Below are 57,671 nucleotides of genomic sequence, written 5' to 3'. Positions count from 1 at the left end.
TGCCCAGCATATAAGCGTCATGCTTATAGTTAATGATGCCTTGGAAGCCGAGCTCTGCGGATTTATTGTAATAATACGCCGCAAGCTTTTTCAAATACGGCTTGAACGAGGCATGCTGAATCCACCAGTCAAAATATAAAATTTTCGGCTCATAATTATCGATCAGCTCACAGCAGCGAATGAGCCAGTCCTCCATATATTCATTCGTCGGTGGCGATTCATACAAGCTGAAATGATCCGGCTCCGGCATCGATGGCCAGTAGAAGTCGCCGCACGCAAGCGGTTCATGAATATCAGATTCAAACTCCTTGCCATGCGATAGGAAGAACCAATGCTCCGCACGGTGGGACGAGGCGCAGAAGGTCAAATTCTTTTGCTCAAAAGCGATTTTCATTTCATTCAGCAAATCCCGTTTAGGTCCCATTTCGTAGGCGTTAAAGCGGGAGACGGCGCTTTTGTACATTTGAAAGCCATCATGATGCTCCGCAACGGGCATCACATATTTCGCTCCTGAGCGCTGGAACAGGTCGGCCCATTCGTCAGCATTAAATTTTTCAGCCTGGAACATCGGGATAAAATCCTTATAGCCAAAGTTTTTATGCTCGCCATAGGTGGCAATATGATGCTCATATTCCTTGCTGCCCTGGATATACATATTTCGCGGGTACCATTCGTTGCCGAAGGCGGGAACGGTGTACACGCCCCAGTGAATGAAAATGCCGAATTTAGCTTGCTTATACCAAGCCGGAATTTCAAAATCGCCGAGCGATTCCCAATCGTCACGATAAGGGCCCTGCGCAATGGTGGCGGCTATTTGGTTCAAATAATTTTGTTTATCCATGGTTTCTGCTACCGTCCTTTCCGAATGCAAATCTATATGGCTATTCTAGCAAGCGCTAGCAGGATTAAGAATGTGGGACACTAACTTTTATTTGTATAAAATTAACCATGGAAGCAGGTTTGCCTCATGAATGCTCATTCCTTGCTCGCCTATTATTTGTCCCATATGCAGGTCGAGCTATTTATCGCCCACCATAATACGGTCAGCACGGAATGGCGTGATCTCGATTTTACGCCGGATTACAGCAAATTTTATTTCATCGAGCATGGCAGCGGCTGGCTCAAAATTGGCGATGAGGAGTATGCTCCTGTTCCGGGCCAGCTTATTCTAATGCCGGAGGGAGTGCCCCAATCGTATTCGGTCATAGAGGGGAGCGACACCTACCGCAAATATTGGTGCCATTTCAGCGCCAAGGTCGGGGAAATCAACCTGTTCAAGCTGCTGGATATGCCTTATCTTTGCACGGCTGCTAATCAGGAGCGGGTACGGACGATTTTTGCCGAGCTGGTGTTTTATGCGAACGATCAGACGATCTACGCTAAGCTGCTTGCCAAAGCGAAGCTGCTGGAGCTGTTTTCGTTGTTCGTTATGCAGCAGGGCGAGGAGAGCATCAGCTTGAAAAATGCGGCGGCCACTCAGCGGCTGACGGAAATTTTGAGCTATATCCATATGAATAGCGGCAGCGACATCACCATTCAAGACCTGGCAAAGCGGGCGTGCCTGCATCCGAACTATTTTATAAGAATGTTCAAGGAGCAAATGGGCGTGCCGCCGATTCAATACATCGCCCGTTTGAAAATTGAAAAGGCGAAGGAGCTGCTGGCCGACTCATCGCTCAGCGTTAGCGAGGTTGCCGAGCAGGCGGGCTTTAATGACCTGTTTTATTTTTCAAAGCAATTCAAGAAAATCGCGGGCCTGTCTCCAACGGAGTTTAGAAAACAAGGACCATAAAGGACAACAGAGGACTGCAGAGGTCTAAAAAATAACTTTATCCCCTCCAACTTCTCAATTACGGATATCGTTCCCTGATGCAGCAAATAATAAATTGTCGCAATTTATTGGCGCTGTCAGAGGAGTCCAATCTTGAGAATATTGGAGGCAGAAGCATGTTCAAACGCTTGGATGAAGTGTTGATCGAAATTCCGAATGTCGGGCGGCCTGAGCCGAACGCGGCTGCTGCGGTGCAAGAGCTGCTGGGCGGGAAATTTGGCGAAATGTCTACGCTAAACAACTATTTGTACCAGTCATTTAATTTTCGCTCGAAAACGAAGCTGCGCCCGTTTTATGATTTGGTTACGAGCATTACGGCTGAGGAGCTTGGCCATGTTGAGCTTGTCTCCCACGCGATTAACCACTGCCTGCATGGCTCGACCACACCGGGCAAGCCGGATGAATCGCCGCTGAAATCCGTCAAGGACTGGCGCATGTCGCTGCCGTTTCTGTCCGGTGGACAAGGCGCATTGCCTGTTGATTCAATGGGCAGGCCGTGGACGGGCGAGCATGTGTTCAACAGCGGGAATCTCGTTGAAGATTTGCTGCATAATTTCTTCCTTGAAGTGGGTGCCAGAACCCATAAAATGAAGGTGTATGAAATGACCTCCCATCCAGCTGCGCGCGAAGTGGTGGGCTATTTGCTCGTGCGGGGCGGCGTCCATGTCGTGGCCTATGCCAAGGCGCTGCAAGTGGCGACCGGGGTCGATGTGACGAAGCTGATTCCGATTCCTTCGCTTAATAACAAAGCGTTCAATGAAGCGCGCAAGTATGAGGAGAAGGGCGTTCATACGAAGCTGTATACGTACAGCGATAATGATTTTAAAACGATTGACCAAATTTGGAAGGGCACGCATCCAGAGGATGGGCAGCCGCTTGAGGTTATTCATGGGGTGCCGAAAGGCGTGCCTGTACCGGAATATCCAGAGGTGGAGGAAGAATTTGCGCCGGGCATTTCCGCGGAGGATTTTGCCGCCATTGCGGAGCGGCTGAAGGCCGCGGGAAATATTCATTAGCTTAGCCTGAAAAAGAACGCTAAACAGCCAGCACCTGCCGTCTATTTTCGGCTAGTGCTGGCTGTTTATTTTTCAAATCTATGCTGCGGCTTATTTCGAAGCTTAAGCTCCTGCAACGGCAACAAAATGTCCCGGCTTCACTTCTATAAAGGAAGAATGCTCCAGCCCGTATGGATCGGCTTTGGAAGCCTCCGTATGTGGCAGCAGCCGCTTCTTCGATTCAATGGCTGGATCAGGAACAGGGATGGCTGCGAGCAGCGACTTCGTATATGCATGGAGCGGATTCGTATAGAGCTCCTCGCTTTCAGCCAGCTCAACGATTTTGCCCTTATACATAACCGCGACCCGGTCGCTAATATGCTTAACCATGGATAAATCATGGGCGATAAACAGGTAAGTCAGGCCAAGCCGCTGTTGAAGCTCCTCCAAGAGCTTCACTATTTGCGCTTGAATCGAGACGTCGAGAGCAGACAGCGGCTCGTCGCAGACGATAAATTCCGGCTCAACCGCCAGCGTACGGGCGATGCCAATGCGCTGCCGCTGCCCGCCGGAAAACTCATGCGGATAGCGGAGAGCATGGGAGGCGTTCAGCCCGACCAATTCCAGCAGCTCCTCTACGCGTTTGAGACGATTCGTCTTGCCCTTCGTTAGGGCATGAGCATCCAACGCTTCGCCGATAATATCCACAATGCGCAGGCGCGGGTTGAGCGAAGCATAGGGATCTTGAAAAATAATGCCCATATGCCGCCGCATTTGCTTCATCTCGGCCCGATTTAGATGCTGGAGCGGAATGCCCCGGTACAGCACTTCCCCGCCTGTCGCTTCGTTTAACCGCAAGATCGTGCGGCCTGTCGTTGACTTGCCGCTGCCCGATTCGCCAACGACGCCAAGCGTCTCGCCCGCTTGAATGTCAAAGCTCACATTGTTAACCGCTTTAACAATCTGGCCTTTGCCAAGGTCAAAATGCTGTCTAAGCGAGCGCACCTGAAGCAGCGGTACATTGTCCTCCGGGCGGGCTAGCAACGGCTTCGGCTTTGGCTTCTTTTTCTCATCGAGACGCGGCAGGGCATGAAGCAGCTTTACCGTATAAGGATGCTGTGGATTTGCGAAAATTTGCTCCGTCGTGCCGCTTTCCACGATTTCTCCATCCTTCATGACGACTACGCGGTCGCACATCCCCGCTACAACACCCAAATCATGCGTAATCAAAATAATGGACGTTCCAAGCTGCTGCTGCAATTCCTTCATCTGCTGCAAAATTTGCGCCTGAATCGTTACATCCAGTGAAGTCGTAGGCTCGTCTGCGATGAGCAGGGAAGGCCGGCAGGCGAGAGCAATCGCAATCATCACCCGCTGCCGCATGCCACCGGAAAATTCATGGGGATATTGATAATAGCGGGCCTCGCTATTTGTAATGCCAACCATGTCCAGCATCTGGATAGCGGCTTTTCGGGCCTCCTGTTTACCAAGCTTCCTATGCTTGATTAAGCTTTCTTCAATTTGGCGGCCAATACGCATCGTCGGATTAAGCGAAGACATCGGGTCCTGAAAAATCATGCCGATATCCTTGCCGCGTATTTGCTCCATTTCGTGCTCTGACTTATGAGCGAGATTATCGCCATGAAATAACACCTCGCCGCCTTTGACTATAGAGGGGGGAGAAGGGAGCAAGCGCATAATCGTGCGGGCAGTGACGCTTTTGCCGCTGCCCGATTCGCCTACGATGCCGAGCGTCTCACCTTGCCTGACTTCAAAGCTTACCCCGCGTACCGCCTCAACCTCTGAATCACGAGAAAAGAAGGAAACGGACAAATTATTTACTTGTAATAATGGTTTCATATCGTCACCTGTGCAAATCAAATTTAATAGAATGTTGACATTTTGTATTCCTTAAAATAAAATCTACTATATCCATCGGAATAATGCAATTAAAATTACTAGACTAAAAGGGGCGGGCATGCTTGACGGGGCAAGATTTGAAAATCGGAAATGGCATCACAGACTGGGCTGCTGCTGTCTATCGTAAAATGCTTCAGCATCCAGCCTACAGGCTGCTGCTGCTTATCGCAGGCGCACCCGTATCCGCGTTCGTATTCGTGGTTTATTTATATCGTAAAGCCCGGCATGGCTATCGCCGGATTGAGGAAGAGACGAGAGAAGAGCTGCTGCAAGCAGGAAGCATGGACAAGCTGCTGGCGGAGGCACTGGATCAAATCCAGCGCAAGCAGCGATTTTTCGGCCAGACGCCCGGCGCAGACAAAACGGAGCAGGAAGCGAGGCGAATCGCAGCCGCTAAATTTAAAGAGCAGCTGGCCGCCCGCGTATTGGAACGTCTGTCAGAGGAGCAGCAAGGGAAGCTCACTTTCAGCGATACATTCGATTCTCTGCTCAAACGGCCCGCGTTTTTCGTACTATCGCTGCTTCCTGGACTACTGATGTATGCCATCATGGCCCTTTATGCGAACCCTTATGTGAAATATATTACAGAGCGTTTGTTTATGGCGATATTTGTTATTTTCGGTGTAGCCTTTTTAGTTTTTACGATTTTGTACATTTCGCCAATGAATCCGGCGGCTAACCTATTGGGGGAGACGGCAACCGCAGAGCAAATTGCGGCGTTTAACCAGCTGTACGGACTGGATCAGCCGTATCTCGTTCAGCTATGGAATACGATTAAGGGCATATTGACCTTTGATCTGGGCCGTTCCTTCGCAGGCAATGAGAGTGTAACAACAGCTATTGCGGGCAAATTCCCTGTTACGCTGACGTTAACCTTCATTTCAACGCTGATCGCGGTATTGATTGCTTTGCCAATCGGCATTATTTCGGCAACGAGGCCCGGTTCCTTTTTTGACTACACCTTTATGTTCATTGCCTTGCTGGGGCTGTCGATTCCAAATTTCTGGCAAGGCTTGATTTTTATTTTGAATTTCTCAATCAAGCTATCCTGGCTACCGGCTACTTATAATCCGCAAAATGCACTTTCGGCAATTATGCCGATCGTTGTTCTGGGTACTGGCCTGACAGCCGCGGTTGCGCGAATGACCCGCTCTTCAACGCTGGAGGTTATCCACGAGGATTATATTACGACCGCCAGGGCGAAAGGGCTGGCCCGCCGACATGTCATTTGGAAGCATGCTGTAGGCAATGCGCTTATTCCAATTATTACGGTAATTGGGCTGCAATTCGGCGCAATGCTAGGCGGAGCGGCGGTGACGGAGAAAGTGTTCAATATTAGCGGGATTGGAAGCTACATTGTTGATAAGCAGTTTATTCCGGATATCCCGGCCATTATGGGCGGGGTCGTCTACACGGCGATTACAATATCGATTATTAACGTCATTGTGGATCTGCTTTACGCCTTTTTTGACCCTAGAATTCGCTCCAAAATGAAACAATACTAAAGCAGGTGCTATCCGTGTCCAATGATTTAATAAGCAAGCAGCAAATTCGTTTTAGATTAAAATCCAGCCTAGAGTACAGTCAGGCCAGCTTTGCTGGCATTGTCTCCTTGGCATTGGCAATTGTGCTGCTCCTCAGCAGCTATACGCCCGCCGACGCTTCATTCAAGTCGGTCGGGCTTGCCCTAAGCGCTGCCTATTTTGGTTTTGCGCTGCTGCAGCTTGCGGTATGGGCAATCATTCGGCGCGATTTGCTGAAAGGCGGCGAGCTTCGCCGTTCAACTAGAGCGCTTGGCTACGTACTGCTGCTCAGCTTGGCGACGGCGAATGTGTTCATTGCCACCGCAGCACTCCAGCTCATTAAGCGGAAGAAGAGCGCTGCGTATACGCTTGCGGTATACACTTTGCTAACCACTTTGCTTGTGTTCGCCGTATCTGCCCTGAATGTATTCAAGCCTTATGTGGCAAATACGTTTTTACCCGGTATGGTGCTGCTGCTCATCTCAGCGGTTATCCAGCTCACGAGCCTGCTGCTTGTGGCCAAATATGCTGATCGGGCGGAATTGCCGCGCTGGATGTGGCTCGTCGCTTTGATCCTGATCGCAACGGCAGTGAGCGGCAATCTATTTGCACTTTTCCTCGGCTTGCTGCTTATCGCCAAGCTGCGGGATCGCAGCTTTACATCCGGCTCACGGCTGAGCGATGTGGTGGAGAAGCTGTCCAGAAGCTCAACGTCGATGCTGGGACTGCTCTTTATTTTGTTCCTGCTGACCTTGTCGGTCACCAGCTATTTAACCTTTGATTATGGACTGGCTATCGATAATAATTATGGAGCGATTTTGCAGCATCCAAACCTCGCTTATCCGCTGGGTACGGACAATTTTGGCCGGGATTTACTTTCCCGCATCGTATTCGGTGCCAGAATCTCGCTGCTAGTCGGCTTTCTATCTACGCTCATTCCCGTCTTAATCGGCGGTGTGCTGGGTGCCGTATCCGGTTATTATGGCCGCTATGCGGATAACATCATTATGCGTGCGCTGGATGTGCTGTACGCCATCCCGGGTATTTTGCTGGCTATCGCCATTATTGCAGCTTTTGGCGCCAGCACGACTAATTTAATATTGGCGCTGAGTATCGGCGCGATTCCAACCTATGCCCGAACGATGCGGGCGAATGTGCTGCTCGTATCGACGCTCGAATATGTACAGGCGGCGCGGGCTTTCGGCTCAGGCGACCTCGTTATTTTGTTCAAGCATATTGTGCCGAACGCCATCGCTCCTATGATTGTGAAATCGACGCTTACGATAGGCACCGCCGTTATTTCAACGAGCAGCTTGAGCTATCTCGGTTTGGGCGTCGAGCCGCATATCCCGGAGTGGGGCAATATTTTGCGGCTGGGCAGCACCTATCTGGAAACACACGCCTATACGGCGATATATCCGGGACTTGCCATTATTGCGCTCGTGCTGTCGTTTAATTTTCTCGGCGATGGCTTGCGGGATACATTAGATCCGAAGCTGGATTAGAGCGGCGCTAAAGCTGCAATTGCAACGGTAATGGTAATGGCCTATTTATTTGCTGTAACCTCATTCATATTCCATCCAAAGCTACGTTACGAAACGATGTATTGGCGATGTACGAATGTGAGTTAACTTATAGACTATAGAATAATGACAAAGAGGAGAGAGAAACATGAAACACACAAGCAAGCTATTTTCACTTATTCTGCTCAGTCTGGCTATTATGCTGAGCGGCTGCACATTGACGACGAAGGATGAGGCTGCAAGCACGCCGCAAGCGACAGAAGGCGCAGAGGCGGTTGTTGAGAGCAAGCCGATTGATATTGAATTGCTCGGAATGAGCAGCAGCGAGGCGGATCTGAACATTGTTCGCGACCAGCTGACGAAAAACGGCTTTAACGTAAAGCTGAACATTCAAGCCGATTACGGTACTTTTAAAGCGCAGCAGGATGCTGGCAACTATGATATTGCGTTGTCCAGCTGGACGACAGTTACTGGAAACCCGGACTATGCGGTTCGTTCACTGTTTAAAACCGGCGGTGACTATAGCATTATGAGCGACAAGGACATTGATGCCCTCATTGATACGGCTTCCACCCAAACGCCGGATCAATATACAGAAACGTATAAACAACTGGAGCAAAAGCTCGTTTTCGACAATGCTTACATTGCTCCGCTTTACAGCTCGCTTAAATCGCAGGCGTTTAATCAAGAAGTGCTGAATAAGGACAGCGTTCGCCTATCCAAGTCCAGATCGCTGCCGTGGGAAGAGTTGGATTTTAAAGACGCATCGAAGCGCAATACGGAAGCATTGGTGCTGCAATCGACAATGGCGACCTTGACTTCGCTTGACCCGATTAAAGGCAATGACGGCTCCATTAACATCATCAATACGAACCAATACGTGCGTCTGCTCAATCTGACCGATGATGACAAGCTGACGGCGGAAGGCTCACTGTCGTATAACTTTGCGATTGCCGAAGGTAATTCCGATTATTATTTCATCTTGCGAGATGATATCCATTTCGCGGAAATTAAAGACAAGCTCGTTGCCGATTCTGGCGAGCGTGTAGGCGCCGACGATGTTATTTTCTCCCTGGATCGCGCGAAAAATAAAGATTCCGTTCCTGACCACCGGACATACACGCTGCATGAGCATATTAAAAATATTGAGCTGGTTACTGACCCAGCAGTGCTTGAGTCCGTTAAGCTGTCCGGCGGCAGCGATAATGTGAAAAATGAACTGGAAAAAGGCCTCGAAGCCAAAATTTCCGAGCTCGTATCCGATAAGGCGCAAGCGAGCAGCAAGGAAGGCAAGTATCAGGTTGTGAAGCTGACAACAACGGTTCCCTTCCCGCAAGTGCTGAATTATTTGGCTCACCAATCTGCGGGTATCGTATCCAAGAAGCAGGTAGAAAAAATCAACACTTATGATGTAGCTAAATTTGATGTGAACAAGGATATTCCTTACGGCGACCAAAACACGGTAACCGAGGGCAACCAATACAACAATACGCTGTACACAAGCGGTCCGTATATTTTGGCTCACAAAAACGACTACGAAGCTGTCTTCTATAAAAACCCTGGCTACATGAAGGGCACGAAGCATGAGCCGAAAATCACGTCGATTAAGGTTCGTTTTATAAAAGATGCCGATAGTGCATTGTCCGCACTGCGCAGCGGCGAAATTCATCTTTATTACAGCGTGCCTGAAACGAAGTTTGACATTGTGAAGGGCGACAGCAAGCTGGCGCTCCAGACGCTTCCGAGCAACGCGGCTTCGTACCTGCTGTTCAATACGAAAAACCGTCCGGTTGCAGAAAGCGCAGATTTGAGAAAAGCCGTGCTTTATTCAATCAATCAGGATGAATTTTTGGCCTATTACGGCGGCAATAAATTTAAAGCTATTTCTACGCTTAGCCCGCTTGTGAAAACAGGCCTTGAGCTGAAAGCTGATTCGGCAAAAGTAAAAGAGTTTTTGAACGCCTACCAAGCAGGCGCAGCAGCTAAATAATAGAAAGAGATTGCCCCCTCCTTCGTGATGGTTGGGGCAATCTCTTTACTCATATTAGGACAAGGATTAGCACAGATAAAGGAGACGAATAACATGGATGCAAAGACAGGAACGACTATTAAACTATCGCAGTGGGATGCGCTATTGCTGGAATCGCTTAAGTCCTACGGCTGGACGAATGAACAATTGATTCACAAGGTGCATGCGGGGGACTTTCCCGTAGATACGAGCCCCTTTCAATTTGACTATGGCCTATTGAATACTTTAGCCAGCAGCGATGCGGAGCTTTTTGCGCAGGCTGTGACCGAGGGCTATCAAATTAAATACAATACGATTCGCGGCATTCACAGCTGGATCAAGGTTGCCTTCCAGCAGGAGGCGGAGCTCCTATTGGATTCAGGCAGCGAAGCCGTCCATGCTTGGCTAACGAATGAGGAAGCTGATCGGCTTGCCTCGGTGCTTTCTTACGGTTGGTCGTTGTCCAAGCTGGATAGTGCAGCGCTCCAAGTAACTAATGCTGCCGATACCGTCGATGCACCGGGCGTACCGGGCGCGGCTAACCGCGATGCCTATCGCATTTATCCGGCAGTCCAATAATAAGCTGCTTATCCCGCAGCACTAAGATCCGGTCGAGCGATAGCGTCGAACGCCGATTTGCCAGATGAGCAGACATGGCGCAAGGAACAGCAGCCCTGCCAGCGGCAGAAAGGCATACATCGGGTTTTCCACGCGGCCGAGTATGTATTGCAGCGGCAAATAGTTGGCACAGCCGAACGGGATGATGAAGGTGAAAAATTGCTGAATGCGCCTATGGTAGATGCTGAGCGGGTATTGCGCCATTTCCCGGCCGCCGTCGGTCAAAATATTGGCGATTTCGAGCCCCTGCACGGTCCAGAAGCTGAATGAGGCACACAGAATAAAGATACTGGCAAAAATAATAACTCCGGACGCTTGCGCGAGTACGAGTGCGGTTATTTTCAGCGGCGTCCACTCGAGGCCCAGATTCGTAATCGCCCAGATCAGCACGCCGATGCCAAGCAGCAGGCGCCCGACGCGGGAAAATTCGAATTTGGAGCCGAGCACCTGAAGAATGGTGCCGCGCGGCCGAACGAGCAGCCGGTCGAAATCCCCGCTGACGACTAGCGAGGAGAACATATCAAATCCGCGGGCGAAGCATTCGGTAATCGAGAAAGCCATATGTGTGATGGCAAAGCATAACATAACCTCGTAAAAGCTCCAGCCTTTCATTTCCCCGAAACGCTCGAACATGAAATATAACCCGGCAAATACAGTGAAGGGCGTTAAGCATTGTCCAAGCACGAGCAGCAGAAAAGAAGCGCGGTACTGCATTTGCGCTTTGAACAGCAGCAGCATGTATTTAAAATAAAGCGTCATCGCCGCATCAGCCTCCTTGTACAACGACGCGTCGCAGCGCCTTGCTCATCGCGATTTTGCCAATGAAAATAAGGGCGGCAAGCCACAGCAGCTGAAACAGCAGCCCCGTTGCTGCATCCAGCTTGGGAATATTGCCGGTGTAGACGCGAAAAGGGAAGTCGACGGTCCAGTGGAAGGGCAGGACGTAGACGATTCGCTGCATCCACTCCGGCATAAGCGGCACCGGAATAATCATGCCAGCGAAAAACTCGCCAAACACGCTGAACATCAGCAGGGAGCCAGCCGGAGACATCGTAATAAATACGGAAATATAAATAAGCATGGAGATGGCTACGATTAGGAACAAGCCTATGATAAGCGAGCAGACGAATAGGAAAAAGGCGGCAAAGTCAGGCGGCAGCTCGAGCCTATAGGGCTGTGGCAGAAACAAGCTCACCAGCAAGATCGGCAGGCAGCGAAGCAAAGTGCTGGACAGCCGCTGGGCGAGCAGCTTGGCATACCAGAGGCCGTAAATGCCGCTTGGCCTGCACAGCTCATAGGCAATATTGCCGCTTGTAATGAGCTGAAACAGCTCATTGTCCCGCAGCCATAATACGATGAAGGCAAGGAACGCTTGCTTGAGCCAGCAGTAAGCGACAACCTCGGAGAGGCTCATCTGCGGTGCGGCTGCGCTCGTCTGGGCATAAAAGGCTTCAAACACCATAATGAAAATAAAGCCGAAAAAAAACTGCGTCCCGATGCCTGCATATGCGGCGGCACGGTATTGCAGCCCGTTGCTGAGCCGCAGTCTGAGTACGGCGTAATAAGGTTTAATCATAGTGCGTACTCCTTGTACATTTGCACAACAATGTCTTCAATGGACAGGCTGTCATTGGACGGGTCCTGCTCAGTTGGTGAATTCGATGCCTGCTGGAGCTGTGAAGCTTGTGCTGTTCCGCCTTTGCCTCCATAACGGCTGCGGAGTCCTTGCACGGTGCCATCATAAAGCAGCTTACCTTTGCCGATGAGCAGCAGGCGGCTTGCGAGTGCCTCAATATCAAACATATCGTGGGTCGTCAAAATGACGGTAACGCCTTTTTCCTCGTTGATCGTTTTAATGAACTGCCTGACGGCGATTTTCGATACGGCATCGAGCCCAATCGTCGGCTCATCCAGAAACAGCAGGCTGGGGCTGTGCAGCAGCGAAGCGGCAATTTCACAGCGCATGCGCTGTCCAAGACTGAGCTGGCGAACGGGAGTATGCAGCAGCGCTTGTAAATTCAGCGTTTCCACGAGCAGTGCCAGAGTCGCCCGATATTCCAGCGGAGGAATGCGATAGATATCGCGCAGCAGCTCGAAGGAGTCCAGTACCGGAACGTCCCACCATAGCTGCGAGCGCTGTCCAAACACGACACCGATATTTTTCACATAGGAAACGCGATCCTTCCAAGGGGTGTACCCCATAATCGAGCATGTCCCGCTATCTGGTACGAGAATGCCGCTCATCGTCTTAATCGTCGTCGATTTTCCGGCTCCATTCGGGCCAATGTAACCGACAATTTCGCCGGAGCCAATCGTGAACGAGATATCCTGCAGCGCCTCCACCACCGTATACTCCCTCCGAAAAAGCGATTTTACCGCATGCGCCAAGCCCGGCGGCCGCTTTGACACCAGGAATGACTTGCTAATTCCGTTAACCTCAATCAAGTGCTTTCCTCCTCACGTTGTTAAAATGACAGGGAGAAGATAGTATCATTTTATGGGAAGCGCTGTCAATCCATTGTTATAAAAGTTATTTATAGTGATTCCGTTGTAAGTGATAACGTTTATCAATTATGATGAATAATAATTAACGTAAAAGGCTTTTGCGTAAGGGGGAGACAGGGAGTGAATAAAGTGCTTCAGTTGAATGAACATACTGCCTTATGGAATCGGGCTTCGATTAAGCTGCTGGATATAAGGCGCGCCGTATTAGGCATAGATGAGGAGTTGCGGGCTTACCGCGTTCCGTCGAGCTTTTTTTTATATGCGTTGCGTGGCCGTGCTGAGGTGAAGCTGGACAGCGTGGCTAGCAGCATGAAGCGATTTCACGTTTTGCACGGCGGCAAAGGGGCGTGTCTGGACATCAGGCCGTCAGCCGAGTCATTTGAATATGTCATCGTATTTTATAAGGCGGTTATTCCGCTTCCCAGCAGGCAGGAGATTTTGGATTTGCTGCATCAGCATCGTCCCTTTCAGCTGCAATACAGCTTGGTGCCGCATTCTTCCTTGGCTTTATTTTCAAAAATCGAAGAGCTGGAGCGCAGCTGGAAAAAGGGCGGGGAGCTGGAGCATTTCCACGCTAAAGCTTTATTTTATCAGTGTGTGTACGAGCTGCTATGGCAGCTTCACAGGGACGGCGTACAGCTGGCGCGGGCCGATCTTGTCTCGCAGGCAATTCGATATATGGAGGAGCAATATGCCAGCGCGATTGCTCTAGATGCTCTTGCGGATCTGTTGGAATGCAGCGTAGGCCATCTAGTTAAATTATTTAAGAGGGAGACCGGTGTCAGCCCGATTCAATATTTAACCCAGATCAGGCTGAAGCATGCCAAGGAGCTGCTGCTGAACTCGGAAGCGACCTTGGAAGAAGTAGCGATATACGCGGGCTATCCAGATAAATATTATTTTGGGCGGATGTTTAAAAAACATATCGGCCAGTCTCCTATACGATTTCGTACACAGAGGGGGGAGATCGCAAAAAGAGCAAAAAATCCAACGATCGGGCGCATATTCTCCATTGGCAACTATAGCTCCAAGCTTTATAGTGAGGATGATAATTATTATCAACATAGTAGAGAAGGGGAGTTACCTATGTTTAGCCATAAAAAATTGCTAGCTACGATGCTGATCAGTTTGACCCTATTTTTGAGTGCTTGCTCGGGTATGGCAGCACCGCAGGGAGCTGCTTCCAGCAATGCTGGAAACGTACAAGCATCAGCGGAGCAGAAGTCGCCTGAAACATCGCCGCAAGCTGAAGCGGCAAGCGGAACACGGATTATTAAGACCATTAAAGGAGATATAGAAATACCGAATCAGGCGCAGCGCGTCGTGGTTGATCTTTATTTGGGCAGTTTTATTGCGCTTCATGTGAAGCCGGTTGGCACGCCGCAAAAAAACCTGGAAAATCCCTACTATAAAGCCGAGCTTGCCGGCGTAGAAAATATTGGCGAATACGAAAGTATTTCGCTGGAGAAAATTTTGGAGCTGCAGCCGGATTTGATCGTTACCGGCAATGAAATGGCCTATGAATCCTTTAGCAAAATTGCTCCAACCGTGCTCGTGCCCTTCGGCAATTTGAAAACGGTACACGAAGAAATTGAATTTTTCGGCCAAGTGCTGGGCAAGGAACAAGAGGCGGAGGCCTGGCTTGCCGATTTTGATAAGCAAATTGTACAGGCTCGTGAGCAGGTTGCGCAGCATGTGCCAGCCGAAGCAACTTTCTCCCTCATGGAAGATTGGGGCAAAACAGTAGGCGTATTCGGGGATAATTTTGGGCGCGGTGGACAAGCCATTTATCATGCGCTTGACCGCAAGCTTCCGCCCAAACATGCAGCCGAGGTCATGAAGGAGCAGTCGCTCGAAATATCGATGGAAATATTGGAGGAGTATGCGGGTGACTACATCATTTTCACTTCAGAGACGCATACACTTGAGGATTTGAAGGCAGATTCAATCTGGGGAACACTCGATGCGGTTAAAAATGATCGGGTCTACATCTGGCATGGCGATAAATCCTGGTACTTTGATCCCATCGCCACTTCAGCACAACTGGAAGAGCTTACAGCTTGGCTGGTAAAACAATAACGCACCAACCAACAATCATCCCTTATTTCCTAGTTCACGGCCCAGAGGATTCATTTATCGCACATTGATTCGATTGTAAGCAGATTAAGGGGAAAGCAGTTCTCTTGATCTGCTTTTTAGTTTGCCAAGTGGACGAGGTGAAGTGTTCAGAATCAGTTCAGTTATATTTTATATAATGAATAATAAATGACGCGAAGAAGATTGTACGCTCAAAGAGGTGATGGAGCAGATGATAATAAAAATAGCGCTCGTATCCGATGCCGAAGCAATCACTGCGCTGAAGAAAGCGGCGAGCAGAGGTCAGGGCGGCCGATTCGGAACGTATAGGATGGAGCCTTCAACTACGTCCTTGGCGGCTATAAGGGAGCAGTTTCAAGACCATATTTTTCTCAAAGCGGTTGTAGATGGCGAGTCCATCGTTGGTTCGATCCATTTGCATGTGCGAGGGGATGTTCCATATATCGGCGGACTGATCGTACATCCAGCATACTTGGACAGAGGCGTAGGGGAAGAGCTGCTGCTGGAGGCGGAAGCGCTGTTCAAGATAGGGCAGCAGCTTGAGGCTCCCCAGCCCCTTGATGTGGAGCAGGACTATCGCAAAACAACATTCATCTATAAACGATTAATCCGGTTTAATTGAAAAATACGGAGAAAAATAGGCGTCCGTTAGGCACAAAAGATCGTGAGATACAAAAAAACAGCTGCAGGCTGGGTCTGGAAAGACCGATGCTTGCAGCTGTTTGCTTTTGCTATCTTATTCAGCGCTGCCAATCGTTTCTCCTTGCACAGGCTTAATGCCGCCTTCCCATTTCACTGCAATCGCGCGCGAAGTGAACAAGTCATCCCCATCCGACAGCTGAAAATGCAAATGGGCCTCGCTGGAGTTGCCGGAATTGCCCGTCAGCCCAATGACATCGCCTTTGCTGACCTTGTCGCCAAGCTTTACAGTAGCGGAGCCTTTTTTCATATGGGCGAGATAGCTGTATTCGCCTCCATGATCAATGACAACCACATTGCCGGCAGGCGCTTTTTCATTCATGACGCCAACGGGCTCGTTATCGGCAATATCGTTAACAACCGATACGACTGTACCGTCCGCAGGGGCTAGAATATCCTGGCCAAAGGCGAAGTAGCTTTCATTTTTCAACGGATCGCCTTCATAGGAAAAACCGTCCTTCGCCTGCACAAAATCATAGGCGTAGCGCTGACTCTCATATTCATAGTGATAATTGACTAGCACATTGTTTCCGCCCCAAATGACAAGCCATTCTCCGCGAAAGGGCAGACTGTAACTATTTTTGGTCAGTATGCTGTCTGTTTCCGTTGCAGGGGTGAGCTCCTTTACTTGCAGCCCAAGAATCATGCCTTCCGTATCAAAAATGCCGACCATTCCCTTATTCCCGGAATCGCTCACCCATGTGCGCTGCTCCGCGCCGCTTTTGTTCAAAATAGAGGAGTTTTCGAGCGACTGCACGCCACTCATAAAGGACTCGGCCATTTTTATAAAATCAGCCTCGCTAACCTGTTCCTTGAATGGGGCGCTAAAGCGCTCATAAACCCCTTTATAATTGCCGGCAAGCAGTGCCTCTGGCATTTGCTCCGGCGTTACCGGCGCTTCACTTGGATTCGCTGCTGACTCCGTCGCAGCTGGCGGATTTGAGGCAGCACCTTCTGCCTGATTAGCAGCTGCGGCGGAATTTGTTGCCCCGCTATTGCTCGTTGCCGCTGTATCCCCGCCCCCGCAGGCAGTTAAAATCACGGCTAGCGTGCCGACAGCAGCAGCTATTTTAACCGAAGTCCCGGCTTGTTTGATCCTCTTAAATGATGGTTTCTGCATTCCAATCTCCTCCTCTATATTCCTATCGTCTATAACCCTATAGTAGCAGTCCACTCTTAGCTGCTATGAAACAGCGGCTTAACGCTGTCTTAACTTTCAGCGCTGAGCCGATCTTTCGAATTAAGCTTCCGTTAAGCCAGCATAGCGTATTTAATCTGGGCGATCATGCTATGATGGAGAAATAGCATAAATACAGCACAGATAATGAAAGGAGGCGGCGTAGTGGAAAATGCAGCGATTTTGCTTGTGGATGATGAACAGGCGCTGCTGGAGCTATTGCAGACGGTGCTGCGCAAGGAAGGCTACACGAATATTGACAGCGTTGGCACAGGAGAAGCGGCGATTGCTGCCTGTACAGCGAAAAAATATGATTTAATCGTCTTGGATGTCATGCTGCCGGGGCGCAGCGGAATCGAGGTATGTCCGTTTATCCGGCAAACGACAGATGCTCCGATTTTATTTTTGAGCGCGCGCACTTCCGATTTCGACAAGCTGACCGGCTTTGCCATCGGTGGGGATGATTATATTACGAAGCCCTTCAATCCGCTTGAGGTGGTGGCGAGGATAAGGGTGCAGCTGCGGCGATATTTTGGCGCGTCTACTTCAGTAAATGGCGGCAGAGCCGTGGAGATGGAGCGGGGACTTGACAGCCCTGTTTTTGATTATGGACGATTTAAATTGGATGAAGCAGCGGGCGAGCTGACGGTGGAAGGGCAAGCGGTTGCCTGCCCGGCGCTAGTATTTCAACTGCTGTTGTTTCTATGTAAAAACCCGAACCGGATATACAGCAAAAGCGAGCTTTACGAGAAGGTTTGGGGCGACGACGCCTTCAGCGACGATAATACCGTAATGGTTCATATTCATCGGATTCGGGAACGAATTGAGGCCGATCCTTCCAATCCGAAGTATATCGTCAACGTGAGAGGGCTTGGCTACAAGCTCGTTCAAGGGCCGCTGCGGGAGAATGGCACGCAATGAATATGCGGCGGCAATTGACGTTGAGATTTGTCCTCCAGTTAGGGATAGCGGGCACAATCGTATTGCTTATGTCTGCTGTAACGGTAGTCTGGATGCTGCAAAAGTTTAACGAAATTAGCATTACGCGTGATTTTGCCAACGTTGGACTGGAGAAGCTAGTCGAATCGTCGGAGCTTGGAGCAGAGGGGATTCGCTTTGATCCCAGCCTGCTGCAGCAGGTGAAGGAAAATGGCGGCTGGCTGCAAAGCCTGGATGAGCTCGGGCAGGTGGAAACCTCCTATAATACGCCTGCGGATGTTCCCAAGCAATATGGTCCGGGCGAACTGGTCGCTTATTGGACAGGGAAGCAGCCGTTTGCTTACCACTTGGCCGTATGGATTCAACAGAAGAACGGAAGGCTTTACACGCTCGTTTATGGCGCGCCGAATTATATGCAGCCGGTACTTACGCAGGTGAACGATGGTGGATTTGCAGCGCAAGACGGGCAGCTTTTGCTTCCTGATGAGATGGGCTTCGAGCTGATGAAGAGCCAAGTGTTCGTGCAACTGCTGGATCAGGCAGGCACGGAGCTTGCTTCCTACAATAAGCCGGACACCATTCCGGGGCAATATTCCGTTCAGGAGCTGGTACTTCGATCGCTCTACTCCGAGAGGTACGGCTATCTCATTCAATCTTCCTACAATGAGCAGACGAAGCAGACATGGATTGTTGGGCAAAAAAATACGGGAACAGAGACCTCGGGCAGGAAACCGATCATTCCGGCCGAGGCACAAATTGTCATTATTGGCGTCGTTACGATGTTTGCCGCGATGCTGATTTTATTCCTGCTGCTGTCGCTGTGGCAGGCGCGCCGGTTTGGCGCACCTTTGCTGCATATGCTGGTATGGCTCGATGCCATCGGCCATGCTGTTTACCAAGAGCCGCTGGATCGCAAGGGTTTGCCGCGCAGCCGGATGCCTTCTGGCAAATGGCGGCGGCGATACCGTGTTTTCGCCGATGTCATTTTATCCATTGATAAGCTGTCTGCTGCTTTGCAGCGCGAGCAGAAGATGCGGAAGCAGACGGAAAGCTTGCGGGAGGAATGGATAGCGGGCGTTACTCATGATTTGAAGACGCCTTTGTCCTCCATTACGGGCTATGCCCATCTGCTCGTGGAGCCCAAATATGATTGGTCACAGGCGGATGTACGCAAATTTTCAGCAACGATGCTGGAAAAGTCGGCTCATATGGACATGCTGATCAGCGACCTGGCGATGACCTATCGCTTGAAGACGGGGATTTTGCCGCCCGAGATCGAAGAAGTGGAATTGAATGGCTGGCTGCGGGATACGCTGCAGCTAGCGGCAGATGATCCCATGTTTGGCAAAGGTCGAATCCGGTTCCAAGCGTCTGCTCAGAAAGCGGTATGGGTTCAGCTCTATACCCCGTGGCTGGAGCGTGTCGTTAACAATATTGCTGCAAATGCGCTTGTGCATAATGCGTCGGATACGGTTCTAAGCGTCTCGTTGATCGTTGCGGATGAGAAGAAAAAGGAAGGCATAACGATCGAATTTGCCGACAATGGTGGCGGAATGGATGAGAACACGCTGAATCGGCTGTTTGAACGGTATTATCGCGGCACGGATACCGCCACTTCGCCAAATGGCTCGGGCCTTGGGATGGCGATTGCCAAAGGGCTGACAGAAGCGATGGGCGGCAAAATCTCGGTCGTGACTACTCTAGGGGAAGGCACGATCATTCGGCTTATTTGGAGCGATATAATAGTGAGGGCACATACTACTGGAGTATCCGACTAGAGGAGCTTTAGAGGGAAAAATGACATTATTGCTTCCTTCCGGTCAGGGGGAAGGTTGGAATAGTGCAAGGCTGGATGCATAAAGCGTCCAGCCTTTCTTTTTTTGCGGGCAATGCTATTGTTACCTTTCATCATTTTTTCGTGTGACAATGAATGCCATGAAAACGACGAGACAAGCTTTTGATTTGCCGGAGACGAAAAATAAAGTGGTAGTAAACCTGACTTGATATTAATTTTCGCGCTTAAAATCAAGTTTTGACACAAAATCACGGATTTATATATCAATTGATGTCATATGTCACTTCTTATAACTTTTAAAGAAACCTAACGTTACAATGGACGATTTGAATATTTTTTTGCATTATTATCAAGAAAATTCTTTTAATATGCAGGTGAAAAAGGTAAAATGAAAAAAACTCATTGTCGGTGTAATTCGATAGTGCGCGGTCGCGGTAAAGCGGCAGTTTTCAAGCAGACCAATTTAGAGTGAAGGAATGATTTCGAAAATGACAGTCGTTGTTGCAGAAGAAACATTAAACCCTTATAAAATTGCCCAGCAGCAGATTGATACCGCGGTTGCCCATCTGAAGCTGCCTGAGCATGTGACTCAAATTTTGAAGCATCCGATGCGTGTATTGTCGGTTAACTTCCCGGTTCGTATGGATGATGGTTCTGTACAGGTTTTTGAAGGCTACCGTTCCCAGCACAATGATGCGATTGGGCCAACTAAAGGCGGCATTCGTTTCCACCCAGACGTTACGCTTGATGAAGTTAAAGCATTGTCGATGTGGATGAGCTTCAAATGTGGCGTTGTTGGCTTGCCTTATGGCGGCGGCAAAGGCGGCGTTATCTGTGATCCTCGCAAAATGAGCAAAGGCGAACTGGAACGCGTAAGCCGCGCATTTATGGAAGCTATTGCCGACTTTGTTGGACCGGATAAAGATATTCCTGCACCAGACGTGTATACGACGCCGCAAATTATGGGCTGGATGATGGACACGTACAGCAAGATGAAAGGCAGATATTCCCCAGGTGTCATTACAGGCAAGCCGCTTATTATCGGTGGCTCGAAAGGCCGTAATGAAGCGACAGCTCAAGGCTGTGTGTATACGATTTTCGCAGCGCTTAAAGATAAGAATCTTCCGGTACAAAATGCGACTGTAGCCGTTCAAGGCTTCGGCAACGCAGGAAGAATCGCAGCTCGTCTGCTTAGCGAAGCAGGCTGTAAAATCGTAGCGATCAGCGATTCGCGCGGCGGCATTTACGATCCAAACGGACTGGACTACGATAAAATTTCCGATCTTAAGGACAATGCATCCATTTTGGACTACGGCCAATCCTTCGTTATTTCCAACGAAGCTTTGCTGGAGCTGGATGTTGACATTTTGGTACCAGCTGCGCTGGAAAATGTGATTACAGCTGCAAATGCAGACCGCATTCAAGCAAAAATCATCGCTGAAGCAGCAAACGGCCCAACGACGCCGGAAGCAGACCGCGTTCTGTTCCAGAAGGGCATCGTTGTTATTCCTGATGTCCTTGCAAATGCAGGCGGGGTTACGGTATCCTATTTTGAGTGGGTACAAAACCTGATGAATTACTACTGGAGCGAGGCTGAAGTGCTTGAGAAGCTCGAAACGAACATGATTCAGTCGTACGTGGCTGTTCGTGATTTGGCGAAAGAGCACAGCACTGACCTTCGTACAGCGGCTTATATGATTTCCATCAAGCGTATTGCTGCAGCAATGGAAGCAAGAGGCTGGGTGTAGAACGGACTTTTAGTGCCGATCTGCTTGCAATCATTTTTTAATTTTATATAAGAGGTGGCGATACACATGGCTGAACAAATTCGCATTGGCATCGTAGGTTATGGCAACTTGGGCCGCGGCGTGGAGCTTGCCATCAAACAAAGTCCGGACCTCCGTCTGGATGCTATCTTTACTCGCAGAAATCCAGATTCCATTCCGTCTGAGACGAAAGCTTATTCCATTGAAGACGCAGAAAAATTTATTGGCGACATTGACGTTATGATTTTGTGCGGAGGCTCGGCAACCGATTTGCCGGAGCAGGGACCTGCTTTTGCCCGTCTGTTCCACACCGTCGACAGCTTTGATACGCATGCCCGCATTCCTGAATATTTTGAGCAGGTGGATGCAGCTGCGAAAGCAAGCGGCAAAATCAGCGTGATTTCGACTGGCTGGGACCCGGGCTTGTTCTCCCTTAGCCGTCTGCTGGCGGAAGCGATTTTGCCAGAGGGCAAGGAGTATACGTTCTGGGGCAAAGGCGTTAGCCAAGGCCACTCCGATGCGATTCGCCGCGTCAATGGCGTGAAGAATGGCGTGCAATATACGATTCCCGTTGAAGAAGCGGTCAATCGTGTGCGGAGCGGGGAAAATCCTGAGCTCACAACGCGTGAGAAGCATCTTAGAGAATGTTATATCGTAGCAGAAGAAGGCGCGAATCAGGAAGCAATTGCTGATGAAATCCGCAATATGCCGAACTATTTTGCCGACTATGATACGGTTGTGCATTTCGTAGACGAAGCGACGCTGAAAGCAGAGCATTCCGCAATGCCGCACGGCGGCACAGTACTGCGCAGTGGCAAAACCGGAGCAAACAGCACACAAATCATTGAGTTTGGCTTAACGCTGGACAGCAACCCTGAGTTCACGGCAAGCGTGCTTGTCGCTTATGCGAGAGCAGCCTACAAGCTTGCTCAAGAGGGTGGAGCTGGCGCGAAAACCGTCTTTGATATTCCGTTCGGTCTGCTATCGCCGAAATCCGCAGCACAGCTGCGTAAGGAATTGCTGTAATTCGTTCACATCAGACTAGCTCGTATATATTTTGCTAGTTATTAACGCTATAAAAGACAAACAAGCCGTCCTTTCAGCAGTTTATTCTGCGGAGGGGCGGCTTGTTTTTGCTGTATTGGTTGGCACGGAACAGCTGAATCGGTATGTTGTGAGCAAGCGTTACTTCGAATGGCATATAACGCATCCGTGACAGGTCAGATAGACGCCATACTATTTGGCTTAGTTGGAGTAACCGTCTTTGCGGTCTGGCAAAGGCAAAACACCCATTTTCACCAGCTGTTTCTGCAAATCTGTGTAATCAGACATGATGTAAGCAGGAGCATGCTCCGTTAACGGCTGCACCTGACGGTGATTGAACCAAATGGAGATCCAGCCTGCTTGCAGGGCGCCTACTACATCATTATTCCAAGAGTCGCCTATGTAGATGCAATTCTCCGGCAGCGTGCCTGTACGCTCATTCACCAGCTTGAAAATCCGCGGGTCGGGCTTGTCCCAGCCTACTTCACCGGAAATGAACTGACGGTCACGAGGGATCAAATCGTCGATATCCATCGCTTCGATTTTGCGGCGTTGATGGGCACCAGCTCCGTTGGTAATGAGGCCAACGATGTACCCGGTTTTTACAAGCCGCTCAAGCATTGCTTTTGCCCCTGGAAACATCACGATGTCGTATTGGCAGCCAATATAGGCAGCCTGCATCGCTGCGGCCTGCTCGTCCGTAAGCGCTGCGTCGAACTCGCCTAGCGCCAGCTGGAAGCGGCGCGTCCGCATCAGCTCCGTCGCAGCCCCAGCCTCCAGTGCGCCAGCGCCGCCCATTTGCTCGGATAGCACATCGCTGTAATGCCGCATGCGGCGGTAGGCTGCTTCATAAGGGAAGGCTTCGCTAAGCTGAAGCACTTCTTGTACTGCTTTCGTAAAAGGAGGCAAATGATCATACAGCGTATCATCCACATCGAAAAAAATACCTTTTTTTAAGCTATTATCCGTCATGGCGAGTTCTCTCCCGTTTTCGTCTATTTCATTGTCAGTTCCTCTAATAGTAACCCAATTGGTCCTCGCCCTGCCAGCGGCAATTGCGTTTATAAAGGCGGAGCTCCTCCCGAGAAGCATGTGAAAGCGCATAAAGCTTTTTCAGCAGAAGCTGGCGGGCAAAATAGTACAGCTCAACATCACTCGCATTTTTGCTATGGATGATGTCAATGATGTCGCTGGTCAGTTCCGTTTTTGGCGGGCGGCTTTTATTGGCATTTATTTTCGAATAAACCTTCGGCTCCCAGCCCATTGTTTTCATAAACAAAAATTGCGATTCCGCATACAGCTCCGTAATGCCGGCGAATGAAACATGCTGCTCCAAATTCCTGGTCGCCAAGCTCAAATCGGGAGTTGTGCTCCATAGCTCTCCGCTCAGAAACCGGGTTTGCAAATTTACATATTCAGGATCAAAATACGAATTATTCAGAAACTCCTCGAACGTAAGATAGGGATTGTAGTTATCGAGATAACTCTTATTTTTGTATTTAAAATAAAAGAAGGAGGCGATCTGGTCCACTGGATCACGCAGCATCGTCACGTATTGGCAGGGACGGCTAGTGGCTTTGTGAAGTCCAAATGGGAGGTGGCCGCATAGCGCATCGGCCTGTTTGAGGGTTTGCCGCAGCAAGTCGGGTTTATCCGCCACCTGAAAAAAGTAAACAGCGTTCGGGCAATGCTCATTAATCGCCTGCGTGAAGGAGGTTCCCCCGGTTTTTGGAATGTGTACATAGAGCAGCAGCGGCTCCTTGGCTGTTTTCATTATTTCGCACCTCACCTTGTTCATGAAAAACTAGCTGATGCCTTCGTCGCTTATAAGCAGCCGTTGTCTCTTAAATAATCCAAAATGAGGCGGACGGATTCCTTAGGTGTATGCCTGTCGCTTTCGATGATGATTTCAGGCTGCTCTGGCGCTTCGTAAACGGAGGAAATGCCCGTGAAATCTTGGATTTTACCGGCGCGGGCTTTTTTGTACAGCCCCTTCGGGTCCCGACGCTCACATTCAATCAACGAGCATTTGACATAAATCTCAATAAACTCATCCTCGGAAAAAAAGGATCTGACCCGCTCGCGATCGGCTCGGTAGGGGGAAATGGCAGCGACCAGCGCGATTAATCCGGCATCGGAGAACAGCCGAGCGGCTTCGCCAATGCGGCGGATATTTTCACTGCGGTCCTGCTGGCTGAAGCCGAGCCCCTGATTTAAGCCAAGCCGCAGATTGTCCCCATCCAAAACATAGCTGTGCATATGGCGCTTAAACAGCTCATGCTCCACTTCGTAAGCCAAAGTCGATTTGCCGGAGCCTGACAAGCCGGTAAACCATAGCACGCAGCTTTTATGCCCATTCAGCTGATGCCGCTCGTCCTTGCTTACTTTGGGAAAATGCCGCACATTAGGGGGCGTTTCATGTTTCATATGTCCACTTCGCTTCCGGAGGGCGCTACGGTCCTTTTTATACTAAATTATGTTTCGCTGCGACAATCGTTCGTACAATAACACAAAATCAGGCACAGTGGCCTGTGCCTGATTTTAGGGGGACGGAACAGCCCCTCTATGCCCCGTTTTGCTGCCAGAGTCGCTGATGCGGGCTTCACGTCCTACTCGTGTAAACGAATAGAGCTAGCGCAGCAAATAGCCGCCGTCGGGATGCAGCGTCGTGCCTGTCGTGTAGCTGTTCGTCATTAAATAGACAACCGTATGCGCGGCTTCTGCCGCTTCTCCAACTCGTCCCAGCACATTCATATTCGTGTAGGCATCATAGGAGGCATCGCGGGTTGCTTGCTCGGCGCCCTCCCAATTGAATGCCGTATAAATCGTCCCCGGCGAGATGACATTAGCTCTGATCTTCTTAGGAGCAAGCTCGACAGCGAGCGCTTTGCCCAAGCTTTCAATCGCGCCATTGCAGGCGGCATAGGATGCTCCATCCGCAAGCGGCCGCTGGCTGAATGCGCCGGACATAAGCACGACGGAGCCAGCTGGCTGAAGATAAGGGAGTGCGTATTTCACCGCATAATATTGCGGCCAGAACTTCGCCTTGAAGCAGCTTTCCGCTGTCGCTTCATCCGAAGTGATTGGCCCCCGCACATAAGAGGCTCCCGGGGTGAACAAGTGGTCGAAGCTGCCGATTTGCTTGAAAAATAGTTCCAGCTGGCGGTTGTCGCGATTATCCAGCGCATACGTCTCAACCTTGTCAGAGCTGAGCAGCTGACGGGCTGCTGCCAGCTTCTCCTCGGAGCGTCCGGCAATAACGACGGACGCCCCCTGTTCAAGTGCCTGCCGAGCTGTTGCCAGGCCAATTCCCGAGCTGCCGCCAATAATAACGACGCGTTGCTTGTCTAAAGTTAGAGCGGTCATAGGTAAACCTCCTGATTTTATCGATGGGCGATTATCGCCATTACAGTTATTATTGGAGAGAAGATAAGCGCTGCCAAGTACGCAGTTTTTTCGTACATAGTCCGAAATTTCGTACCATCAGCAAGCGCGCGGAGGTTAGGCGGTGGGCGTGCAGAATAGGCATTTAGCTGGTATGATGATAGAGAGGGGAGTAGACTGGGATGAATTTACAAGAGCCGAGATTGGCAGGGGTTATTGCAACGCTGGAAGTAATCGGAGGCAAATGGAAGCCGCTCATCCTGTTTATTTTACTCGTAGAAGGTACGAAACGATTTGGCGAGCTGCGGCGGTTGATACCAGATGTATCGCAAGGAACACTTGCAAAGCAGCTTCGTGAGCTGGAGGAAGACGGGCTTGTGCAGCGTGAAATATTTCAGGAGATCCCGCCCCGTGTAGAGTACAGTCTGACCGACCATGGGCTTAGCGTGTCGGCAGTGCTGGACAGCATGTGCGGCTGGGGTAGGAAGCATGCCCGGTTTGTGAAAGAGCTGGAAACCAATAAGGCCACGAATTCCCTCCCACCAAAGGCATCAGCCGAGGTGAACGGGAAGACGGACCGGACGTATGAGGAGATGAGTTCAAATGCAATTTCGTAATTTAGGAAGAAGCGGTTTGAAGGTCAGCGAGATCAGTCTGGGAAGCTGGTTGACATACGGGGGCTACGTGGAGCGGGACAATGCCGTCAAAGCGATTGAGACCGCCTATGGCTTAGGCATTAATTTTTTTGATACCGCCAATGTGTATGAACGGGGCGAGGCTGAGAAGGTGATGGGCGAAACGCTGCGTGCGTATCCCCGCGAATCGTACGTGCTTGCAACGAAAGTGTTTGGCAAAATGGGCGATGGCCCGAATGACCAAGGTCTGTCTCGCAAGCATATTACGGAGCAGTGCCATGCCAGCCTGAAGCGTCTTGGCGCCGACTATATTGATCTTTATTACTGCCACCGCCATGATCCGAATACGCCGATGGAGGAGACGCTGCGGGCGCTGGACGATCTGGTTCGCCAGGGGAAAGTGCTGTACGTCGGCATCAGCGAATGGACGGCGGCGCAGATGGCGGAAGCGCATGCGATTGCCGATCGTTATTTGCTGGACCGCATCATAGCGAATCAGCCGATCTATAATATGTTCAACCGTTACATCGAGAAGGAAGTCATTCCTTTCGGGGAACGTGGCGGCATTGGCCAAGTGGTGTTCTCGCCGCTGGCGCAAGGCTTGCTGACGGGCAAATACAGCTCGGTAAGTGAGCTTCCGGCGGACAGCCGGGCAGCCAAGCTTGAAAATATGCGCAAAAATGTGACCGATGAGAAAATTGCCAAGGTACAGCAGCTGGGCAAAATTGCTGCCGAGCTGGAGCTGACGGTTGGACAGCTGGCGCTGGCCTGGATTTTGCGCCAGCCGAATGTGTCCAGTGCGCTTGTGGGCGCCAGCCGCCCGGCACAGGTCGAAGAGAATGCCAAAGCAGCAGGCGTAGAGCTTAACGCTGACGTTTTGGAGCGAATTGAGGAAATATTGGCTTAATAGATAATCGGAATAAGTGAGTGAAAATAGAGCAGGCCGCTTGGGGTTTATTCCTCAAGCGGCTTTTTGAGTAGATAGCATTCATTTTTTTTGAAATAACGCTATTAAAGGAAATGAAAGAATGACGCCAAAAATAATGCAATATAAAGCAAGATCAGCGCTTAGATATTTGAACTGTACCAAAAATAGCATAATGGCTATATAACCTAAGCTAAACAAATAAGAATAGTGGCCTGTTTTCTTGAATAATAAAGAACGGGCTTCCACCGAACTAGCTTTCATCTTCACCCCAAAGTGCAGGATGAAGTCGGATATTATGCCTACGATAATGAGCGCTCCGAGGAAGATGAAATCATTACTTAGTAGAAATATAGCTAATACCAAGCTTGAAAGTTCACCAACAATACGAAATGAAGGATTGTTCATATATGCCTCTTTCCAGACTTACACCATCTATACTATTGTACATTAGACTATTAATATTGTGGATCCAAACTTGAAAAAACCAACATTGTGAGGACTCACGTTCCGCTATTCTAGCTTTTGCTCCGATTTTAGGCTGTAAGCGGACAGGAAAGCCGCTATCACCTGCATCATCCCGTCAAAATGGCAATGGGCAGTGCATTAGCGTCTCCTGTGTCCGCCAAGACTAGCTTTATAGACAGCCCCTTATTAGATTTGTCTAAAGGATTGTTCTATTTTGTCCATTGCTCTTTGCCAGAAAGGAAGGCTACAATAAAGAATGTAGTGAGAATGAATATCAAATTCAAGGTTTGGGAGGAACAATAGTGTCAGAACAGCTGGAATTATACGATGTAACGATTATTGGCGGCGGTCCTGCAGGACTATATGCTGCTTTCTATAGCGGGATGAGGGACATGAAGACGAAGGTGATTGATGCTCAGGAGGAGCTGGGCGGACGGATGCTGATTTACCCGGAAAAAATGATTTGGGACGTAGGTGGAGTCACTCCGATTTTATGCGAGAAGCTTATTGGACAGCTCAAGCAGCAGTCGCAAACCTTTGACCCGACCATTGAGCTTGGGCAGCAAATTCGTAATTTGACGAGGCTTGAGGACGGGACGTATATGCTTGAAGCATCCACGGGGGAGAAGCATTGGACGCGTACCGTTATTTTGGCCATTGGCCGGGGCATCTTGAAGATGGCAAAGCTGGAGCTGGAGGGCGCCGAGCGCTACGAAGTATCCAATTTGCATTATACGGTGCAGGAGCTGGAGCCGTTCCGAGGCAAGCGGGTGCTCATTTCTGGCGGCGGCAACTCGGCTGTCGATTGGGCGAATGAGCTGGAGCCGATTGCGGCACAGGTGACGGTCATTCATCGCCGGGAGTATTTTGGCGGCCATGAGAAAAATGTCATCAAGATGAAAACCTCCTCCTGCGATGTCCGCACGCCATGGGAGGTTACGCAGCTGTACAGCGGCGATGGATCTACGATCAGTAAGGTAACGGTGAGACATTTGGAGACGGAGGAAACAGAGCAGCTGGAGGTGGATGCAGTCATCGTCAACCACGGGCTGAAGTCCGATTTCAGCGGTATTAGAGACTGGGGCATTGGCATGGATGAGTGGTGCGTATATGTAACTCCGAAGCTGGAGACAGATTTGCCAGGCATCTTCGCCGCAGGAGACTTTGCTTCCTATGACAGCAAGCTGAATCTAATCGCTGGAGCGTTCACCGATGCCGCGTTAGCGGTCAACAGTGCGAAGCTTTTCATAGACCCGAAGGCGGATGGGGTGGCTTACGTATCCTCGCATAATTCCCGCTTTAAGGAGAAAAATCTAGCCCTCGGCGTTAAAGAAGAAGATGCTTAATGAAGGAAAGAAGATTAGCTTAGATAGGATGTGAAAAATGATGCTGCGCTCTTCGGCAAATGCTGGCCGCCCTCAAGTCCAGCATAGCTTCTATATGCCTGTGCGGCTGCGGGAGCTTCAACAGGTCCTGGAAGAAAAACATCAGGAAGCAGCTGCTCCTCTATACCAGATCCTCATTGTGTGGGGCGGAGAGGGCGCACTTTATATTCATAACTATTATCATGAATTGTCCCGAGGCAGCGTGTGGCTCAGCGGCCCTTCGCTGTCTAAGCTTCAAATAGAGCAGCGTTCGGAATTGCGAGGCATTTTGCTGGAATACAGCTGTATTCCAGCTGCTGGCGAAGCAGGAGCCGGGCTTGAGCATCCGGCTCCGCTGCAGCGCTGCCCAGCTGTCATCCTTCGGCTTGCCAGCGAACTGGCGAATGTGTGGAATCAGCGTGATCCCCATTCGCCTTTTCGCGTTCAACAGCTGTTTACCGAGCTGCTTGCTGAGCTGCATAAGGAGCTTGCAAGCCGGCAAAAGCCTGCCAGCTCATGGCTGGAGCAAGCAGAGGCTTATGTCGAGGAGCATTATAGCGAGGATATAACAAGGGATCAGCTGGCGAGTCGCGCCGGGGTCAGCCCAGAGCATTTTTCACGAATGTTCCGCAAGCATACGGGCAGGACATTCAATGCCCATTTGACACTGCTTCGTATACGGAGTGCGCAGCAGCGTTTGCTGGCGGGAACAGCTCCTGATCTTGGCACGCTGGCGCAGGAGGTTGGCTACAAGGAGGGCATCTATCTCAGCCGCAAGTTTAAGGAAGGCATCGGCTTGTCTCCGACCGCTTATTTGCGTAAACCCAAACGGCTCGTTTCACTGAATTTGAACCATACCGCCAGCCTAATGGCACTCGGCATTATTCCGGAGCTCGGCGTATATACGTCATGGCTGGAAGGGATGCGGGGAGGCTTGCAGCCGGGGGTGCGCCAGAGTCAGAGCGGAGGCCGAAGCGGGAACGGGAACGGGAGCTTTAACCCCTACGGGCATACGCCGCTGACGTTTTACGAGGCAATTGCAGCAGCTAAGCCAGATGTTATTATCAACTACAGCGGTGCAGAGGAGAATAGGCGGCTTCTGCCGCTTGCTCCAGTCATCGAGCTGCCCGTTCGAACGATGAATTGGCGAGAGCAATTTTTGCTGATTGCTGGCATCGTAGATCGCAGACAGCAGGCGGAGGCATGGCTGGCGCAATACGATGAGCGAATCTATTCCATTAATCTCCAGCTCGATCGGGAGCTGGGCAGCCGAGGGACGGCAATCGTCTGGGAAATCGGCCACAATACCGCGTATTGTTTCAACAGCAGCTTTGGAAGAGGCTGTCAGATTCTTTACGATGATATGGGCTTTCGCCTTCCAGCACCGCTGGTGGAGCAAAATATTTCCGCCAAAGGCTTCATTGAAACCGGCATCGAGATGCTGGCCGCCTATCCGGCGGATCATATTTTTATAACGGGGCTGCCAACTTATGCTGATGACAAGAAGCGGGTGCAGCGTTTGTTTCAATCCGCAAGCTGGAGGAAGCTGGACGCTGTGCGCGAGAAGCGTGTGCATATCTTGAAGGAGTCGGAGCTGTTCTACGGGTATGACCCTTTGTCCTCGCAGGCGCAGCTGGGGGAGCTGGCCAGCGCACTGGCGCCGCATCACAAATTTGCATAGTGCCAGATCATTTTAAGGCATAGTCATTTGTTCGTTTACACGTTAAAGTGTAACTGAGAATGATTATCGATATAAAATGAGGGGGATTCAAACGTGTTTTTGAAAAATCAAGGCCAAAATCATAAGCGCAGCATGGCTGCTATGCTAGTTATGCTGCTGCTATGTGTAAGCATCTTTACAGCATGCGGTACAGCAGCAGAGTCGAACGAGAACAGCAAGGCGAATGCAGAGAGTGAAGCGACAGCGCAGGCATCGAGTGAAGCAAGCAATGGCGGCGCTGCAGAAGCAACACCAGAAGCTAGCGATGATCCTAACGCAGTCAGAACGATTTCTACTGTAAATGGCGATATTGAAATTCCCGCTCAGCCAAAGCGCATCGTGGCTGAAGAATACCTCGGAAGCTTGATTGCCCTAGACGTTGTGCCAGTCGGGGCGCCGGGATTAACGCTGAAAAACTATTATTTTAAAGAGGCGCTTACCGGTGTTGATGATACGGGGGAATATGGCAAGCCGTCTGCCGAGAAAATTGCAGCTCTTGCTCCCGATTTGATTATTACGGCCAATGGAGAAAACTACGATCTGCTCAGCAAAATTGCACCTACCCTCCATATTCCGTATGGCGATCTCAAAAACGCGCATGAAGAGCTGACGTATTTCGGGAAGGTGCTGGGCAAAGAACAAGAGGCAAAGACTTGGCTGGAGGAATTTGACCGTCGCATTGCTGAAGCGAAGGCGAAGGTGGACGCGGCCATTCCGGCAGACGCAACCTTTTCCATTTTTGAGCATATGGAGAAGTCGACCTATGCCTACGGAGATAATTTCGGACGTGGAGGCCAGCCGGTGTATCAAGCGCTTGGACGCAAGCCGCCGACCGACGTAGCAGAAGTCATTATGGAAAAGCAGTGGGCTGAGCTTTCGGCAGAGATCGTTCCAGAATATGCTGGGGATTATATTGTTATGACCTCGAACGACTGGACACTGGCTGATTTTGAGGCTGATCCGATTTGGAGCAACCTTCCGGCAGTGAAAAATGGCAAGCTGTACGTGTGGCCAGAAGAGCGCTCGTGGTACTACGATCCGCTCGCGGTACTGGCTCAGACTGAAGAGCTTGCGGACTGGCTTACTAAAGGCAATTAATCATTAGCAGCATTAAGCTTTCCATACGAAAAGCCGCCGAAGCATTTTCGGCGGCTTGCTTGATTTTTAGACATTAGGAGGCTTGCTCCTGGTTAGCCTGCTCCGAGAGCATTTTGACAATTTCCTGAATTTGCAGCTTCAAGGAAACAGGATCATTTCCCCAGAACAATTCAGGATCAAGATTGAACACATGGTTATTTTTAACGGCAGCCAGCGATTTCCATAGTCCTTGATTGCTTCCCCACACCTCGGAAATCATGTCTCCCTGGTCGAGAAAAATATAATCGCCGGCATAGTCTTCAATGACCTCGTAGGAAATTTGGCGATAGGCTTCCTTGCCGATCATTTCTTGCTTTTGCTTGTCAGGAGGGGGCAGCTTCAAGTGCGTATAGATCGCCTCGCCACCGCGGTAGCCGCCATCTCCATAAATGTAGAAGCCGCTGTCTACGACGAAGACGCCCATGAGCGAGAAGGTATCTTCAGGTTTAATAATATCTGCAAGCTTCGCCCGTTCTTGTCCAACAAGCTGGTCAAATTCAGCGAGCCACTGCTCGGCATCTGCTTCTTTGCCGACTGCAGAGCCAAGGAAACGCAGTGTCTCATGGATATCGGTGTACGTGCTGAAGGGCAAGGCAACCGTCGGGGCGATTTTGTCGTATTGCTCCAAAATTTTCTCGTCGCCTGTCCACGTTACGATAATATCGGGCTTCAAGTCGAGTATTTTCTCAAGGTTGCGTTCGCCCGTGCTTTCAATGCCGTCAATTTGGTCCTGGATAACTTTGTTTTCAAGCTCCCATGAGGTGGAGCCGACCGGTTTAATGCCCATGACGAGCATCTCCGGCAAATAGCCGTCTGTTACGATACGCTGCGGGTTAACGGGAACCTCAACGTCTCCCCGAAGCGTTTTTACGATACGGGTCATTGCCTCTGGAGAAGCTTCGGCCTCCGCAGAGGCGGATGGAGATGGCGACGGTGATTCCGAGGTGACGGCATTGCCGCTGCCATTGCTGCCGCCTGCCGAGTTTCCGCAAGCAGCGAGGGACAGCGCCAGTAAAAGTAAAACAAACATTTTCGTAACCTTATGTAATTGATACATATAATCCTCCGATAAAATAATAATGATTATCATTCGCGATGATAAATCTATTATAACGGCAGCGGAAGAGAAAGGTCGATGTGATATAGTTGGATATTTGGCTGGGAAAATTGTTGGATTTATACGTCTGTTTTCGGAGCTGCAGCTGCTTCGGCTAAAAGAAGCTCGACCATAATATCCAGTTGTTTCTCCAGCGATACACCATCGTCCATCCAAAATTCATGCAGCTTCAGCAGATGGATTTTGGTGCCTTGTTCATTCACAAGCTGCTGCCAGAAGCTGCGTTCCATCAGCTTGCTTCTAAAAGCCTCCGTGTCATCGGCTGTTACGATCAAAAACATATGCTTGGCAGCATAAGGCAGTAAATGCTGTTCCTTCAAGGCCAGATGGCTGTTCGCCTCAATAACTTCCTTCTGGATAGCAGCGGGAGGCGTTAGTCCAAGCAGCTTATAAAGGATAAAGGCGGAGCGGACAGGCGGATGGAGAATCATCCATGAGTCCTCATATCTCAGCTCATACAAGCCGAACGTATCACCATGAGCCAGATGCTGTGCGAGTCGCCGCTTTGCCACTGCTCCTTGCTGCTGCAAGCTGGATATCCAGTTTTCGGCTTCCGTTGTACGCCCAAGCAGCTTGCCGATCATTCTTACTTCCTCCAGCTTGTCCATCTCACCCCACGGCAGCATAATGACGGGAGCGATGCGTTCAAGAGCCTTGAGCATATGAGGCATGTTGTAATGGTAAGTAGGCGCAATAATTAAATCGGGTGCAAGCGTTCGAAGCTCCTCGACCTGTTCGATGTCCGCCAGCTCCATGATGCCGGTCAGCCGGCCCTGCAGCAGCAACGAGGAACGCAGCACCTCGCGAGGTGCCGCCAGCGGCTGAATGCCGACAGCAAGCAGGGCTCCAAGAAACTGCATGCCCACGATACGCGTTGCATGCTTCCTGCTGCGAAAGCTGCTGGGCGACAGATGAGCGATTTTTTGGAACGTCTTGCCTAAATAAGAGCCGTCCGCAAAGCCGGTTTTATAAGCGATTTCCTGCATTTTATCGTTGGTGAGCAGCAGCAGCCGCTTGGCCTCGTCTATGCGCAGCCGATATACATATTCAGCGAAGCTCCAGCCGGTTTCCTTGCGAAACAGCGAGGAGAAATAGCTTTCGTTGAAGCCGGCCATTTTCGCCAAATAAGAACGGCTGAGCGGCGAGCGGTAATGCTGCTTCATATAAGCGAGCACCTGATGAATAGGCTTATCCTTTTTTAAATAATGGTTGCTGTACAAATCGCGGGCAAAAAGCAAATCCAGCAGCTCATGCAGCATCAGATGCAGCTTTGGCGTACTTTGAATAGACCCTGTCAGCTTGACCACCTCCAGCATCTCATGCAGCAGACCAGCAGCTTGGCGCGGAAAGGCGAGCAGCTGCCCATGCTCAGGCAGCTGCTCGCTGCTTAGCTCATAGACCAGGCGGCTTTCTCCACGCTCCGTCATCCGGTAGCTGTTGAACGAAATGCCATAGACCGGCTCGAATGGCTTGCCTCCGGTCCTTCTGATATGAAGCTTATTTTCTGTTTGCCGGAGTAAAATCGCTTGGCCTTTCTCTACCGGATAGGAATGGCTATCAGACCCAACAACGATTGCTTCTGTTGGAACGATGATAGCCGGGAAGGTCGTAAAGGCAAGGACGGACGGGCTCGTCGTCCCGCTATCTGCAAGCAAGGAGGCTCCAAGCAGCTCATAGGTAATGGGGTTCATCGTTAACCACCTGTATTTTTATTTGCTACCCAGTCTATCATTGCTGGCTGAAGAGTACAATTCAACTTAAAGCTTTTCATTCCGGCGTGATACTGATACAATTCTAATTGAAAACGTTTCTCAATAAAGGTGGGGAAATAAGGATGAAACATACGTTGGAAGCCCAACATATCGAATCTTTATATAATGAATGGATCGGCGCAGAGCTAGGCGTTCCGGTGGAGCAGCTTTCGGATACGGTTAAGCTTCCTGAACAATGGGGAGATGGCTATTTGCAGCGCACGCGCTTGCGGCCGGGCATGGAGCTGCATACGATTGATGTAAAGCTGCATGAAAATCATATTTTTCATATTGATGTGCAGTATCCGCATTTGGAAATTTCATTAACGCAGCACGGCAACGGCTGTTGGTCGATTGAGGGCAGGCGCGAGGAGCGGGCGATGGGCTCGGGTGGGACGCAAATGATTTATTTGCACGATACGCGTATCCATTTCGAGCAATTGCATTCGGATCGGCTGGCTCATATGGAGCTGCGGATTGATTTTAGCATATGGAAGCATCTATTCTCGTATTTCCCTTGGCAGGCTGGCGATACGTTTTATTGCGAGCAGCAGCAGTTGACACCGGAAATTAAGCAGGTATTCGATCAGTTGAAAAATTGCCCGTATACGGGCCCCATTCGACAGCATTATTTGGAAGGCAAAGCCTTTGAGCTGATTGCCCTATTTTGGTACGGGCTGGAACAGAAGAACGAGCTGGAGTCGGCGGCTTCGCGCTTGAAGACGGCCGATGTGGAGCGGCTCCATCAGGCGAAAAACATTTTATACCACAACCGCACCAATCCTCCGGGCTTGCTGGAGCTGGCGCGCCAGACGGGGCTGAATGATTTTAAGCTGAAGGCGGGCTTTAAGGAGCTGTTTGGCACAACTGTGTTCGGCTATATTCGCGAGGAGCGAATGCGGGAGGCGAAGCAGCTGCTGGAGCAGGGGAGAATGAATGTCAGCGAAGCGGCGATTATGGTCGGGTATACGAATATGAGCCACTTTGCCTCGCTGTTTCGCAAAACGTTCGGTATCAATCCGAGTGAATATGCCAGGCAGCAGAGCCGCTCCATGTGAGTGGTAACCCGATTGAAAAGCATAGGAGGGCCGGAGCCACGGTGGCGCTGACGTTAGAAATGACGATAGCGGACGGGGCTTCGGCTTTTTTTAATATAAAGAGGCTGATATTTAACGGTTCCTCCGTCTACCGTTAGGAATAATCCGTCCAGAGGTAGTTGATTTTCATAAATAATGATAATGTTTCTCAATAGTAGCGTCATTAAGGGAGGCTTTTCGCTTGAGTTGGAATGATTTTTGCTTGAAGGAGAGGAAGCTATAATGGCTGGAAAAACAGCTGGTAAAACGGCTAATAAGACGGGAATCGCAAGACTGCTGGAGCTGGCGGGGGAAAGACGCGGGCTGCTTGCTGTTTCAGGGGTGCTTTCAGCGATAAGCGCGGTTTGCATGCTGGTTCCGTATGTATCGGTTTATTTTATTATAAAAGAACTGCTGGAGCATGCGGCGAATCCGCTTGCTGCCGATGGCGGGTTTATGGTTCGCTGGAGCATGGTGGCCCTGGGCGGCTTACTGGGCAGCCTGCTTCTTATGTATGGCGGAGGGCTTGCCTCGCATATTGCGGCTTTTCGGATATTGTATGGGCTGCGGGTGAAGCTGTCGGCGCATATTGGAAAGCTTCCGCTCGGCTGGCTGAACAGCACATCTACCGGTGCGGTTAAAAAGACGCTGGATCAAAATGTTGAAAAGGTTGAAACGTTTGTTGCCCATCAGCTGCCGGATCTCGTACATATGGCGGTCACGACCATACTGATGATCGTTGCAATGTTTTGGCTAAACGTGTGGCTGGCTGCGGCTTGCTTGATTCCGATTGTGATCGGATTCATTTTGCAGGGGCTGATGATGTCAGGCTCAAAGGCGCAAAACAGCATGAAGCAATATTACGATTCGCTGGAACGGCTGAGTGGCTCGGCTGTTCAATACGTACGGGGAATGCCCGTTGTGAAGGTGTTTGGACAAACGGTATTTTCCTTCCGTCAGTTTTACGACGATATGGTGAAATACCGGGATTTTTGCGTGAAATATACGGATCATTTCCAGTACGGCTTTTTATCCTTCAAAGTCATACTCAGCTCCTTTGCCACCTTCTTGCTGCCAGTTGGCGTATTTCTGCTCCAGCGTGATCCCGGCAATGTGGCTTTTGCCGCGATGCTGCTCTTTTTCCTCATTATGTCGCCAGGCATTTCTGCACCGATGTTCAAAATCATGCACATCGCCTCGTCGCTGCGCGATATTAATGAAGGGGTTGTGCGGATCGACCTGATCTTCGCCGAGAAGCCTATTCCGGAACCGAAATATCCGAAGCGCCCTGCTACCTATGAGGTGTCCTTTAATAATGTTTCCTTCACCTATGGCAAGATGGATGAGAACGTGGATAAGGACAGGAACGCGAGCCAGAAGCAGAGTGATCGTGCAGCTGAAATGGAACGCGAAGATGGGTATGTGTTGTCTGGAGTCAGCTTCGTGGCGCAGCAAGGGGAAGTAACCGCGCTTGTCGGTCCTTCCGGGGCAGGGAAATCGACGGTGGCGAGCCTGCTGCCGCGGTTCTGGGATGCCCAGTCGGGCTCTATTGAAATAGGCGGCGTCGATATTCGCGACATGGCTACGGATGAGCTGATGAATACGGTAGCGTTTGTTTTCCAGCAGACGTTCCTATTTTACGATACCGTCTACAACAACATTGCGGTTGGCGTGCCAAATGCTTCTCGAGAAGCGGTATACGCGGCAGCCAAAGCGGCACAGTGCCATACATTTATTAGCCAGCTTTCACACGGCTACGATACGTTGATTGGCGATGGCGGCGTCTATTTGTCCGGCGGCGAGGAGCAGCGGATTGCAGTAGCAAGGGCGATTTTGAAAAATGCTCCGATCCTTGTGCTCGATGAAGCGACAGCGTTTGCCGATCCTGAAAATGAATTCGAAATGCAGCTCGCTTTAAAGGAGCTGACGAAGGGGAAGACGGTTATTGTCATTGCCCACCGTCTATCTACAATTCGCGATGCGGCCCAAATTATTGTCATGGACAATGGGTGCATTGTTGAACGCGGGAAGCATGAGAAGCTGCTTGCAGCCCGCGGGCTTTATGCGAAATTATGGGATGCATATACGGCAGCGACGGGCTGGCGAATCGGATTAGGAAAGGGGGCAGAGAAACAACATGGGAATGATGCGCAATATAACAGCAGGTAGTCCCAAAGCATTATGGAAGCCGATTGCCTATACCGTGCTTTCCAACTTGGTTGCGATTATCCCGTTTGTGCTGTTGGTGGAGGTAGCCAAAATTATTTTCACCTCCTTTGCCGATCCGGCTGCCTCACTCGATATAACGCGGCTGTGGTGGATTTGCGCCAGCATGGCGGGAGCCATGGTACTGCTCTTTATAAGTGAAATTCCCGCTTATCGAGCGCAATATCGCGGTGCCTATACGACGGCGGTAGAGGGGAGAAGCCGGCTTGCGGAGCATCTTCGCAAGCTGTCGCTTGGCTATTTGAATAAACGTGATCCCGGCGACCTCGCCAATATGATGATGGGAGATTTTGCGCTCGTTGAGCATGGTATTTCCCATGTTGCACCGCAGCTGTTTGCGGCGGCGCTGACGCCAATTTTGGCTCTGCTGGGACTTTCGCTGCTCGATTGGCGGCTTGCGCTTGCCTTGTTTGCGACTCTGCCTTTTACCATTTTAATCGTGCTCGCAACGAGCAGCCTCACCCGCAAGCTTGGCGCGAATCATATGCGGGCGAAAATTAACGCCTCCAACCGCTTGCAGGAATATTTAAACGGGATACAGGTCATTAAGGCGTTTAATTTGACGGGTGATCGCTTCGTCCGGCTGGAGCAGTCGTTTAAAGACCTCATGCAGCACAGCATTCGCATTGAAGGGATATTGGGGCCAGTCGTGTTAAGCGCGGTTGCTCTACTGCGGGCAGGTTTGACGCTCATGGCCATCATCGGAGTCCATTTGCTGCTCGGCGGCAGTCTGGATTTGATTACGTTCGTAACCTTCTTGCTTATAGGCACGAGGATTTATGATCCGTTGACGACTGCGCTGACCAGCTATGCAGAGTTTCGTTATAATGAGCAGGCGGGAAAACGAATCATCGAGCTGCTGGGGGAGCCTGTCATGTCGGGAGAGAAGCAGCCGCCTGCGGGGCATGATCTTGTCTTCGACAATGTCACGTTCGGCTACAATGAGCATGCCGTTATTCAACAGGCGAGCTTAAGCTTGCCGTCAGGCTCTTTCACCGCGCTGGTCGGTCCTTCGGGCAGCGGCAAAAGCACCGTGCTGCGGTTGATTGCCCGTTTCTACGATCCTAGCGAGGGGCAGGTGCTGCTCAGCGGTGAAAATATTCGGGAGATGAACCCGGAGGCACTGCTGCGCAAAGTATCTATGGTGTTTCAGGATGTGTATTTGTTCCAGGATACAATCGCGAATAACATACGTGTCGGCAAAGCCGGAGCCACCCAGCATGAAGTGGAGCAAGCAGCCCGTCAGGCGTGCTGCCATGATTTTATTATGAAGCTGCCGCTGGGCTATGAAACGCTGGTTGGAGAAAGCGGGAGTACATTATCCGGCGGGGAGAAGCAGCGGATTTCCATTGCGCGGGCGATATTGAAAGATGCTCCAATTGTGCTGCTGGATGAAGCGACGGCTTCCCTCGATCCTGAAAATGAAGCCGATATTCAGCAGGCGATCGACCGCCTCATTCAAGGGCGTACCGTTATCGCGATCGCCCATCGGCTGAAAACGGTCATGAATGCCGACCAGATTATTGTGCTGGATCAAGGCCGAATCGTTGAGCAGGGCCAGCATGAGGAGCTATTGGCCGCAGACCGCCTGTATGCGCGTCTGTGGAAGCTGCAGCAGCAGACGGCAGGCTGGCAGATTTCGTCTTGAATGGTTGCAGGCTGAATCGATAAAGTAAGGCCAAATGGGAAGGAATGTCGAATGGAGCTTATCCATTCGGCATTTTTGTTTTTAAAGGAAGCAGGTTAAAGCTTATAATTAATAGTGGAGATATAGGAATGTATGTTCTATATTGTGGAGGAAGGATTGGAGTAAAATAGATTGAATTGGAATGAGAGAGGGCTAATACAGAATATGCCGTTAAATATTAATGTGGTTGAACGTATGGAGCATTATGGGGTGGCAGGTTTGAGTACTGCTTTTATTCGGCATGGACAGCTGAGTGCGGCAGAGAGCTTTGGTGTTCTGGAACAAGCAGCCTCGCATCTGGTGAATAACGATACAATTTTCAACGCATGCTCCATTAGCATGTTTCTAACGTCCATGCTCGCTATGAAATTAGTCGAGGATGGTCTTCTCTCATTAGATGAGGATGTAAATGATAGCCTTGCTTCATGGAAGGTTCCGGTTCATCCATGGACTGCTAGCAGCAAAGTTACGCTTAGGGCATTGCTTTGCCATCAAGCCGGCATTGTTGATCCTGAAGGAAGTTTTGGCGAGCTCCATTCCAAGGCGCTTTTTTCATCAATGGCGGAGTTGTTAGAGGGGAAGACATCTTATTGTAAAGAGCCTATTAGGGTGGAATATGAGCCGGGCTTTGGACGACGCCGTCCGATTTGGCGATGCTTGTTGTGGAATTAATGAATGCTCTTAAAGGTCAAAGCATCATAGGATTGTCTGCGAGCCATGCGAAGGAGCTGATGTCTCTCCGTCTGGGGTCTGAGTCAAAATCGGCTTTCCGTCCTGTGAAATACTGGTTAAAGGTCCGTTCCGGTTACCCTGTCCATTCCATTAAAGTTAAGGAAAGAAGCTAATAGGGAATGGGTGGGATATTATGATTCGGAATTTAGGTACGGAAGATGGCCTGCAAGGGGAGGGGCCAGCAAGAAAGGTTCGCTTGTTTCAGGGAGAAGGCCTGCTGGCGGCGCTAGGCATACTTGGCTTTGTGCTGGCAGCGGTATGTGTGGTCTGGATGCTGCTCTATGGTGGCGAGGTTGCGCCAAACGGGGATGTAAGCAAAGCGGCTTCCTTTAATGCAGCATTGGGCATTTTTCTGCTCTCGACAGCGGCGATATTGCCTTTGTCTGCTATGAGTGGAAGGGGCAAGGCGATTTTTCGCTGGTCTTATGTGATCCTCTCCCTATATTCGTATTTCGCTGAAAATGTGCAAAATATGCGCGGCATGAATCCGCGTTTTGCAGAAGGCGGTACAGCTTTTGATATAGCTGTGGCGGCCGGTTTTGGCTTCGTGGCCATGCTGCTGATCGTGTTTTATTGCGTGCTGGCGGTTGCTTTCTTCCGCAGCAGATCGTATCAGCTAAGACCAGAGCTTGTTCTCGCGATCCGCTACGCAATGGTGGCGGTATTGCTTTCCTTCGCCGCTGGCATTTGGATTTCCATTACGGAGAGCCGTCTGACAGGAGGAAATGGGAATATTATCTGGCTTCATGGGTTAGGCTTTCATGCTATCCAAGCTGTACCGCTTGTCGCATGGCTGTCGGAGCGCACAAGGCTGCGTCCCCAAGATCGCCGCAAGTGGGTACATGTGGCGGGAATAGCCTATATCATTGGCCTGCTGGAAGTTGGCTGGCAAACTTGGATCGGTGGTGCCATGCTGGAGTTGTCGCCGCTGCCGCTGCTCGCTTTGTTCTTCTTCCTGCTGTCTATCGGAGCTGGGTGCTATACGTTATGGCAGTCCGTAATAGGCGGGAAGAGCTCGGAGGGAAGCAGCCCATCACTGGGGCGCGAGGTATAATAGGTTACAAGGGAGGAGCCTTGCATTCTTGTGCAGAGAATGCAAGGCTGTTCTATGTTATTTTAGGTATAGTAATGAGCAGAGGAGGACGGGGTTATGGATTGGGTATTACAAATGAATGCGGCCATTGGCTACATTGAAGATCATTTGACTGATGAGATTGATTATGCGGAAGCCGCCCATATTGCTGGATGTTCGCTCTATCATTTTCAGCGGATGTTTCCGTATATTATGGAGGTGTCGTTATCGGAATACATTCGCAGGCGACGGCTCAGTCTGGCGGCATTTGAACTGCAAAACAGCACGGTAAAGGTCATCGATGTGGCGCTCAAATATGGTTACGATTCCCCCGAAGCATTCGCCCGCGCTTTTCAGCAGCTGCATGGTACAACACCAACTGCTGCAAGAAGTGCTGGAACGAAGCTGAAGGCCTATCCGCGCCTATCCTTTCAAATTTCAGTAAAAGGAGCGGCAGCTATGAATTATCGAATCGAGGAGCTTGGCGCATTTTCCGTCGTCGGCATTTCCGAGCAGGTGCGCAATAGCGAGGTGTTTGAGACGGTACCGCGGTTATGGGCTGAGGCAGCACAGGCTGGACTGTTTGAAAAGCTTTGGACGATTCGCGCGACCGAGCCCGGTATCCGCGGCATACTTGGCGTATGCGCTGATGGAGGGCACGGGCAAAACGAGTTTTTAAACTACATTTTAGCGATTGAAACGGAGCAAGAGGCTCCTGAGGCTATGGTCCGCCGCGAGTTTTCGCCTTCGTCATGGGTGGTATTTGAAGTGGAGGGCGGGCCAGATCAACTGGGTGGTATTTGGAAGCGGCTGTATACGGAATGGCTGCCTACCTCGGCCTACCGGCTGGCTAATTTGCCAGCTATCGAATGTTATTTGCCGCCAGAAGAAAACCGCAACGAGCTGTGGGTGGCGGATGAGGCGAAAGCTTAATATGGGTAACGAAACTGCTGCACGATTTAGCTGGCGATTTGCTCGTATTTCGGCAAGCTAGTAAGTGTGAAATATAACAAAAGAAGAAGCCGTCTTCGCCTCGCAGCGCAGGTGGCTTCTTCTTTCACTTGGGGCATATCTACCCTACTACATGCTACTTGTTACTTGCTATTTGCTGTTCACTAAATGGTCAGCATGAGTAATGCGGTTTCTTCCGGCCGTCTTTGAAGCATAGAGGGCAGTATCGGCTTTATGAATCAGCGTTTGGTCGGTATCACTGGTCGTAACGGTTGCTGCGCCAATGCTGACTGTAATACTGTGCTCGCCCCAATCCGTAGAAGCTATCGTCGTGCAATATCGTTCTGCGGCAACGATCGCTTTTTCCTGATTGGCGCCGGAAAGAATGATGACAAATTCCTCGCCCCCATAGCGGGCGGCGATGTCTCTCTCCCGTGACATCGTTTGCAGCAAGCGGGCTAGGTTAGTCAGGACTAGATCGCCGACCGGATGTCCATACGTGTCGTTAATCTTTTTGAAATGGTCGATATCAATAATGAGCAGCGAGAAGGGCTGCTGTGTTTCTTGGAACAAGGCAAGCTGTGCCAGCAGGCTATCTTGGAAAAAACGCCGATTTTTAAGCCCAGTTAGTGCATCCGTGGAGGCCATCGTTTCCAGACGATGGTTAATCCCTAGCAGTTCCTGCTGTTTAAGCTCGTATTCCGCATGCAGGAGCTCGAGCTTTCTATTGGCTTCATTGGTCGCCTGATACAACTCTTCAAGCTTGGTTTTTGTTTGTAAAATATCCTTCTCGTGCTCGATTCGCTTGCGCATCATTAAGACAACGCAGTCAATGGATGTGACTCCATCACGCTCCTGCCTGACCCCGTTTAGCAATACAGGCACATCTTCATGGCTGCTCGTCCGAAAAGAAAAGTACATTTCATCGACATGCCCATACAATTGAATGTACGGATAAAAATACGTTTGAAAAAACATTTTGTTCGTCACCGACAGGGTGGAGTGAATATGCTGACCAAGCAGCTCATCGCGCTCATAGTGCAGCATGTCCAGTAAAGTCTGATTAATCGATTGAATCAAGCCTGCGTCCGAAATGGAGAAATATCCGCAGGGAGCTTTATCTAATTGAATATCCATATAAGGGCTGCCTTTCTTTAAATATAGAAAAGGATATGAACCGGTTCATCTTGCCTATTACACACTGGCTAAATATTCTTTAATCATCTGGCTCGTTTCTTCAGGCTGACTTAAATGCGGATAATGTCCGGTCGCCGTCATCTGCCGAAGGACGCTGTTTTTGAGATGGGCATGCAAATAATGGCCTACTTCCACCGGAGCGATACTATCGTCGGTGCATTGAAGAATCAGTGTAGGCACAGATGCATGCTGAAGGCTGATTCGGCAATCGGAGAAAAAAGTGACTTCTGCAAACTGCCTCGCAATATGCGGGTCTCTGGAGCAAAAGCTTTTTTCCAGTTCCTCGCTTAATTCCTTGCGCTCGTTATTTTGCATGACAATGGGTGCCAGGTAGCTGGCCCAGCCAATGAAATTCATTTCCATCATCGAAAGCAATTCTTCTATATCTCGTTTGTCGAAGCCTCCGTAATAATCCGGAAGATCGTTCACATAGCGCGGGGAAGGCCCAAGCATGACAATACGCTCGAAATATTTGGACTCATGAATGGAAGCGAGCATGCCAATCATGCTGCTAACCGAATGGCCGACGAAAATAGCATCTCGCAAATCCAGCGTTTCCATCACATCCAGCACATCCTGGGCGTAGCCCTCTAGGTCATTATATTTTTGTGAATCATAATTGTGAATTTGCGATTTTCCAGAGCCTACATAATCAAACAATACAATGCGATAGTTGTCTACAAAGCTAGGAACCAAATAACGCCACATATCCTGATCGCATCCAAAGCCATGAGCAAAAACAATCGTTTTGCTGCCAGTACCCATTACCTTTACGTTATTCCGTTCCAAAACGTCGATAGTCATTATGAAGCTCCTTTCTGAAGCGCCCTGATGAAGTGATAACGAGGATTGCTGGCTTCTTGTTCATTATATCGGAAAATAGAGGAAGATTGATGATGGGGAGCAAGATTCAATGCTGGAAATGCGAGAGTTATTTAAAGTACGGCCTTTAAAATATACAGGACCACTGTACTTAATAGAACTGGTCAACATTTATAACGTATAGATGTATGGGAACACTCCGACAAATATGAAATAGGAGAAGGCTTGCTTCAAAATATCGAAGGCGTAGGCTCCGTTTAAAATAGAAACGGAGCCTACGCCTGGTTGTGGAATTTTCAGGAAATAATAAACAGTTTCAAATATATAATTGAACTGTTTGGCAACACGGATTGCTTAGCAGACTTTGAAACTGACTTTCAATTTTCAGAAGGACGTGAATTTGCATGCTTATCAGCTCCTTAATTACTGTATACGGAGTAGTTCTATTAACTACGATTATATTTATTTCAGAGAAATGAAGCATGGAGCAGACGACACAGTTTGCTGGGTCTCAGGGGTGTTTTTCAGAAAACACGATTATAAATAAATCTTCCAGGGTAAAGGGCGTTCAAAGAAAGAGTGAATTAACAAGATCATATTAATAAAATGGGAATAATTTAATCGCAATTTTGGTAATAAGGAATAAAGTCTATTTTTTTAATACTTTTTTTAAATGTAAAATTAATAATGCGAAGAATAGAGTGAATATAGGGATGAAAATTATGCTTAAACGGTTCCCATTATTGTTGATAATATAAAAAAAAGATAAAATCATACCAATAATGCTTATTCCAATATTTTCTCGGTTGTATTTACTCATTTTATATTTATTCATTCTATAAAACAATAAAATTAATATTAATACACAAAATATTAAGTTTATAATTAGCAGTGTATTAAGCATATAACCTCCAAATGCATACAATCTAATTGGATTGTATGCATATAAATTTAAATTTGTTTAAGATAACCGTATGCTTTTTCAAGATCTCCATTACATATATTATAATATGTTATGGCAGTTACTCCAGCAATAGCAGCTCCACCACCAGCAGCTATTGCAAGTATAACAGTTTCAATTGTAAATATCGCAGTAAGGGCAGCGCTTGAGAATGCTACCTTAGCACCTTGAAATGTTTTATAATCTCCATAGAAAATATCAATTGTATTCATCGCACGCACAGCATATACATTTTGAATAGAAGATGTTTTCTTGATATTATTTCCTCCTGGAGCATTTTCAAAATTCATACGATCGTAGCATGCCATGGTGTATGTAGAATAGTCTCCATAGTAGTGACAAATAGCTGGAATCCCATTAGCATCATTTGAAAGAGCAGACAGCTTCAAATTGCCTGATGGATTTGGAGTTATGGATATCTCTTGTTTTAATTCTTCGTCAGTCATTTTAACATCATCATGATAGATTTCATTATTTTTATTTACAAAATAATGTTCTACATAGTTTGTGTTTTCATATTCCGACTTATACTTCGCTTCGAACTCTGGGGATGAAAATTCATAATGGATGGTTTGTGTTAGTTTGATTGATGTTCCTTCATTGTTTATTTTTGTATCAGATTGTATGTTCAAAGTTCTGAGAGCAATTAATTCTCCTTCTTGTGAATAAATTGCTTGAGTCTGAGAAGGAATAATATTTTCTTTTACTATTGGAGCTGTTGCATAAACTGAACTTGATGCTACTAGCATAGAAATAAGAACGATAAAAGAAATAATTGATTTGAATTTCATTGAGTCAATCTCCTAATTGTGTTTTATACTAATAATAGTAAAATAACTCTACTTAATAATTTGAAATCTCATTATCACATTTAATTAGTTATTATATCCCAACTAATTCATGATGATTAATTAAATTAAGCCGAATAAAGAAAATGATACCATACTTATATTATTTGGTAAAGAAAAAAGTTCCAAATTTAATTATTTATTTGTACATCGAGGTATTAACGTAGTTCAAATATTTTTGGGATATTTGAAAATTTTTTGTATATATACTGAATTTTTGAAGAAGTTGAGCCGAGTAAGGAGGAATATGTTGCAATTTGTTAAACGATCATGATTGTGTTTCGATCATGTGGTGGTTTTGCTTACCTTAGATAACATCGATTATTTAAAACAGACCGTCCTCAGTTCGGAAATTCTGCTTTGTATGTAATCTTGGTTACTTGTGTCTAATAGAACGCCTTCGGAAGGAGGTGGTTTCACAGGATATAAAGTTCAAAGCGATAGCATTGAATTTGAAAATTTAGGCGAGCATCGTTAATTACCATAAGAAAATGAATATTCAGATTCATGGTATATAATCGAGTATGGATGTGGAAAATATATTTTTCTAGGAATATTGCGTCTTATATGCCGAAAATGAGGTCTTGACGCTTGTGAAAAGACGGTTACGCAGCATTATTACAGCACGATTCTGGAAGGCTATGCGTTCAACCTGATTACGACTTATCTGGACGATGACAACAGCCCGGCAGCGTCCATTCAGGACAACTGCCGGGCTGTTTGCTTTTTATATCGTTGCAGGCATGTCGATGCAAGGCTAAGCTGCATGACTAACGCTGCGAATACCGCTTACCAGAAAAATCTTCCTGCCAATACGCTTTCTTGCAGAAGCTTTAAGGTGTCCGCTGGAAGCTCCTGTTCCATACGGGAAAGCACGTCCGCTTTCTTGTAATATTCATTCGACATATGAATCGTCTGATGCTCATTCGAAGCATCCAGACGCAAAATGCGATTAGAGCCATCCTTAGCCGTCCACGGAGTCCATGCTGGCAGAGAGCTGGCATTTGGATTGCCGGTGTAGAGGAAGTTTTTCCAGTAACCATGAATGGCTGTTGTGAGCTCACTCCGTCCTGGCTCATTTTGCTCCGAGAAGTAGCCGTCAGGGAAATAGGCGGCAATGCCGGCTTTGCGTCCGAGAATGAAATCCATGTCTGCGCCGTGCGTTGCGCCGATCAATTGCTGCAGGCTGCTCGAAATGACACCATCCTGTGTGCCCCATGCGAAACGGTACGCATAAACGGCTGGCTGACCGGAACGAGCCGTCAGTACCTCGGCTGCACGCTCCGCGTTGAAGCTGGAATACAGCTCGCTACCATATTTGATGGCGGCTGCATATTGTGGCCCCTTCACGGGGTCCTTCAGCAGGCTGCCGTCTGCGAAGCCAGCGGCGAAGGCGGGATCACTCAAAGCGAAGGCGGAAAACTCCGTCGCTGTGCTGCCCAAAATCATCGGAAGCTGCGCATATTTGCCGCTCTTCAATACGTCAAAGCCTTCCGCTGGCAGCACCGTGCCATCGCTGAATAAATGCGGGAACGGCGCCATGCGGATGGCCGTTCCACCGAACTGCTGCACGAGATCCGCAGCAGGCTGCTTGCGCAAATATGCCGCGAGTTGCTCGGCTGTTTGGCCAGCTACCCACTTGGCAGCCGCCTCTTCATCGGCGGCTGTGCCATCCGCAGCGGCCAGCTTCGCCAGCACGCTGTTCACCTTGGCGTCGCCGTCCGCCGTAGGCGCGGTCGTCATGCCGCCGCTGAGCACAATGGCTTTCTGAAACAGCCCTTGGCTCAGTGGAGAGATGACGGCCGCCATGACATCGCGGCCGCCGGCCGATTGGCCGGAAAGCGTCACATTGGCAGCGTCTCCGCCGAATCCGCCAATGTTGCCTTGTACCCATTTCAGCGCCTGGAAAATATCCAGCAGGCCGTAGTTGCCCGAATCCTGAACCGCATCGCCTGTTGCTAGTGAAGGGTGATGGAAGAAGCCGAGCGCACCGAGGCGATAGTTGATCGATACGACGATGCTGTTCGTCGCTTCGGCAAGCAGGTCGCCTTTGAAATCTTTGCCGGAGCCGGTCATATTGCCGCCGCCATGCGCGAAGACGAGAACGGGCAGGCTTGTGCTGCTGTCAGCCGGCCGCCAAATGTTCAAATACAGGCAGTCTTCGCTGCCTGCCGCCTTGCCAGCTGCGAGCTGGGTACAATTCGCAGCGAAAGCGGTCGTCTCGAGCGTGCTTGTCCATTCTGCTGGCGCTTGCGGCGCTTTCCAGCGAAGCTCGCCGACCGGCGCCTTCGCATAAGGCACGCCGAGCCAGCTGAGCGTGCTGCTCGCTTCATCCTTGGCGCCTTTAATTGCGCCATAGGCGGTCTGCTGTGTCACATCGGCAGTGAAAGGGGCTTGTGCCGCTTGTTTTTTTATAAGCACTGCTAGCGTTTCGCCGCTGCTTTTATGCGTTGCTTTCAGCGCTTGCGCCGTTGCGGATGCAAGCTGGTGATTGGTCAGCTTGCCGCCTTTTTTCAATGCGGCGAGCCCTTGCTTGACTGCAAACGCCAGCACATCGGCTTCTTTATAGTCAACGCCAGCTTCATAGCCAAGCGCCTTCAGCAGCACTCGGGCATATTCCTGCGCCGTGACAGCCTGCTGCGGGGCGAAACGGCCATCCTTATCTGGCAGCCATCCGAGATGCGGATAGGCTTTCAAATAGTTCACCAGCGGCTGAAGCACTTTGCCTGCTTTCGCCGCATCAGGGAAGGAATCGCTTCCCGAATAGCTAAGCGCTTCTTTCTCTAAGCCTTTCAAACGAAGAAACAGCGTCGCTGCTTGTGCGCGGGTCGCCTGCTTGCTCCAATATTTTTCGCTGAGTGCTTTGCCATTGCCTTTAATGATGCCTTGATCCATTAGTGACTGAATTTCGGTGGATACAGCTGCCGCGGCGGGTGCCGCTGTGCTTGCGTAGCTGTAAAGCGGCATGCTTCCGAATAAAACGGCGAGCAGCAAAGCAACGACGCTCAATTGTCTGACCTTCCCCATTTGTACAATCATCCTCTCTGTTGTCATTTACCGTCATACCGTGATACCTGATCGTTTCTTCTATGATGCCCGGTATTTTGTCACAGCCCTCCTTTATGATGCCTTTTCATTATAAGAAGTCAGTTCCGATGCAACTACGACGATAACGACATCTAACATGTTCAATTCCGACTTTTTGTAATCGCTTTCATTTTTAAGTTTGGGTTGTGAAATCTATTAATCTAACACTCAATAGGTGGTGAGAGATATCTTATGGCATATACGATTAATGAGATTGTGAAAAACGGGCATAGTGGCGAGTTTTTTTAATTGAGCGATGAGGGTGAAGTGGATCGTATATCGACTGTTGATCATAGAAAATTAGATATACATGGGGTAATTCGGCGGATTTAGGATAATGATGAAGGGTATTATGAGTTATTGTGACAAAATAAGCTAAAAAATGGATTGACAATATTTTATAAAATAGGGTAAAGTATAAAATAATTATGAAGCGAAGCACGCTTAAATCCTCCTGGGTTTTTTGCGTGCTTTTTTGCGCTTTATGGGGGGATGGGCTGTGCCATTTTACCTATGAAGGAGTCCCCGCATGAAGAAAAATCAATTTATGTTAACGGTCGTTGTGGCGCTTGCCTTTAATCCGGTTTTGCATGCCCAGGCGGCAGAAGCGAGGCAGCGGCTAAACGATATGGAGGGCCATTGGGCGCGTATTCCTGTGGAGCAGGCGGTACAGTCTGGTTATGCGGGCGGCTATGCGGATGGTACATTTCGACCGAATAAACCAGCTACTCGCGCAGAGCTGCTTGCCGCAGTTATAAAAGCACAGCAGCTTGAGGTGGCCAATATGGATACGCCATTTCTGGATGACAGCGGATGGTTTCGCCCTTATATGGCAGTTGGATTGAAGCTTAGTTTATTGAAAATGGCGGAATATGATTCAGGCAAGTTTAGGCCGAATCAAGCAATTACGCGCGGAGAAGCAGCGAGGCTCTTCGTTCGGGCGGCGGGTGAGGACAAGGCAGGACGTGCAAAGGGATATGTCTATATGTCCAAGCAGCTTGGACTGATGAAGGGTGATGCTGCCGGCAGGATCGGGATGGACCGCAAGCTGACGCGTGCGGAAGCGATCGTGGTCATTCATCGTTTACTGAATTGGCAGTCAGCGCAGGCTCGCGTTGCGGGCTTGATGGAACAGCCAACTTACGTAACGACTGGGGAGCTGAAGCAGTTGGTTGTGTCACTCGAAAGCTTCACGGGCGATGTAATGGTTAGTGGGCAAACGGTGCTGCTTAATCCTGAAGGCAACGGAAAACCAGCCGATTACAAAATAACGTTGGAGTATGACAGCAGGAAAAAAGCAACGACGATATGGCTATATGCGAAGCCCATTGTATATAAACAGTTGTTAATGGAGCTATTGGCCCGTTATGTGGGGGAATCTGCGGATGCGGCTTATGGGGATGCGGTTAAGCTGGATGCTGGAAAAGCGTTGGAGGCTAGACTGCTGAAAACCTACAACGGAAAGAAAATCATAATGGACAAAAGCGAGGCCGGCAAGAGCTTGGTCATTATTATTTACTCAAACTAATCTAATCGGAAGAAGGCTGAATAAGATGGAGAAAATGGGATCGCAATGGTGGAAGGGCTCTATTTTATTGCTAGTGTTGGTGGCGGTAATGTCTACGTTGTCGTTAACGTCGGTAGATTCTAAAATGGCTCAAGCGGCTTCTCCTGTGTTTAAAGATATTTCAGGGCATTGGGCGAAGGAATCGATTGAAGCTGCGGTGAAGGCGGGTATTTTGAACGGGTATCCGGATCAAACGTTTAAGCCACAAAATCCGATTACGCGTGCGGAGCTGCTCAAGGTCATTGCACTGACGACGAAGGTAGAGGCTGCGGCTGCTCCTGCGGGCAAGCCATGGTATACAGGCTATCAGAGGGCGCTGACTGATGCGAAAATCTATGCTGTTGGCGATTTCACGGGCGATCTGGGCAAGGCGGTAACGCGTGTGGAAATGGCTAAGCTCGCCGTACGCGGAGCAAATGCTGAGTACCGCGGCGCAAAGCTGACGGCGGATGAGCTGATGTTCCGCGCCGTGAACGCAGGTCTGCTGTCGCGGACAGGTGCCAAGGCGGAAACGATTGACCCAGATGGGACCACTACTCGGGCACAAGCGGCCGTTATCGTCACGCGCCTGCTGAAACTCGCGGGTGGCGGGAAGCTGTCGGTGGATCAGGGGGCTTCAACAGCGGCTGAGATTAAGTGGCATGATCATAATGTGATAACAATGTTAAATCAAGATGATTTAGTGAAGCTACCTTTTACGAAGGAAATGCGGCCGGGTTTCAATGTATCGATTGAACAGTTGGTTATTGTGGACCCACTCGATAAAGACGGGTATTATGCAGAGTATTTAGAGGGTGCTGAATATCAAGTTTCTGGTAAAGATATCGATCCTAAAAAAACACCAGGATTAGTATTTGGTATGAAGCTTGTAGGAAAAAATTTGGTAGTAGATGCTAATCGCAGTGAAAGTGCAGAAACTAGTTTCTATATGTATACGGAAGGGGATATTGGAAGTACGCAAATTAAAGATAAATTTTATTACTACGACATGAAGACTATAGAACGAAAAGGAATTTTTATGAACAAAATGTCACTATATTTTGGGGTCAAAAACAATGTCGAATATAACTGGAGTCTTCCTTTTGTCCCGAAAAATATTATTACACAGCAAATTAAAAAATATGGAGGATTTCCTATTCATTTTAGAACTTATATTGGACAAAAAGATTACTACTTGACGGGAGTTAAAGATATATGGGCAAAATAAAACCAATTTTATCGTTACTATTAATCTTTTCTATAGCAATTGGAATTTTCCCTATTCAACCTCCAGTGATTACAGCTGCTAGTGCTGAAACGATCACCAAAAGTTACAAAGTGAAATTAGGAACTGAGGGATCTTTCGATCTAGCTTCAAGTAGAAGCAATGTGACAACGGTAAATGCACCGGTTCCAGACGGATATAAGATAAAAACCTATGAGTTTTGGAACATGGTTGCTAATAGTAAAGGTGAATTGAAGTTAGCCAATTCTGGGAGCGCTCAAAGTAACTTTAACTATTCAAATAACGAAATAACTGTGAAAAAAATTACCGGTACAAAGGTGGTAGCAACTGCTGAAGGCTACAATCCTGATATGTATTTTGCAGTAAATAGGCGTTCAAATGGTAAAGAGTGGGTTTTTAAAGGTGTGGATGGCGTAACATACAACGTAGTACCTACTGTTAGCGATGCTTGTTGGCAAGGTAATATCTCAATTTGCCCAGGAATTCTGCCTGAGAAAGATGCAACGGGTAAAACAATTTCAAGCCAAATGAAAAATACTAAAGGTTGGGCAATTGACACAAATCCAAGCTTTCCAGGACCAAATTATTATACCTTTAATGGTCAAAGTGTCCACATAGATAAGTTGATTTCTTCAACTATTAAAATCACAAAAGCAACTGCAACAAACAAGAAAAGCGGTAAAATCTATCACAATGTAGTAGAAGCTAAAAAAGGCTCCGATGGCTTTGGTTACATATCTATTGTGGTTCCTATGGACAAGACTAATACAAATTGGGAATATATCGATTGCAACGGATGTACTGGCAATGCTATAGGAATGAAATATCTTATTTCTGCAAACACAGATTGGGAAGGCCAAACATACTATTACGAAGGTGAAGTTCGAGTCACATACGAAAAACTACCTCCAATAAACCAACCCTACCTCGACTGCACCTGCAAAGCTGATCCATCAACCGTTAGCTTCGCAGACAGAGATGTTACGGTAAACTCAACAATTACAGCAACCCTAAAGCAACGCGGTTCACTCAAGGTAAAAAACTGGAAAGTATTCGCCCGCCTTGAAGATGGAACCCAATATCAAACGCAGACCATTGCTCAGATTATGGATACGATCAGTTATAAATTTGCATTCACAATACCGAAAGCCCAGTTGGTTGGCCGAGACAGCTATACCGAGACATTCGTCATGCGAGCAATAGTCACGTTCACGGATGGAACGACAGCGGAGCAGGCCATTGAATGCACGAGTACCATTACCAAGCCGGGAGCGACTACGCCAACTGCTACAGCTACTAATGGAGTATCCGAGCCGACGCCAGCACCAAGACCGATACTCGAAGTAAATGCCAACTGGAGTCCAACCTCTATTTTCACCGGTGATCGGGCGACTTTATCGGCGACAGCTCGAGGTTATACCGATTATTCATGGGAATTAACTGAAAATTTAGACAAATTTAATTTTGATCAAAGAGATTTCTCTCATCCCGCGGTCACATTTAATGAACCGGGCGTTTATAAGGCTACGCTGAATGTATCTAACGACTATGAAAGCCAATCAGATACGGCGCTGCTTTATGTCAATGATCCAAAACCGGTTGCCATCATTTCTGGGGTGACGCGCTGGATTCAGGGAAGGCCGTTCCCGGAGCTTCATCATCTGAATAACTCCTTTACACCGTTGTCGGAGCGGGGAGTGACTATTGATTTCAACAAGTCGGAAATTCGCTATAAGAAAAATGATAGTGGCACTTACACGACTGGTGTGTGGCCTGCTAAAGCACCGGATCAGCTTGGAGCCTATACCCTTCAGGGAAAGGTTCATGATTCTCAAGGAAGAGAGAGTGAATGGGCAGCCTATCCATTGGAGGTTGTACCTGATCAGCCGCCAGTAGTGGAGCTTTCCGCTGCCGAACAAGGCGTGCGTCATAACGAAAATATGATTTATATTGATGCGAGCAGCCTAGATGGCGACAAGCTGGAGCGTCTTATGCTGGAAGAACGATACGATGCTGACAATGACGGCAATTTTAACGAGGAATCCTGGCGCACGTTATATAGCGGTACGTACAAGGACACGCACAGCGTAAAATATACGACAGTCGGCAAGCGCCAATACCGTGCAACGGTTACGGAGGATTATGGCTTGTCGGCGCAGTCTGCTATTGTGGCAACGGACATTATTAATCGTGCGCCAACTGTTGATTTTACAGCGATTGGCCTGACCCAGCAGCCGGATCAGGGGGAGAGCAGCGGTCCACCAGTCACCTTCTACTCTCCGGATTCGATTTTGCGCTCATGGGTCAATAAGACACCATATGAAGGGGGTACGACGAATAAGGCAAGCTGGAAATCAAATGGAGTTAATCTAACGACTCGCAATGCTCTATGGGCAGATTTTAATGGAAGCTATAATTTAGCGGAAAATGTGAAGCCGCTGCCGGCATGGGAAGGCAGTATCGGCCAAATTTATGCTGGCTACAAAACGACGGTGATGACCGAAGCGGGCTATTATTGGGTTTACAGCTACAAACCGCCAGAGTCTAAAAACTGGGCGTTTGCCATCCGTGATATATGGACAGGCCAGATTGAACATACGTATGTGCATCCCGGAATCACTTTCAAAGGGGCATTTTATCAATATCATCCGAGCCAGATGAAGCAGGCTTATTTTCTGGAAGAAGGGATCGTAAATGCTTCAGGGGACACGCTGCGTTTATATAACATCGAGACCGGTCAGCTGTTGGAAGAATATCCGAACATTGCGCCGCCAGCTGCGGGTGGAGCAGGAGGAGGCAGCTATTGGGACGACCCGAGCAATAAGGTCATTGGCACAGCTTTTTCATCAGATCGGCAGTTTCTGTATGTCGCGTATCGGGAAAGCAATGGAGGACGTACGTTTGATGTTCGGCAAAAGCTTTATGTTGCTAAATATTCTGTAGCGCAAAAAACACTCTATTGGACAAAGCTTGTGCATGCCGGAATAGATATGTGGAATGTTTATCAGATTGGCAGTGTAGATGTGGATGCAAGTGGAAATTTGTTATTGGCTGCGAACATGCGAAGAGGTACGGAGGATAACTGGACGGCATTATTTTATGCTGTAAATCCGAGTGGTCAATTAATAGCGAATCATGTAACTGGCAATGGCATGCTTTCAGCAATTACGATGTCGACTGACCGGACGAAAAGCTATGCGACCTCCATGCGCTTCGAGCTTGGTAATCATGGCTACTCCCAGGTGAGCGGTGTTCTGTCTTACCATACTTCAACAAATAGCTTTACGAGGCTGGAGAAGAACAGCGGCACGATTGATGATTTGAAATTCCCTAATGAGCTCGCAAAAACAGCGGTTAATAAGCCGGGAATGATGGCGACTCCGTATGGATTTTTGATTATGCCAGATGGCTCCATAACGAGAAACGATGATAGAAACCCTTACAGGATGCTGGACCAGTTTTCGGCAGCTAATGTTAAAAGCCCCACCCCAAACGATCCGGTGATGACGCAAATTTTATGGCCTAAAACAGGCTTGATCGGCCCATTTTCACAGCCTTCGGATGAATTTTGGGCAATGGCAGCTGGTGTGAAGCTCTTTAATAAAATCACTTATCAGACATCGGGTGGCCAGCAAGTTTGGGCAAGCTCAGCATTTCAAAAATTACAGCATTGGGCAGGTGTATTGAGCATTAATCAAACGCCGTATTTAGGTGCGGAAACTTTTGAAAACAAAGCCTTATTCGTGACGGATGCAATGAAATATTCAGATGGAAATGGCTATGACGGAGTTGCTTTTAGCGGCGCCTCGAACGTTCTCCCTAACGGCTCAGTTCTAGGCTTTGGAACAGATACAACCTATACGGGACCGTATTCAAGCTCGCTTACAAGCAAAAAAGTAGTTATTCCTTTCAAAGGTGAATCAACGGGAGATATGCCGCGGCTGTTTAACGATACTACGGTTGAAATTGATAGCGAGGCATGGGGCGGACTGCTTTACGATCCAACCAGCGTGATGCGCAATCAGGTGCTTGAATTTGATTTATCCATCAATCATTTATCGAATGAAAAACCGGTAGGAGCGGCCATTCAAATTCAAGATGAAAAAAATATGTATGCGGTGGAGTGGACGGGCAGTACACTGACGCTTTACAAAGTGAAGAGCGGAATCAAGAATGTTATGACTCAGGTCGCGATGCCGAGGAGTGCGGGTATCCCTTATGCCTTCAAGCTGGAATCGCTCGCGGGTGTGCACCGCGTTTCTATTAATGGGGTTAATAAGCTGGAAGCGACGGATGCTACGTACCAAAAGGGATCAGCAGGCTTGATGTCGCTTGGGCAGCAGCAGGCCTCATTTAGCCAAGTGAAGCGCATCAATTATGGCGATTCCATTCCAGAGGAAACCTATGAGGCCGTGCTTGTAGGAGAACAGATTTTATACAATAAGCTGTTTAGTGATCCCGAGACAGATGCTAGATTAGCGGAAAAATGGAGCTACGCGCATAATCCAAGTTATTTTGCCAATACGCTCGGCCTTAGCCAATCTAATGGGAGAGCTTTCGGCGCCGCGCTAACTTCACTCGACAAGCCCGGACTGTATGCCATCACTTATACGGCACAGGATAATCCCGGTTTGGCTGATTACCGTTTGTTCTCGGAGCCTGCCACTAAATCGCTTTATGTGCACCGCAGGCCGATTGCGCAGCCGGATATTTGGTTTACTGGCACCATTTACGCTGGAGGGGAAGCGCTGGATTATTTGACGCACGATACGTCCTACGACCCGGATGTTCCCGGTTATTTGGCGGATCGCTTGTTTCGAACGCGCTGGTCGGACGAGAGCGCTTGGACAACAGGGAAAAGATTGCTTTACAGCCGCCCTGGCGTCGAGCTGATCGTTCAGGAGCAGGTGAAGGACATGCATGGGGCATGGAGTTTCTGGTCGGAGACGAGAGTTTATAAGGAGGCGCTGTCTCCCGTTAATCAGTCCAGACCGGAAATGGTTTTGACTTATCCTAGCGGCTCATCTTCCGCTCCAACGGTTGTCCTGAACGATCCAAATCTGAAGTGGATATACCGGGATAAAGAAAATGATCCGCAGGAACAGTTTTATTTGAAACTAACGTATGTGGATAATGGCCAAACGGCGCTGGAGGTAGAATACCCGGGCGATGATGCGAGCTTCCAGCTTGAAGCGGGTACAGTAGATATTGGACGCAAGGTGAAGGTGCAGGGGCGCGTATTCAGTCGTGGAGTGTGGTCAGATGATAGCAATGCCGTA

General features: G+C 49.0%; 42 protein-coding genes and 1 pseudogene (2 of these 43 only partly in view). 26 read left to right on the top strand and 17 right to left on the bottom strand.

The features are described from left to right. Positions 1-841: the 5' portion of an alpha-L-fucosidase gene (locus tag AC50YG_RS08770; protein WP_494826165.1), read on the bottom strand. It extends 617 nt beyond the left edge of the window; the window shows 841 of its 1,458 coding nt (coding positions 1-841); its start codon is at positions 839-841; the stop codon falls past the left edge of the window. Between the two features lie 126 nt (positions 842-967). Here AC50YG_RS08770 and AC50YG_RS08765 point away from each other — a divergent pair, with 126 nt between their 5' ends. After that, positions 968-1,792: an AraC family transcriptional regulator gene (locus tag AC50YG_RS08765; protein WP_494826163.1), complete on the top strand. Its 825-nt coding sequence runs from the start codon at positions 968-970 to the stop codon at positions 1,790-1,792. Between the two features lie 155 nt (positions 1,793-1,947). Continuing rightward, complete coding sequence (locus AC50YG_RS08760) at positions 1,948-2,847, top strand: manganese catalase family protein (protein WP_473757348.1); 900 nt, start codon at positions 1,948-1,950, stop codon at positions 2,845-2,847. Between the two features lie 102 nt (positions 2,848-2,949). On the opposite strand, the gene AC50YG_RS08755 is transcribed toward AC50YG_RS08760, so the two are convergent. Continuing rightward, positions 2,950-4,686 carry an ABC transporter ATP-binding protein gene (locus AC50YG_RS08755; protein WP_494826161.1) on the bottom strand — a complete coding sequence of 579 codons (1,737 nt, stop codon included), beginning with the start codon at positions 4,684-4,686 and terminating at the stop codon, positions 2,950-2,952. A 122-nt stretch (positions 4,687-4,808) separates the two neighbouring features. Between AC50YG_RS08755 and AC50YG_RS08750 the strand changes: the two genes are divergently transcribed. The 4 genes from AC50YG_RS08750 to AC50YG_RS08735 all read left to right on the top strand — a co-directional run bounded on the left by AC50YG_RS08750 (position 4,809) and on the right by AC50YG_RS08735 (position 10,379). Beyond that, positions 4,809-6,251 (top strand): ABC transporter permease, encoded by a 1,443-nt coding sequence (locus AC50YG_RS08750; RefSeq protein ID WP_494826160.1) that lies wholly within the window; start codon positions 4,809-4,811, stop codon positions 6,249-6,251. 14 nt (positions 6,252-6,265) lie between these two features. After that, positions 6,266-7,774: an ABC transporter permease gene (locus tag AC50YG_RS08745; protein ID WP_494826159.1), complete on the top strand. Its 1,509-nt coding sequence runs from the start codon at positions 6,266-6,268 to the stop codon at positions 7,772-7,774. 166 nt (positions 7,775-7,940) lie between these two features. Continuing rightward, on the top strand, positions 7,941-9,782 hold the full coding sequence (locus AC50YG_RS08740; RefSeq protein WP_494826158.1) for an ABC transporter substrate-binding protein: 1,842 nt from the start codon (positions 7,941-7,943) through the stop codon (positions 9,780-9,782). A 93-nt stretch (positions 9,783-9,875) separates the two neighbouring features. Further along, entirely contained in the window at positions 9,876-10,379 is a 504-nt protein-coding gene (locus tag AC50YG_RS08735; RefSeq protein ID WP_494826157.1) for a hypothetical protein, read from the top strand. 21 nt (positions 10,380-10,400) lie between these two features. On the opposite strand, the gene AC50YG_RS08730 is transcribed toward AC50YG_RS08735, so the two are convergent. From AC50YG_RS08730 to AC50YG_RS08720, 3 genes are read right to left on the bottom strand one after another with little or no spacing between them, the layout of a single operon-like run. Beyond that, complete coding sequence (locus tag AC50YG_RS08730) at positions 10,401-11,177, bottom strand: ABC transporter permease (RefSeq protein ID WP_473757354.1); 777 nt, start codon at positions 11,175-11,177, stop codon at positions 10,401-10,403. Between the two features lie 7 nt (positions 11,178-11,184). Further along, positions 11,185-11,991, bottom strand: a complete 807-nt coding sequence (locus AC50YG_RS08725) for an ABC transporter permease (protein WP_494826375.1) — start codon at positions 11,989-11,991, stop codon at positions 11,185-11,187. Then, entirely contained in the window at positions 11,991-12,863 is an 873-nt protein-coding gene (locus AC50YG_RS08720) for an ABC transporter ATP-binding protein (RefSeq protein ID WP_494826155.1), read from the bottom strand. The genes AC50YG_RS08725 and AC50YG_RS08720 overlap by 1 nt, the downstream gene beginning before the upstream one ends. A gap of 180 nt (positions 12,864-13,043) precedes the next feature. Between AC50YG_RS08720 and AC50YG_RS08715 the strand changes: the two genes are divergently transcribed. Further along, complete coding sequence (locus tag AC50YG_RS08715; RefSeq protein WP_494826154.1) at positions 13,044-15,002, top strand: ABC transporter substrate-binding protein; 1,959 nt, start codon at positions 13,044-13,046, stop codon at positions 15,000-15,002. 229 nt (positions 15,003-15,231) lie between these two features. Next, positions 15,232-15,642: a GNAT family N-acetyltransferase gene (locus AC50YG_RS08710; RefSeq protein ID WP_494826153.1), complete on the top strand. Its 411-nt coding sequence runs from the start codon at positions 15,232-15,234 to the stop codon at positions 15,640-15,642. A gap of 114 nt (positions 15,643-15,756) precedes the next feature. Here the strand turns inward: AC50YG_RS08710 and AC50YG_RS08705 are convergent, their stop codons facing one another. Then, positions 15,757-16,839: a M23 family metallopeptidase gene (locus tag AC50YG_RS08705; protein ID WP_494826152.1), complete on the bottom strand. Its 1,083-nt coding sequence runs from the start codon at positions 16,837-16,839 to the stop codon at positions 15,757-15,759. 222 nt (positions 16,840-17,061) lie between these two features. Here AC50YG_RS08705 and AC50YG_RS08700 point away from each other — a divergent pair, with 222 nt between their 5' ends. From AC50YG_RS08700 to AC50YG_RS08685, 4 genes are all read left to right on the top strand, one after another. Beyond that, on the top strand, positions 17,062-17,817 hold the full coding sequence (locus tag AC50YG_RS08700) for a response regulator transcription factor (protein ID WP_494826151.1): 756 nt from the start codon (positions 17,062-17,064) through the stop codon (positions 17,815-17,817). Further along, the gene (locus AC50YG_RS08695) at positions 17,814-19,613 is read left to right on the top strand and encodes a sensor histidine kinase (RefSeq protein WP_494826150.1); all 1,800 of its coding nucleotides are present in this window, start codon (positions 17,814-17,816) and stop codon (positions 19,611-19,613) included. The genes AC50YG_RS08700 and AC50YG_RS08695 overlap by 4 nt, the downstream gene beginning before the upstream one ends. A 505-nt stretch (positions 19,614-20,118) precedes the next feature. Further along, positions 20,119-21,378: a Glu/Leu/Phe/Val family dehydrogenase gene (locus AC50YG_RS08690; protein ID WP_494826373.1), complete on the top strand. Its 1,260-nt coding sequence runs from the start codon at positions 20,119-20,121 to the stop codon at positions 21,376-21,378. A 66-nt stretch (positions 21,379-21,444) separates the two neighbouring features. Continuing rightward, positions 21,445-22,422, top strand: a complete 978-nt coding sequence (locus AC50YG_RS08685; RefSeq protein WP_046233954.1) for a diaminopimelate dehydrogenase — start codon at positions 21,445-21,447, stop codon at positions 22,420-22,422. Between the two features lie 219 nt (positions 22,423-22,641). Here the strand turns inward: AC50YG_RS08685 and AC50YG_RS08680 are convergent, their stop codons facing one another. The 4 genes from AC50YG_RS08680 to AC50YG_RS08665 form a co-directional block, all read right to left on the bottom strand. Beyond that, positions 22,642-23,412: an HAD family hydrolase gene (locus tag AC50YG_RS08680; protein WP_494826148.1), complete on the bottom strand. Its 771-nt coding sequence runs from the start codon at positions 23,410-23,412 to the stop codon at positions 22,642-22,644. Between the two features lie 43 nt (positions 23,413-23,455). After that, a complete protein-coding gene (locus AC50YG_RS08675) occupies positions 23,456-24,214 on the bottom strand; it encodes a sulfotransferase family 2 domain-containing protein (protein WP_494826147.1) in 759 nt (252 codons plus the stop codon). A 50-nt stretch (positions 24,215-24,264) separates the two neighbouring features. Next, positions 24,265-24,867 carry an adenylyl-sulfate kinase gene (cysC, locus tag AC50YG_RS08670; protein WP_494826146.1) on the bottom strand — a complete coding sequence of 201 codons (603 nt, stop codon included), beginning with the start codon at positions 24,865-24,867 and terminating at the stop codon, positions 24,265-24,267. Positions 24,868-25,071: 204 nt separating this feature from the next. Then, positions 25,072-25,806: an SDR family oxidoreductase gene (locus AC50YG_RS08665; RefSeq protein ID WP_494826144.1), complete on the bottom strand. Its 735-nt coding sequence runs from the start codon at positions 25,804-25,806 to the stop codon at positions 25,072-25,074. 200 nt (positions 25,807-26,006) lie between these two features. Here AC50YG_RS08665 and AC50YG_RS08660 point away from each other — a divergent pair. Then, positions 26,007-26,327 (top strand): annotated as a pseudogene (locus AC50YG_RS08660) (winged helix-turn-helix transcriptional regulator); the annotation flags it as partial. 100 nt (positions 26,328-26,427) lie between these two features. Beyond that, positions 26,428-27,366: an aldo/keto reductase family protein gene (locus AC50YG_RS08655; protein WP_494826142.1), complete on the top strand. Its 939-nt coding sequence runs from the start codon at positions 26,428-26,430 to the stop codon at positions 27,364-27,366. Between the two features lie 81 nt (positions 27,367-27,447). On the opposite strand, the gene AC50YG_RS08650 is transcribed toward AC50YG_RS08655, so the two are convergent. Further along, positions 27,448-27,792: a hypothetical protein gene (locus tag AC50YG_RS08650; protein WP_494826141.1), complete on the bottom strand. Its 345-nt coding sequence runs from the start codon at positions 27,790-27,792 to the stop codon at positions 27,448-27,450. A gap of 362 nt (positions 27,793-28,154) precedes the next feature. Between AC50YG_RS08650 and AC50YG_RS08645 the strand changes: the two genes are divergently transcribed. The 3 genes from AC50YG_RS08645 to AC50YG_RS08635 all read left to right on the top strand — a co-directional run bounded on the left by AC50YG_RS08645 (position 28,155) and on the right by AC50YG_RS08635 (position 32,034). After that, the gene (locus AC50YG_RS08645; protein WP_494826139.1) at positions 28,155-29,198 is read left to right on the top strand and encodes an NAD(P)/FAD-dependent oxidoreductase; all 1,044 of its coding nucleotides are present in this window, start codon (positions 28,155-28,157) and stop codon (positions 29,196-29,198) included. A 37-nt stretch (positions 29,199-29,235) separates the two neighbouring features. Next, positions 29,236-30,897, top strand: a complete 1,662-nt coding sequence (locus tag AC50YG_RS08640) for an ABC transporter substrate-binding protein (protein ID WP_494826137.1) — start codon at positions 29,236-29,238, stop codon at positions 30,895-30,897. Positions 30,898-30,990: 93 nt separating this feature from the next. Beyond that, entirely contained in the window at positions 30,991-32,034 is a 1,044-nt protein-coding gene (locus tag AC50YG_RS08635; protein ID WP_494826135.1) for an ABC transporter substrate-binding protein, read from the top strand. A gap of 73 nt (positions 32,035-32,107) precedes the next feature. Here AC50YG_RS08635 and AC50YG_RS08630 read toward each other — a convergent pair whose 3' ends face one another. Together AC50YG_RS08630 and AC50YG_RS08625 are read right to left on the bottom strand one after the other, a co-directional pair. Beyond that, complete coding sequence (locus tag AC50YG_RS08630) at positions 32,108-33,130, bottom strand: ABC transporter substrate-binding protein (protein WP_494826133.1); 1,023 nt, start codon at positions 33,128-33,130, stop codon at positions 32,108-32,110. Between the two features lie 119 nt (positions 33,131-33,249). Then, complete coding sequence (locus tag AC50YG_RS08625) at positions 33,250-34,881, bottom strand: helix-turn-helix domain-containing protein (RefSeq protein WP_494826132.1); 1,632 nt, start codon at positions 34,879-34,881, stop codon at positions 33,250-33,252. A gap of 143 nt (positions 34,882-35,024) precedes the next feature. Here AC50YG_RS08625 and AC50YG_RS08620 point away from each other — a divergent pair, with 143 nt between their 5' ends. From AC50YG_RS08620 to AC50YG_RS08595, 6 genes are all read left to right on the top strand, one after another. Then, complete coding sequence (locus AC50YG_RS08620; protein WP_494826131.1) at positions 35,025-35,999, top strand: helix-turn-helix transcriptional regulator; 975 nt, start codon at positions 35,025-35,027, stop codon at positions 35,997-35,999. A gap of 261 nt (positions 36,000-36,260) precedes the next feature. Continuing rightward, on the top strand, positions 36,261-38,186 hold the full coding sequence (locus AC50YG_RS08615; RefSeq protein ID WP_494826130.1) for an ABC transporter ATP-binding protein: 1,926 nt from the start codon (positions 36,261-36,263) through the stop codon (positions 38,184-38,186). Beyond that, on the top strand, positions 38,155-39,891 hold the full coding sequence (locus AC50YG_RS08610; protein WP_494826128.1) for an ABC transporter ATP-binding protein: 1,737 nt from the start codon (positions 38,155-38,157) through the stop codon (positions 39,889-39,891). Before AC50YG_RS08615 ends, AC50YG_RS08610 begins: the two co-directional genes overlap by 32 nt. Positions 39,892-40,062: 171 nt before the next feature. Continuing rightward, a complete protein-coding gene (locus AC50YG_RS08605) occupies positions 40,063-40,602 on the top strand; it encodes a serine hydrolase domain-containing protein (protein ID WP_494826126.1) in 540 nt (179 codons plus the stop codon). 193 nt (positions 40,603-40,795) lie between these two features. Next, a complete protein-coding gene (locus tag AC50YG_RS08600) occupies positions 40,796-41,716 on the top strand; it encodes a hypothetical protein (RefSeq protein WP_494826124.1) in 921 nt (306 codons plus the stop codon). A 96-nt stretch (positions 41,717-41,812) separates the two neighbouring features. Next, complete coding sequence (locus AC50YG_RS08595; RefSeq protein WP_494826122.1) at positions 41,813-42,667, top strand: AraC family transcriptional regulator; 855 nt, start codon at positions 41,813-41,815, stop codon at positions 42,665-42,667. Positions 42,668-42,835: 168 nt separating this feature from the next. Here the strand turns inward: AC50YG_RS08595 and AC50YG_RS08590 are convergent, their stop codons facing one another. From AC50YG_RS08590 to AC50YG_RS08575, 4 genes are all read right to left on the bottom strand, one after another. Further along, positions 42,836-43,822 carry a sensor domain-containing diguanylate cyclase gene (locus AC50YG_RS08590; RefSeq protein WP_494826120.1) on the bottom strand — a complete coding sequence of 329 codons (987 nt, stop codon included), beginning with the start codon at positions 43,820-43,822 and terminating at the stop codon, positions 42,836-42,838. A 57-nt stretch (positions 43,823-43,879) separates the two neighbouring features. Next, positions 43,880-44,686 (bottom strand): alpha/beta fold hydrolase, encoded by an 807-nt coding sequence (locus AC50YG_RS08585; RefSeq protein WP_473757380.1) that lies wholly within the window; start codon positions 44,684-44,686, stop codon positions 43,880-43,882. A gap of 969 nt (positions 44,687-45,655) precedes the next feature. Beyond that, on the bottom strand, positions 45,656-46,456 hold the full coding sequence (locus AC50YG_RS08580) for a hypothetical protein (RefSeq protein WP_494826118.1): 801 nt from the start codon (positions 46,454-46,456) through the stop codon (positions 45,656-45,658). A gap of 846 nt (positions 46,457-47,302) precedes the next feature. Continuing rightward, a complete protein-coding gene (locus AC50YG_RS08575; protein ID WP_494826116.1) occupies positions 47,303-49,540 on the bottom strand; it encodes a carboxylesterase family protein in 2,238 nt (745 codons plus the stop codon). 589 nt (positions 49,541-50,129) lie between these two features. Between AC50YG_RS08575 and AC50YG_RS08570 the strand changes: the two genes are divergently transcribed. The 3 genes from AC50YG_RS08570 to AC50YG_RS08560 all read left to right on the top strand — a co-directional run. Then, positions 50,130-51,128 (top strand): S-layer homology domain-containing protein, encoded by a 999-nt coding sequence (locus AC50YG_RS08570; RefSeq protein WP_494826115.1) that lies wholly within the window; start codon positions 50,130-50,132, stop codon positions 51,126-51,128. Between the two features lie 25 nt (positions 51,129-51,153). Then, on the top strand, positions 51,154-52,374 hold the full coding sequence (locus AC50YG_RS08565) for an S-layer homology domain-containing protein (RefSeq protein ID WP_494826113.1): 1,221 nt from the start codon (positions 51,154-51,156) through the stop codon (positions 52,372-52,374). 1,124 nt (positions 52,375-53,498) lie between these two features. Further along, on the top strand, positions 53,499-57,671 hold the 5' portion of the coding sequence (locus AC50YG_RS08560) for a hypothetical protein (protein ID WP_494826112.1). The gene runs 1,350 nt beyond the window's last position; only the first 4,173 of its 5,523 coding nucleotides appear in the window; its start codon is at positions 53,499-53,501; the stop codon falls past the right edge of the window.

Source organism: Paenibacillus sp. J31R34, assembly GCF_059383715.1.
The sequence above is the reverse complement of the archived record's forward strand: the minus strand, read 5'-3'. Positions and strand labels throughout refer to the sequence as shown.

What these genes read in the sequence shown, in the direction of transcription:
- AC50YG_RS08730 (WP_473757354.1), bottom strand. Translation starts at nt 11,177, where the DNA reads ATGACGCTTTATTTTAAATACATGCTGCTGCTGTTCAAAGCGCAAATG.
- AC50YG_RS08690 (WP_494826373.1), top strand. Translation starts at nt 20,119, where the DNA reads ATGACAGTCGTTGTTGCAGAAGAAACATTAAACCCTTATAAAATTGCC.
- cysC (WP_494826146.1), bottom strand. Translation starts at nt 24,867, where the DNA reads ATGAAACATGAAACGCCCCCTAATGTGCGGCATTTTCCCAAAGTAAGC.
- AC50YG_RS08620 (WP_494826131.1), top strand. Translation starts at nt 35,025, where the DNA reads ATGAAACATACGTTGGAAGCCCAACATATCGAATCTTTATATAATGAA.
- AC50YG_RS08740 (WP_494826158.1), top strand. Translation starts at nt 7,941, where the DNA reads ATGAAACACACAAGCAAGCTATTTTCACTTATTCTGCTCAGTCTGGCT.
- AC50YG_RS08585 (WP_473757380.1), bottom strand. Translation starts at nt 44,686, where the DNA reads ATGACTATCGACGTTTTGGAACGGAATAACGTAAAGGTAATGGGTACT.
- AC50YG_RS08665 (WP_494826144.1), bottom strand. Translation starts at nt 25,806, where the DNA reads ATGACCGCTCTAACTTTAGACAAGCAACGCGTCGTTATTATTGGCGGC.
- AC50YG_RS08595 (WP_494826122.1), top strand. Translation starts at nt 41,813, where the DNA reads ATGGATTGGGTATTACAAATGAATGCGGCCATTGGCTACATTGAAGAT.
- AC50YG_RS08580 (WP_494826118.1), bottom strand. Translation starts at nt 46,456, where the DNA reads ATGAAATTCAAATCAATTATTTCTTTTATCGTTCTTATTTCTATGCTA.
- AC50YG_RS08615 (WP_494826130.1), top strand. Translation starts at nt 36,261, where the DNA reads ATGGCTGGAAAAACAGCTGGTAAAACGGCTAATAAGACGGGAATCGCA.
- AC50YG_RS08650 (WP_494826141.1), bottom strand. Translation starts at nt 27,792, where the DNA reads ATGAACAATCCTTCATTTCGTATTGTTGGTGAACTTTCAAGCTTGGTA.
- AC50YG_RS08675 (WP_494826147.1), bottom strand. Translation starts at nt 24,214, where the DNA reads ATGAAAACAGCCAAGGAGCCGCTGCTGCTCTATGTACACATTCCAAAA.
- AC50YG_RS08590 (WP_494826120.1), bottom strand. Translation starts at nt 43,822, where the DNA reads ATGGATATTCAATTAGATAAAGCTCCCTGCGGATATTTCTCCATTTCG.
- AC50YG_RS08640 (WP_494826137.1), top strand. Translation starts at nt 29,236, where the DNA reads ATGATGCTGCGCTCTTCGGCAAATGCTGGCCGCCCTCAAGTCCAGCAT.
- AC50YG_RS08565 (WP_494826113.1), top strand. Translation starts at nt 51,154, where the DNA reads ATGGAGAAAATGGGATCGCAATGGTGGAAGGGCTCTATTTTATTGCTA.
- AC50YG_RS08600 (WP_494826124.1), top strand. Translation starts at nt 40,796, where the DNA reads ATGATTCGGAATTTAGGTACGGAAGATGGCCTGCAAGGGGAGGGGCCA.
- AC50YG_RS08735 (WP_494826157.1), top strand. Translation starts at nt 9,876, where the DNA reads ATGGATGCAAAGACAGGAACGACTATTAAACTATCGCAGTGGGATGCG.
- AC50YG_RS08575 (WP_494826116.1), bottom strand. Translation starts at nt 49,540, where the DNA reads ATGGGGAAGGTCAGACAATTGAGCGTCGTTGCTTTGCTGCTCGCCGTT.
- AC50YG_RS08705 (WP_494826152.1), bottom strand. Translation starts at nt 16,839, where the DNA reads ATGCAGAAACCATCATTTAAGAGGATCAAACAAGCCGGGACTTCGGTT.
- AC50YG_RS08760 (WP_473757348.1), top strand. Translation starts at nt 1,948, where the DNA reads ATGTTCAAACGCTTGGATGAAGTGTTGATCGAAATTCCGAATGTCGGG.
- AC50YG_RS08695 (WP_494826150.1), top strand. Translation starts at nt 17,814, where the DNA reads ATGAATATGCGGCGGCAATTGACGTTGAGATTTGTCCTCCAGTTAGGG.
- AC50YG_RS08755 (WP_494826161.1), bottom strand. Translation starts at nt 4,686, where the DNA reads ATGAAACCATTATTACAAGTAAATAATTTGTCCGTTTCCTTCTTTTCT.
- AC50YG_RS08625 (WP_494826132.1), bottom strand. Translation starts at nt 34,881, where the DNA reads ATGAACCCCATTACCTATGAGCTGCTTGGAGCCTCCTTGCTTGCAGAT.
- AC50YG_RS08655 (WP_494826142.1), top strand. Translation starts at nt 26,428, where the DNA reads ATGCAATTTCGTAATTTAGGAAGAAGCGGTTTGAAGGTCAGCGAGATC.
- AC50YG_RS08610 (WP_494826128.1), top strand. Translation starts at nt 38,155, where the DNA reads ATGGGAATGATGCGCAATATAACAGCAGGTAGTCCCAAAGCATTATGG.
- AC50YG_RS08630 (WP_494826133.1), bottom strand. Translation starts at nt 33,130, where the DNA reads ATGTATCAATTACATAAGGTTACGAAAATGTTTGTTTTACTTTTACTG.
- AC50YG_RS08710 (WP_494826153.1), top strand. Translation starts at nt 15,232, where the DNA reads ATGATAATAAAAATAGCGCTCGTATCCGATGCCGAAGCAATCACTGCG.
- AC50YG_RS08680 (WP_494826148.1), bottom strand. Translation starts at nt 23,412, where the DNA reads ATGACGGATAATAGCTTAAAAAAAGGTATTTTTTTCGATGTGGATGAT.
- AC50YG_RS08765 (WP_494826163.1), top strand. Translation starts at nt 968, where the DNA reads ATGAATGCTCATTCCTTGCTCGCCTATTATTTGTCCCATATGCAGGTC.
- AC50YG_RS08685 (WP_046233954.1), top strand. Translation starts at nt 21,445, where the DNA reads ATGGCTGAACAAATTCGCATTGGCATCGTAGGTTATGGCAACTTGGGC.
- AC50YG_RS08570 (WP_494826115.1), top strand. Translation starts at nt 50,130, where the DNA reads ATGAAGAAAAATCAATTTATGTTAACGGTCGTTGTGGCGCTTGCCTTT.